Genomic DNA, 55,719 nt, shown 5'->3' with positions numbered 1-55,719 from the left:
GAACGGCACGTCATCGGCGGCCGGATGGACATAGCCCGCCTTGACCGTCTTGAAGCCGGCCGAGTCGAACTGCACCGTCAGCGTGTCCTCGGCGATGCCCATGATCTGCCCCTCGCCGAACTTTGCGTGGTTCACGCGATCACCGACGTTGAACCGCGCCGCCGGTTCGGCGTCGATCGTCACCGGCGTCCGGTGGACCGGCGATTTCCGCTCGGTCGCGCGGGCCTGCATGCGCTTCCAGCCCGGCGAATTGTAGACATCGGCCCTGGCCGCCCGGTCATGCATCTCGGTGCCCGCATTGGCGCCCGCAAAGGCCATCGCCGCGCCATAGCCTCCGCCATAGAGGCCCGGCGGGGTCAGCACCTCGACATGCTCGGCCGGCAACTCGTCAATGAAGCGCGACGGCATGCTGCTTTGCCACTGCCCGTAAAGCCTGCGGTTGCCGGCAAAGCTGATGGTCGCCAGCCGCTCGGCGCGGGTGATGCCGACATAGGCCAGCCGGCGTTCCTCCTCCAGCCCCTTGGTGCCGCTTTCGTCCATGGCGCGCTGGTTTGGGAACAGCCCGTCCTCCCATCCCGGCAGGAAGACCACCGGAAACTCCAGCCCCTTCGCGCCGTGCAGGGTCATGATGCTGACCTGCTCGGCGGCCTCGCTGTCGTCACGGTCCATGACCAGCGCGACATGTTCCAGAAAGCCCTGAAGATTGTCGAATTCCTCCAGCGCCTTCACCAGCTCCTTCAGGTTCTCGAGGCGACCGGGCGCATCGGGCGACTTTTCGGCCTGCCACATCGCGGTATAGCCCGAATCGTCCAGGATTCTCTCGGCAAGTTCCACATGGCTGGCCCGGCTGTCGAGGGCATCGGCGTGCCAGCGGCCGATGCCCGCCACGAAGTCGCGCAGGTTGGCCAGCGACCGCCCGCCCAGCTGCCGCTCTTCGACCGCGATCCGTGCCGCCTCCAGCAGGCCGACCCCATGCTGCCGGGCCAGCCCCTGAAGGGTCTGCAAGGCCTTGTCGCCGATGCCCCTCTTGGGCGTGTTCACGATCCGCTCGAAGGCCAGGTCGTCGGCGGGGCTGACCACCAGCCGGAAATAGGCCATCGCATCGCGGATCTCGGCACGCTCGTAGAAGCGCGGCCCGCCGATCACCCGATAGGGCAGCCCGATGGTCATGAAGCGATCCTCGAAGGCCCGCATCTGGTGGCTGGCGCGCACCAGGATGGCGATCTGGTCCAGCCCCACCGGGCCCAGCGCCGCGCGATGCCCGCCCTGAAACGCCTCGATCTCGTCGCCAATCCAGCGCGCCTCGGCCTCGCTGTCCCAATGCCCGATCAGCCGCACCCGCTCGCCCGGCTCGGCCTCGGTCCACAGCGTCTTGCCCAGCCGCCCCTGATTGGCCGCGATCAATCCCGACGCCGCCGCCAGGATCTGCGGTGTCGACCGGTAGTTCTGTTCCAGGCGAATCACCTGCGCGCCGGGAAAATCCTTCTCGAAGCGCAGGATGTTGCCCACCTCCGCGCCGCGCCAGCCGTAGATCGACTGGTCGTCGTCGCCCACGCAGCAGATGTTGCGATGCCCCTGCGCCAGCAGCCGCAGCCACATGTATTGTGCGACGTTGGTATCCTGATACTCGTCCACAAGGATGTAGCGGAACCGTTCCTGCCACTGCCGCAGGACATCCGGATGGGCCTGGAACAGCAGCACGCAATGCATCAGCAGATCGCCGAAATCGACGGCGTTCAGAGTCAGCAGCCTGTCCTGATAGGCCGCATACAGCCGCCCTCCCCAGCCATCGAAGGCGGCCGCCTCGCCGCGCGGAAGGTTGCCGGGCGACAGGCAGCGGTTCTTCCAGCCGTCGATCAGATGCGCCAGCTGCCGCGCGGGCCAGCGTTTCTCGTCCAGGTTCTCGGCGAGGATCAACTGCTTCATCAGCCGGATCTGGTCGTCGGTGTCCAAGATGATGAACGAGGGCTTCAGATGGAACGCATCATGGCCGATCAACTCGGCATGGCGGCGCAGGATCTTCACGCTGATCGAATGGAAGGTGCCCAGCCAGGGCATCCCCTCGACCGTCTCGCCCAGCAGCCGCGCAATCCGCAGCTTCATCTCGCGGGCCGCCTTGTTGGTGAAGGTCACTGCCAGGATCTGGCCGGGCCGCGCCTTGCCCAGCATCAGCAGATGCGCAATCCGCGTCGTCAGCGCGCGGGTCTTGCCGGTGCCCGCCCCCGCCAGCATCAGCACCGGCCCGTCCAGGGCCTCGACCGCGGCCCTTTGTGCCGGGTTCAGCCCGTCCAGGTAGGGCGCGGGGCGCGCGGCCATCGCCCGCCGGGACAGCGGCACCCCCTCGAAATCATCGGAATCGTCCAGAAGCTGCATCCGCCCACCATAGGCCCGCGACCGCGCCGGGGAAAGCCTTGGTCATGGTCCGTTCGTAATTTGCCTTGGCGCAAATATCCCGCGGGGGGTCCGGGGGGCGCGAAGCCCCCCGGCGTCCGCGGGACGCAGATCTCAGGCCCGCAGCCCGGCGAAAGTCATCGGGTCCAGCGAAGACTGGGCAAAGGTCGGCCCCTCGACCAGCAGGCTGACCGCGTCATGCGAATGCAGCGATTCCTGATGGCTGGCCACGACCCGGAAATCCCCGATCCGGCTGTCGGCCAGCAATTCCTGCGCGAAGGCACGCACCGCATCCTCGACGAAGATCGGGTTCGAGGCGTTCAGCTCGGCAAAGGCCTGCTCGTCCTCGCGCTTGACCATCACCTGGGTCTCGGTGGGCACGGCGCGGCGGCACAGCTCGACCAGGTCCTCGAACCAGATCTTCTCGGGCCCCTTCATCACCGCCGAGATCCGCGCGACCGACCGCTGCGAATGCGGCGTGGCCAGCCGTGCGCGGGTCTCGCGGGCATGTTCCGACAGTTCCAGCGAACAGGGACAGGTCGAGGAATAGACATAGTCGAAATGCACGATCCGCAGCCGCTGGCCGCGATGCTCGACCACCTCCTGGGCGATGTCGTAATACTGCCAGCCCGACAGCCCCGAGCGCAGCGAGTCGACCCGGATCGGATAGGAGAAGCGCATCTGGATGCGCGCATCGAAGGCGTCCAGATCGGTCTTGTAGTCATCCAGCGCTGCCTCCAGCACCTTCAGGCTGAACAGGTGGTCGGAATGGGCATAGAAGGACCGCATGATCCGGCTCATGTTGATGCCCTTGCGATCGGCCTCCAGGCTGACCGTGCCCGTCACGCTGGTTTCCAGCGTCAGCTCGGCCCCCGGATGGTCGGCATCGGGCCGCGTCTGATAGCGGATCGGCAGCCGGAAATTCGAGATGCCGACATGCTGGATCGGCGCCCGCGCGCCGACGATCAGGCTGGCCGGGCCGTTCTGCAGGTCCGGCAGCCCGGCGCGATAGGCGTCGTCGGCGCGAAACGAGGCGTCATAATCGCGGATCAGTGCCGGATAGGCCGGGACCATCGGACGGGCTTCGCTCATGCGGTGATCCTCTCTCCGCGGGATGTCATCCCGCAATATGGGCGGTCCCGCGCGATTTCTGAACCCCCTGCGACCAGATCGCCGGCGATTGCGTCCCGCCGGCGCACCATCGCACGCCTCAGCCCTCCAGCGCCCGGGTCAGATCGGCCACCAGATCGCCCGCATCCTCCAGCCCGACCGACAGCCGCAGCAGGCCCGGCGTGATGCCCAGATGCGCCTTGGCCGCCTCGGGCAGGCGCTGATGGGTGGTGGTGGCGGGATGGGTCACGATCGACTTCGCATCGCCCAGGTTGTTCGAGATCTTGATGATCCGCAGCCGGTCCAGCGCCGCAAAGGCGGCGTCCTTGCCGCCCGCGACCTCAACCGCGATCATCGTGCCGCCCGATCCGCCCATCTGCGCCATGGCCAGATCATGCTGGGGATGGTCGGGCAGGCCCGGATAGATCACCCGCCGCAGCGCCGGGTGGCCCTGCAGGGCGCGGGCGATCGCCAGCGCGCTGTCGGCCTGGGCGCGCACCCGCAGGTCCATCGTCGCCAGCCCGTTCAGCATGATCCAGCTGTGGAACGGGCTGATCGCGCCACCCGTGTGCTTCAGATACGGCTCGACCGTGCCGCGGATATAGTCGCGGCTGCCGCAGATCACCCCGGCCAGCGCCCGGCCGCCGCCATCGATATGCTTGGTCGCGGAGTAGACGACGATATCGGCCCCCAGCTCCACGGCCCGCGAAAACACCGGGGTGGCAAAGACGTTGTCGGCCACCACCACCGCGCCCGCCGCATGGGCCAAGTCGGCCACCGCGCGCATGTCGATCACCTCGAGCCCGGGGTTCGACACGGATTCGAAGAACACGGCCTTGGTCCCCGGCCGGATCGCCGCCTGCCACTGGTCCAGATCGGTGCCATCGACGAAGCTGACCTCGACCCCGAATTTCGCCAGCAGTTCCAGCACATAGAGGCAGGATCCGAACAGCGCCCGCGCCGCGACGACGTGATCGCCCGGCCCGCACATGGAAAACATCGCGCCGTTGACGGCGGCCATGCCGCTGGCCGTGGCAAAGGCGTCCTCGGTGCCTTCCAGTGCCGCGATGCGATCCTCGAACATGCGGCTGGTCGGGTTGCCATAGCGGGCATAGATGAACTCGTCCGGGCCGGTCTCGACAAAGCGCGCCTCGGCCTGCGCCGCGTTGTCGTAGACGAAGCCCTGGGTCAGGAAGATCGCCTCGGCCATCTCGCCATACTGGCTGCGGCGGGTGCCGTGGTGGACGGCCTTGGTGCGCGGATGCAGGGCGCGGTCGGTGCCTTTGGCAGGGCGGTCGGTCATGGGGCGTGCCTTTCGACGTTCAGGCCGCAGTTAGCGCCGGCGCGCCCGTGACGCAAGGGCGCCCGGTATCCGGCCGGACACCGCGCGACCTGCCGCGGCGCCGGCTGCGGTCTAGAGGTAATCGCCGCGCGACAGCCCGTATTTCGCCATCTTCTCGTTCAGCGTCCGGCGCGGCAGGCACAACTCGTCCATGACGCCGGCGATGCTGCCCTTGTGGCGGCGCATGGTGTTGTCGATCAGCATCTTCTCGAAGCTTTCGACATATTCCTTCAGCGGCTTGCCCTCGGTCGTCGTCGCCTGCTGGTTGTCGTCTCCATCGGCCATCAGCAACGAGGCGATGCTGCCCGATCCGCGCCGGTTCTGCAGCACCGCGCGTTCGGCGACGTTGATCAGCTGGCGGATATTGCCCGGCCAGGGCGCCTGCAGCAGCTGCGCGGCCTCCTGCGCGCTGACCTGGGGCGGCTCGCAGCCGTATTCCTCGCTGAACTGCTCGGTCATGCGGGTGAACAGCGCCAGGATGTCCTCGCCCCGCGCCCGCAGCGGCGGCAGGGTGATCTTCAGCGCCGACAACCGGTAGAAAAGGTCGGGGCGCAGCGAGTCCTCGGCCTTGCGGCCCTCGCCGCGGGCATTCGAAATGGCGATGATGCGGGTTTCGGCGGGCGTGCCCTGATCGCTGATGAAGGCCAGAAGGCGCGCCTGAAGCGGTTCGGACAGTGCCTCGATATCCTCGAGGCACAGGGTGCCGCCGCGCGCCTCCTCGACCGCCGGCAGGCCGTCCTCGATCGGCCCGAACAGCCGCGCCGACAGCGCCTCGTCGTTGTAGGCCGCGCAGGAGATCGGCACGAACTTCTTCGAGGCCCGCGGCCCGACGGCATGCAGCGCATGGGCCACCAGCGTCTTGCCGGTGCCGGTCTCGCCGTCGATCAGCACATGGCCGTCGGCCTGCCCCAGATCCAGGATGTCCTCGCGCAGCCGGTCCATCACCGGGCTGGCGCCGATCAGCTTGGACATGACCTGCTGACCCTCGCTGAGATCGCGGCGCAACGCCCGGTTGTCCAGCGTCATGCGCCGCGCCTGCGTGGCCTTCTTGGCCAGCGCGGTCATGCGGTCGGGATTGAAGGGCTTTTCCATGAAGTCCATCGCGCCGAGGCGCATCGCCTCGACCGCCATCGGCACGTCGCCATGCCCGGTGATCAGGATCACCGGCAGCCCCGAATCCAGCCCCATCAGGCGCTTGAGGAAGGCGATGCCGTCCATGCCGGGCATGCGGATGTCGGACACCACGACCCCCGGCCAGTCGGCGCCGATCACCTTCAGCGCGTCCTCGGCGCTGGCATAGGTCTCGGTCTCGAAGCCGGACAGCACCAGCCACTGGCTGATCGATTCCCGCATGTCCGGTTCATCGTCGACGATCGCGATCTTCAGTTTGCGGGACATCGGCTTTCCTCTCTCGTCATCATTCGGCGGCCAGCGGCGCGCGCGGCTGTTCGGGACGGTGCAGCGGCAATTCGACCTGGAAGACCGCGCCGCCCTCGCTGTCGTTGCGGGCGGTCAGGCGGCCCCCGAAATCGGCCACGATGGTGGACGAGATCGCCAGCCCCAGCCCGGTGCCCTCACCGGGCTTCTTGGTGGTCCAGAAGGGTTCAAACAGCTTTTCGAGGTCAGAGACACCCGGGCCGTTGTCGCGAACGGACACATAGGCGTGAGCGCCGGCCTCGACGGTGATCTCGATGCGGGCGTCGCGGCGGTCGCGGACCGCATCGACGGCGTTTCGCAGCAGGTTGATGATGACCTGTTCCAGCCGGATGCGGTCGGCCATGACCATCACCCGGCCGCGCGGGACGTTGCGCGTCACCCGGATCGTGCGCGATCGCAGCTGCGGCTCCATCATGGTCAGGGCGCTGCTGACGGCGGCCCGCAGATCGACGGGTTCAACCGCCTCGCCGCCCTTGCGGGCATAGGATTTCAGCTGCCTCGTGATCGCGCCCATCCGCTCGATCAGGTCGTCGATGCGCTGGAAACTCGACAGCGCCTCCTCGGGGCGGCCCCGTTGCAGCAGCAGCCGCGCCCCGGCCAGATAGGTCTTCATCGCCGCCAGCGGCTGGTTCAGTTCGTGGCTGACGCCGGCCGACATCTCGCCGAGGGCGGCCAGCTTCGACGATTGCTGCACGGTCTGCTCGGCCACGCGCAGTTCCTTCTGCACCCGCTCGCGTTCGGCGATCTCGCGCGTCAGCCGCGCGTTCAGGGCGCGCAGATCGGCTGATTCGCGCATGTAGGCGACCGATTGCATCCGCGCCCGCCGCGACAGCAGCCAGAAGGTCGCGGCCAGCAGCATCGCAAAGCCCATGATCTCCAGCGCGAGGACCGCGTTCACCCGCTCGCGGGTCGAGGTGTAGGTGGTGAAGCTGATCATCTTCCAGCCGCGAAAGGCGATCCGCGCCTCGTTCTGCATCACCGCGCGGCCGCGCAGATAGGCGTCCGCGGGCGGCGAGGTCCAGTCGGCGGTCACCTGGAAGGCGCGCTGGATCGCGGACGGCGCCGAGCGCACCTCGAGCGCCTGTTCCAGCGTCAGGCCCCGCCAGCGCGGCTCGGTCGACAGGATGATCGCGCCCTCGCTGTCGGTCACCACGACCGCATCCGCGATGCCTGACCAGGACCGCTCCAGCTGGGTCAGGTCGGCGCCCACCACGATCACGCCGAGGGTCTTGCCATCGGCGATGATCGCCCGGGAGTGGTTGAATTCATAGGCCCCCGTGTCGGTGGTCGAGGCGGTGAACACCGTGTCGCGCGACCGCAGCGCCTCGACGTAATAGGGCGAGGCGACGTTGTTGGTGCCGATCTGGTAGCGGTCGGTCGAGCCGACCGTGCGACCCGAGGCATCCAGCAGCCGGATCGAGGCGGCGCCGATTTCCTTCTGCGCGGCGATCAGCCGGGCCGAGGTGGTCGAATAGTCGTTGCTGTTCAGCGCCCCGATCAGGGCCGGGTCGCGCGCCAGCAGCAGCGGCACCACCTCGTTGCGATCCAGTTCCGACCGCAGGTTGCCGGTATACAGCGCCAGCCGCAGATCGGCGCCGACGCGGGTGTTCTCGGCAAAGCGTTCGGTCAGCCAGCTGTTCGTCACCCAGATCGAGGCCAGCGCAGTCAGGAAGATCAGCACCACGGCCGAGCGCAGCCACCACGGATTCGTCGGCTGCATCCCGCCGCCTTCCGCCCGATCGGACGTGCCGTCGCTGCCTTCCCGATCCTCGATCACCGCGTCATTCCGACGAAATCGCTAACTGACGCAATCTAGGCGCAGAATCGCGCCCGCTCAAGTCAGGCGTTCGCCAGCGCACCGACAAGGGCGGAAAACAGCGCCGCCCCGTCCTGCCCGCCCAGCACCGGATCGGCTGCCCGTTCGGGATGCGGCATCATGCCCAGCACGCGGCGATTCGCCGACAGCACGCCGGCGATGTCGCCGACCGAGCCGTTGATGGCGGGGGCATAGGTGAAGGCGATGCGGTCCTGATCGCGCAGTTCCGCCAGCCCCTCGGCCCCGATCTGGTAGTTGCCGTCGTGATGGGCGACCGGCACGGTGATCCGCTGGCCCGTCGCATAGCCCGCGGTGAAGGCGCTGTCGGTCGTGGCCACCTCCAGCACGGCGGGGCGGCACAGGAAGGTCAGGCCCCGGTTGCGCATCAGCGCGCCGGGCAGCAGGCCCAGCTCGGTCAGCACCTGAAAGCCGTTGCAGATGCCCAGCACATGGCCGCCGGCCGCCGCGTGGGCACGCAGCGCGGCGGCGATCGGCGAATGCGCGGCGATGGCTCCGCAGCGCAGGTAGTCGCCATAGGAGAACCCGCCCGGCACGGCGACCAGATCGGTGCCGGCGGGCAGCGCCTCGTCCTTGTGCCAGACGCGGCTGACCTCGGCCCCGGCCTGCTGCAGCGCGACCGCCAGATCGCGGTCGCAGTTCGATCCGGGAAAGGTGATGACGGCGGCTTTCATGGCGCGTGCTCCGGCTGGGGGTTGCCGTCCCCTTAGCGCATGATGCGCAGCCCGGAAAGAGGCGGCGCCGCCTCAGTCCTTCAACTGGCCATAGTCCAGCATCATGTAGCGCGCCGGCTCGTTCTTCTTCTCGCTGCCCTCGTCGCTCATCAGCAGGATGTGCGGCACGCCCTGCACCATGATCGAATCGATCGACTCGACGTTGTTGAGGTTGATGATGTCGGGCAGCGCGACCGGCTCGGGCGCGTGGTCGGGATTGCCGCTCCAGGACCACAGTTGCGAATAGCGGTTGTTCTCGTAGCCCTCGATCTCGTTGACGATCAGGAAGCTGCCCAGCACCGGATCATAGCTGAGCGCGCGGATGCCGCCGCCACGCAGGTCCAGCAGCACCGGATCACCAAAGCGCGGCGCCTCGCCGGTCTCGAACATGCGGTCGGGATTGTCGATCACCACGATCAGCGACGCCTCGCCCGCGCGCGGGTCGCGCAGGCCCAGATACAGCCGCCCGGTCGGGACGTGATAGGCCAGCCCCTCGATGTTCAGGTCCGAAAAGTCCGGCGCCTGCCCGGCCCGCGCCTCGATGGCGGCGCGCAGTCCGGCATCGCCGGCCATCGCGTCGCGCAGGCCGCCGACGCTGCGGATCGCGCCGATCGACGCGCCCGAGACCTGAAAACGCAGCAATTGTTCGCGATCTGCCTTGCGCTCGCCCTCGTTCGTCAGCGAATGCGAGGTCACCGCATAGACATTGCCGGCATCGTCCAGCGACAGCCCCTCGAGATCGGACATCTTGCGCCCCATCCCGCGCATCAGCCGGGTGCCGGTGGCCTTGTCCTCGGCCAGCGCCCCGTCCGCGCCGATGGTCAGCACGCTCATCGCGCGGGTCGCCTCGTCCTCGACGACCAGCAGGCGGCCGTCGGGCAGTTGCTGGACGGCCGAGGGCTCGTAGATCTGCTCGAACGCGCCGATGCCGAGGTTGCGCAGCCGCAGATCGGCGGTCCCGGACCGGGTGGCGAGGATGCCCAGCACCGATTTCAGAGCGAGAAAGCTGACCAGCGACACCAGCAGGCCCCAGCGGAACACCGTGTAGGAGAGGTTCAGCAGCCGGAACTTGCGGTCGGCCATCGCGCCCAGCCAATAGAGCTGGTCGCTCATGCTGTAATAGACCTGTTCGCGGTTTCCGATCAGGTCCTGCATCTTCTGCCAGTAATCCTCGCGGGTCAGGCGCACGCGATCCTCGTAGATCAGGATGTTCACCCGGTCCGAGGGCGTCGCCTGGCGCGCCTGCAGGACATGGGCGCGCAGGTCGCGCAGCCGGGCCCGGCGCCCCGCCACCGCCCGCGCCCAGCCCGCCACGCTGCGCAGCAGATCGGCCCGTTCGGGCGAGGCCGACAGCAGCGCGAAGACGATGGAACTGGCGGCGGTGATCAGGAACACCCCGGCCGGCAGCAGGAAGGCCGGCGAGGAGGCAAAGATGAACGCGCCCGAGATCATCAGCGCCGAGATGATGAAACCGTTCAGCGAAATCATGATGTTGGCCTTGGTCGCGGCCAGGGCGATGGTGTCGAGCTCGGCCCGGTAGGCATTCTTGAACATGGTCTCGACCGCCTTCGACGTGCCCATCTTCTTCTCGGCGGCGGGGGCGGGTTCGGGTTCGGGCTCGGGGGGCGCGGGCCGGGGCGGGTCGCCCTCCTGCGGCGCGCCCGGATCCTCGGAGGGCGCGTCGGACGCGGCGTCGGCCGACGCCGCGTGCGCCTGTTCCGGGGTCGCGTCCGGCATCGCCCCGGTGCCTGCGGCGTCGTCCGACGCGCGATCGGTCCTTGCCTCGGCGGCTGCGTCGGAGCGTGATTTCTTCTTGGCCATGGGACAGTCTCCATCCTCGTTCACACGCCCGGGAACCGCGGCGACCGGCTGCGTCACAAAAGTGACATATGCCTGCCGACGGACGGCAGCCGGGAAAATTCCCGCCGCGGTGCCGACCGGGTGCAGCGTTGCGCGACGGATGGCAACGGGTGGCAACGGCTGGGCGGGGGGGGCTGTTGCACCGCGCGAGGAACGGGCCGCAAGCCCCTGATCCTGAAGGGCACGGCGGGTGCACCGGCGAGGCACCGGCGCGGCACAGCGGGTGCACAGCCTGTACACCGACAACGCACGCAGCGTTGGCAAACGGTCAATCCCTGCCGGCGGCGCCGAGGGGCCGGTCAGTCGTCCACGACGCTGAGGATCTGCGGCAGGGCCGGACAGGGCAGCAGCTGGTTGCGCGCCACGTCATGCAGGGTGTGGTTGTGCAGGAACACGTAGACATGCGCCGACAGGCTTTCCCACAGCCGGTTCGACAGCGTCTGCGCCCGCGATCCCGACACCCCGCCCGAGGCGCCCGCGCCGACATGCATGGCGCTGACGGTCTCGTCCACCGCCTCGAGGATCTCGGCGATGCGGATCGTCTCGGGCGCGCGGGCAAGGCGGTAGCCGCCACCGGGGCCGCGCACCGAGGCCACGAGGCCGGCACGGCGCAGGCGCACGAACAGCTGTTCCAGATAGGGCAGAGAGATGTCCTGCCGGCGCGAGATCTCGGCCAGCGAGGTCAGCTCGTCGCCCTTGGCGATGGCCAGGTCGGTCAGCGCGATGATCGCATAGCGGCCCTTGGTGGACAGTTTCATGACGCGACCCCCTCAATTGGCGGGCGCCGCATTGACGGGCGGCGCGCGGCTGCGCTATGCCGCCCAAGCCCGTTTCTTGCGCAATCGGCGCCGGCTTCCCAGATGAACCGTCTAGAAGCCTGACGCGAAGGCGTCAAGGAACCACCAAGCTGTGAAGGACGACGATGCCAGAGCTTATTTTTCCGGGTCCCGAAGGCCGTCTTGAAGGCCGCTATCACCCCCAGCCCGGCAAGCCCGACGCGCCCATCGCCATCGTCCTGCACCCGCATCCGCAATATGGCGGCACGATGAACAACCGGGTCGTCTACAACCTGCATTATGCCTTCCACAAGCTTGGCTTCACGGTCATGCGCTTCAACTTCCGGGGCGTGGGGCGCAGCCAGGGCGAGTTCGACCAGGGGATCGGCGAATTGTCCGATGCCGCCTCGGCGCTGGACTATCTGCAGGCGATGAACCCCGACAGCAAGCATTGCTGGGTCGCGGGCTTCAGCTTTGGCGCCTGGATCGGGATGCAGCTGCTGATGCGGCGGCCCGAGATCACCGGCTTCATCAGCGTGGCGCCGCCGGCCAACATGTATGATTTCAGCTTTCTCGCGCCCTGCCCCAGCTCGGGCCTGATCGTGAACGGCACCGCCGACCGGGTGGCGCCCCCCAAGGACACGCATACGCTGGTCGGCAAGCTGCGCGAGCAGAAGGGCATCACCGTCACCCATGAGGAAATCGAGGGCGCCGACCACTTCTTCCGCGACGAGGAGGCGCATATGCAGCCGATGATCGCGCTGGTGCAGTCCTATGTGCGGCGGCGGCTGACCGAAAGCAGCCGCTGATCGCGCATCGCCCGCCGGCCGGATGGTTCGGGGGTCCGCGGGTCCGCAGGTTCGGCGGTTCGCGGGTTCGGGGCCCGGCGTCAGGCGAAAGGCCCGGTATAGTCGCCCAGGGCCGCGGCATCGGCGCGCAGGATATGGCGTTCCAGCGCGCGCAGCGGGCCGGGCCGGTAGGGCCTGCCGGTCCAGTCCCGGGGAAAACGGGCGGCGCGGCAGCGGGCGATCGCGGGATGGGCCAGATCCTCGAGGCTGTCCGGGCCGGCGCGGTCGCGCTGGGGCAGCAGCCGCCACAGCGGCGAGGGCCGGGCCGAGCGGTTGGGCAGCGGACCCAGCAGGTCGGCCTTGCCGCGCAGCTGGCGCAGCGCCAGCCGGTCCAGCGCCAGCCCCGCGCGCTGCGCCCCCTCGGCGATCCACATCAGCGTGATCGTCGAGATCGCGGCGATGTCGCCGCCCCCGCCGACGGCGCCATGCACGCCCGGGAACCATTCCTGCAGATAGCTGCCCTCGGGGTTCTCGCGCCGCAGCCGGGCGAGATTGCTCCACAGGGCGGGGGCATATGTGCGGCGGCGTTCGTCCAGCGCGACCGCGTGGCGGGCCGACATGACCATGCTGCTCAGCGCGGTGTCGTGAAAGCGGTAGCGGCGGTTGAGCAGCGAGGCGGTCGGCAGGTTCGCCGGAACGCCCAGCGAGCCGACCGTCTCCCAGCAGCCCAGATAGGTGATGCGGAACGGCACCGCGTCGGGGGTGCGGTCCGCGCGGAAGGCGATCTCGGCGCGGCTGGTGGTGATGCCGGGCGAATGCCGCAGCCGGAAGTCGAGGCTGGCAGGCGCATCGGGTGCGGTTGCGGGGCCGGTATCGCGGTACAGCGCCATGCAGGCGCGCGCCAGCGCCGGGGTGACGCGCGGCGGCAGCCCGGCATTGCGGATCAGCCCGATCAGCGACCGCGCGGTATAGGCCCCGCGCGAGAAGCCGAACACCATCACCTGGTCGCCCGGCTCGTAGAGCTGCGACAATGCCCCATAGGCCTCGAGGATGCGGTCGTCGAGGCCGATGCCCATGGCACCTCCGGCCAGTTTCTCGGCCAGCCCGAAAATCGGGCCGCGGCCCCGCACCACGCCGACGCCGGGAAAATACCGCTGCACCTGGCTGACGCCGTCGGCGTCGTGGTCGAGGACCCGGCCGTTGAGCAGCGCGACATTGGTCGTGTTGCGCTGGTCGGCATGGCTCCAGGTGCCGTCACAGAATATGGAAATGCGTTTCACGGCAGGTCACCAGGTAAAACTTCACCAGCCGGATTATATATTGAATTGGCGCGTTCTTGAATATTCCTTGCGCTGCGGGGCGCATTTTCCGACGCCGCGCCACGGGCAGGGACCAGCGCGCCTTGTGTCGGGGGTTCCGGGACGTGCCCCGATGCGGCCGCGCCGCAGCGCGCCCCACCGCCGCGCCCAATCACCGTGCCCCGCCACTTTGCCCGATCACCGTGCCCGATCACCGTACCCGATCACCGTGCCGGGGGGGGTGAGGGGCGAGCCGCGTCAGCCCGCCCCCCCCTTGTGGCCGGCCCGCGATGCGCCGCGTCGCGGCGCCCGCCCTGCTGCCGGCCCTGCCGCAAGCCCGGCCGCAGGGATGGCCGCAGGGATGGGCGGCCTAACAGGTCAGCGCCCGGGACTTCGCGGCGTGGCGGCCGGCCAGTTGCCGGGCGCGGCGACCGCTGGCAAAGGGCCGCGCGGCGGGAAAGCCGGTGGCGTCGTCGCGCAGTTCGGGAAACAGCGTCAGGATTTCCTCGGCCGCCGGGCCCAGCGCCAGCAGGGCCTGCGGGCCGGGGAACAGCGATTCGGTTTCGGCGCCGTTCGACATCAGCACCTCGTGGCGGTCGAACAGCAGGTGGACATAGGTCACGCCCGGCGCATCGGCGACGATCTCGATCCCCGGCACCTCGGTCAGCTGGCAGGCGGCGACCAGCAGTTCGGGCGCGCTGAACATCCGCTGCGCGATCTGCGACCGGATCAGCACGCGATGCTGCGGCGATACGGTCAGGTCCTGCGCCGGCCGGTTCGGGCCCAGCGCGCCGGCCCGGATGCGCACCGGCCTGAGGCGCGGATTGGCGGCCAGTTCCGCCGCATCCAGCCGGCGCAGGCCGCGCCAGCGGATCGGCTGGATCCCGTGGTCGCGGGTCCAGACCGGATCGCCGACGGCCAGATCCTCGACCCGCGCCTCGCCATCGGGGGTGCGGATCAGCGTGCCGGCGGCAAAGCAGGGCACGAAGCCCTGAAGGTTGTAGCGGTCGGCGCTGGCGATGCCCAGCTGGGTGGTGAAATTGCGCGCCGCGGGAAGGCGGATGCCGACGATCGGATAGGTGGTGACGGCCTGCACCTCGCCGGGCTCGCCGCCTGTGACGGGCGGCGGGATCATGAAGGTGTTGCCGGCGGTGTCCTGGAAGACCCGGATCGTGGTGGTGACGGTGTCGGTCCGGCCGTCGGGCAGCAGGCGCACGACCTGCGTGCCCGAGGCGAGGAAGGCGCCGTCGATCTCGCGGCTGTAGCTGACCGGGGGATCGCCCAGTTGATAGCTGATGCGTTCCTGGCTGCCGCTGTAGTTGTCGTGATAGATCTGGCCGTCGCCATTGCTGTCGTTCATCGTCACGTCGAGGACGCGGCCGTGCAGCGGGTCGGTGGACCCGCCGATGCTGCGCCCCGCGAAGATGCCGGTCGCCGCTTCGGCGTTGGTCGAGGACTCGTTGGGGTCGATATCGGCGAAATTGCCGAGATAGATCATTCGATAGGTCGGCATGAAACAAACCTCGCGGGCCATAATGCCCCCAAGCCTTAGCGCACCGCCATCGTCGTCGCGAGAGAATTTCGCCTAAATTCTGCTTCAACCTGTCGGCAGCCGAGGCGCGCACGGGCCGGGCGGGGCGGGCGAAAAACTTGGCATACAATCGCATACCGTCTTTTCAATCCGCCCGTTTGCGGCTATGAGGCGGCACAGCCTGACGCCAACAAGGGGACCATCCATGTCGAAGATCAAGGTAGCGAATCCCGTCGTCGAACTCGACGGCGACGAGATGACCCGGATCATCTGGGACTTCATCAAGCAGAAGCTGATCCTGCCCTATCTGGACATCGATCTGAAATACTACGATCTCGGCATCGAGGAGCGCGACCGCACCGACGACCAGATCACCGTGGATGCCGCCGAGGCGATCAAGCAGCACGGCGTCGGCGTGAAATGCGCCACCATCACCCCCGACGAGGCCCGCGTCGAGGAGTTCGGCCTGAAGAAGATGTGGCGCAGCCCGAACGGCACGATCCGCAACATCCTTGGCGGCGTGATCTTCCGCGAGCCGATCATCTGCAAGAACGTGCCGCGGCTGGTGCCGGGCTGGACCCAGCCGATCATCGTCGGCCGCCACGCCTTCGGCGACCAGTATCGCGCCACCGATTTCCGCTTTCCGGGCAAGGGCAGGCTGACCATCAAGTTCGTCGGCGATGACGGCGAGACGATCGAGCACGAGGTGTTCCAGTCGCCCGGCGCCGGTGTGGCGATGGCGATGTACAACCTGGACGAGTCGATCCTGGATTTCGCCCGCGCCAGCATGAATTACGGGCTGTCGCGCGGCGTGCCGGTCTATCTGTCGACCAAGAACACCATCCTCAAGGCCTATGACGGCCGCTTCAAGGACCTGTTCCAGAAGGTCTACGAGGACGAGTTCGAGGACCGCTTCAAGGCCGCCGGCATCACCTACGAGCATCGCCTGATCGACGACATGGTGGCCAGCGCGATGAAATGGTCGGGCGGCTATGTCTGGGCCTGCAAGAACTATGACGGCGACGTGCAGTCCGACACCGTCGCGCAGGGCTTCGGTAGCCTCGGGCTGATGACCTCGGTGCTGATGACGCCGGACGGCAAGATCGTGGAATCCGAGGCCGCGCACGGCACCGTGACGCGCCATTACCGCGAACACCAGAAGGGCAAGGCGACCTCGACCAACTCGATCGCGTCGATCTTTGCCTGGACCGGCGGACTGAAGCACCGCGCCAAGCTGGACGACAACGCCGCGCTGATGACCTTTGCCGAAACGCTGGAGAAGGTGACGGTGCAGGCGGTCGAGGACGGCCACATGACCAAGGACCTGGCGCTGCTGGTCGGCCCCGACCAGAAATGGCTGACCACGATGGGTTATCTGGAAAAGGTCGATGAATACCTGAACCGGTCACTGGCCTGATCGCAGCCGGCGCAGAGGGATCGGGGCCGGGCGGCGCAGCGATGCGCCCCCGGCCCCTTTCCGTTCGCGATCCCCGTCCTTCGCGATCCCCGTCCTTCGCGATCCCCGTCCTTCGCGGTCCGCGGCGGAGGCGGCGGCGGCGGGCGCGGATCTCAGCGCGGGGCGCGGGGCGGCCAGATCCGCGACCAGACCCCGTCGCGCAGGATCAGCGCGTGCTGGGCCGCGGCCCCCAGATGCAGCGCCAGCAGGGCAATCAGGGCAAAGCCCGCCGCGGCGTGCAGCGACTGGGCCGCCCCGGCCAGCGTCTCGGACTTGGCGAGCCAGGGGCCGGCGCCCAGCGCGTCCAGCAGCTCGATCGGGAAGCCGCCGGCGCGCACCCGCACGAAGCCGCTGAGCGGCATGACGATCAGCAGCACATACAGCAGCCCGTGGCTGAGGCCGGCGATGCGCCGCTGCCAGCCGGGCACCGAGGCCGGCAGCGGCGGCGGCGGGTGGCGCAGCCGATAGGCCAGCCGGGCGAGGATGAAGGGCAGCAGCAGCACGCCGGTATTCTTGTGGAACAGGAACAGCGTGTCCTGAAGCCCGCGGTCCAGCCCCTCGCGCGTCATCACCAGCCCGGCCGGGATCATCAGCAGGACCGCCGCGGCAATGCCCCAGTGCAGCATCCGCGCGGGCGTCCGGTAGCCATGCGGGTCGTCGGGCATGTCAGGCTCCTTGCAGGGCGTCGCGGGCAGCGTAACCCGGCGCGGGCGATCTGCAAAGCGCGGCGACAGGTCGCGCTTGACCCGGGGCGGGCTTGGCATAGGCTTGGCCGAATGTGTCCGACCCGGCCCGCCCCCAGCATCGCCCCCACCCCCGGCATCCCGCCACCGCGACGGGCCGTCGGCGGGCCGCCCGTCGCCCCGCTGGCGCGGGCGGCGCTGGCGGGGCTGGCGCTGATGCTGGCCTGCCGGGCAGCGGGGCTGCCGGGCGGGGCCGCGGGCTGGGCGGCCGCGGCGGCGCTGTATCTGGCCGGGGTGGCGGCCGTGGCGCGGCTGATGCGGCGGCATTATCCGCATGACCGGCTGGGGCCGGGCAATCTGGTGACGCTGCTGCGCGGGGCGCTGGTCGCGGCGCTGCTGGCGCCGCTGGCGGGCGGCGCGGCCTCGGGCCTGCCGGTCGCGCTGCTGGGCGGGCTGGCGCTGGCGCTGGACGGGGTCGATGGCTGGCTGGCGCGGCGCAGCGGTCTTGCCTCGGATTTCGGGGCGCGCTTCGATGTCGAGGTCGATGCCGCGCTGGCGCTGATCCTGTCGCTGCACGCGCTGGCGGGCGGCGGCATCGGCGCCGAGGTTCTGGCCCTGGGGGTGATGCGCTATGGCTTCGTCGCGGCCGGCGCGGCATGGCCCTGGCTGCGGGCGCCGCTGCCGCCGCGGCGGTCGCGCAAGGCGATCTGCGTGGTCCAGCTGGCCGCGCTTCTGGTTCTGCAGCTGCCCGGCCTGCCCGTCGAGGCGGCGGTCTGGCTGACGCGGGGCGCGGCGGCGGCGCTGGCCTGGTCCTTCGCGGTGGACGTGCTGTGGCTGGCGGCAGGACGGCGGTGAGGGGCGCGCTGGTCGCCCTTGGCGCCGCGGCGCTGGCGCTGCATCTGGTGCTGGCCCTGCCGGCCCGGCCGGGGGCGGCACTGCCGGCGCTGGCGCGGCTGCCGGCCGAGTTGCCGGTGCTGCTGGCGCTGCTGTGCCTGACCGGGCGGGCCGGGCGGATCGTCGCGACGCTGGCGCTGGGCGGGCTGGCGATGCTGAAACTGGCCGATCTGGCGATGCAGTCGAGCCTCGGGAGGGCCTTCAACCCGGTCGCCGACCTGCCGCTGATCGACGCGGCGCTGCGGCTGATCGCGGGCAGCCTGGGCCGGCCGGCCGCGCTGGGCGCGGCGCTGGCCGCAGGGCTGGCCGCGCTGGCGATCCTGTGGCTGATCTGGCGGGCGACCGGGGCGTGGTCGGCGCGGCCCTGGCGGGGCGGCCAGCGCGTGGTGGCGGCGCTGGCGGGCGGCGCGATGCTGGCCGCGATGGCCGGCCAGCAGATCCGCGCCGACAACGCCGCCTATGCCGCCGCGCGGCTGGCCCTGGCCCAGCGCACCCTGGCCGAGTTGCGCGACCTGCGGCAGACGGCGGCACGCGATCCCTTCGCGGGGCGCACGGGGCTGCTGTCGGCCATCGACCGCGACGTTCTGGTGATCTTCGTGGAAAGCTATGGCCGGACCAGCTTTGACACCGACCCATACGCGGCCAGCCACCTGCCGACCCTGCGCCGGGCCGAGGCGCGTCTGGCGCAGGCCGGGCTGGCGATGCGCAGCGGCTTCCTGACCGCGCCGACGCAGGGCGGGCAAAGCTGGCTGTCGCACGCGACCTTCGCCAACGGGCTGTGGATCAGCGACCAGACGCGCCATCGCGCGCTGCTGGCCAGCGGCCGGCAGTCGCTGTTCCACCATGCGCGGCGGGCCGGCTTTCGCACCGCGGCGGTGATGCCGGCGATCACCCGGCCCTGGCCCGAGGCCGCGCGGATGGGCTTTGACAGGGTGCTGGCCGCCGCCGATCTGGGCTATCGGGGCCAGCCCTTCAACTGGGTCACCATGCCCGACCAGTTCACCCTTGCCGCCACCGACCGGCTGCTGCGCGAGGGCCGGGACGAGCGGCGGCTGTTCGCGCAGGTGGCGCTGATCTCGTCGCACGCGCCCTGGACGCCTGTGCCGCGGATGCTGCCCTGGGAGGCGATCGGCGACGGGCGCGCCTTCGACGCGATGGCCGCGGAAGGCGATCCGCCGCGCGTCGTCTGGCAGGACCGCGACCGGGTGCGCCGCCAGTATCGGGCCGCGATCGACTATGCGCTGCAGGCGGCGCTGGACTACGCCGCCCGGCAGGGCCCCGAGGCGCCGCTGATCCTGCTGCTGGGCGATCACCAGGCCGCGCCGACGATCGCGCTGGACGACCGGCCCGACGTGGCGATGCATGTGATCGGCCCGGCGGCGCTGGTGGACCGGGCGGCGGCATGGGGCTTTGCGCCGGGGCTGGTCCCCGCGCCGGGCAGCGCGACGCTGCCGATGGATGCGATGCGCGACCTGATCCTGGGCGGCTTTGGCGATGACGGGGCGCCGGCATGAGCCGCGCCGCGCTGCCGGCCCGCCTTGCCGTGGCCGCCGCACTGCTGGCGCTGTTGTGGACGGCGCTGGCGGGCGGCGAGGCGCTGGCCCGGCTGCGCGGGCTGCATCCGGGCTGGGCGCTGGCGGCACTGGCCGCGCTGAGCCTGCAGACGGTGCTGGCCGCGCTGCGCTGGCGACTGACGGCGGCACGGCTGGGGATCGGGCTGGGGCGGCGCCGGGCGCTGGGCGAATACTACCTGGCGCAGCTGGTCAACCAGACGCTGCCCGGCGGCATGCTCGGCGATGTCGGCCGGGCGCTGCGCAATGCCAGCGGCGGCGGGATGCTGCGCGCCGGTCAGGCCGTGATGCTGGAGCGGCTGATGGGCAACGCGGTGCTGCTGGCGGTGCTGCTGGGCGCGGTCGCGGCGGCGCTGACGCTGTCGGGCCAGCCGCCGCTGCCCGGCTGGCTGCTGCAGGCGCTGCTGGCCTGCCTTGGCGCGGTGGCGCTGGCCGCGGCGCTGGTCGGCCTGCCGCGCGGCGGCGACGGGCGGCTGGCGCGGCTGGCGGGATCGCTGCGCGAGGCGCTGCGGGCCGGGTTGCTGGCGCGCGGGGTGCTGGGCCGGCAGATCCTGCTGAGCCTTGGCACCGTCGCGGCCAACCTCGCGGGCTTTGCCTTCGCGGCCCGCGCGACCGGCACCGCCCTGCCGCTGCTGGCCGCGCTGGTGATGCTGCCGATGATCCTGTTCGCGATGCTGATCCCGCTGTCGATCAGCGGCTGGGGCCTGCGCGAGGGGGCCGCGGCCGCCTTGTTCCCGATGGCCGGGTTCAGCCCCGGCGCCGGGCTGGCGGCCAGCATCGCCTTCGGGCTGATCTTCCTGCTGGCCAGCCTGCCCGGCCTTGTCGTCCTGCTGCGCCGCCCCGCACCCGGCCGCGACGGCGGCGGCGCAGGGAACGCATCGCAGCCGCAAGAGGTTGAAGAGCCGGGCCCGCCCGCAGACTGTCCCCGAATCCGTCTCATCAAGGAGATGACCCGATGACCCATGCCACCCTGACCCGGCGCGGCCTGATCGCCACGGGCGCGGCCGGGCTGGCGGGCGCCGCGCTTGGCCTGCGCGCCGCCCGCGCGCAGACGCCCGCCGCCGTCGCCCTGCAATTGTCCTGGCTGCATTCGGTGCAGTTCGCGGGCAGCTATCTGGCCGCCGAGAACGGCTGGTGGCGCGAGGCCGGGCTGGAGGTGACGCTGCTGCAGGGCGGCCCGAACGCCCCGGTCGAGCCGCCGGTGGTTTCGGGAACGGCGCTGGTCGGGGTCTCGGCGGCCGATTACACGGCCGCGGCGGTGGCAGAGGGCGCGCCCTTCCGCATCATCGGCGTGGCCATGCAGAAGAACCCCTTCGCCATCGCCTCGCTGCCGGCGCGGCCGGTGAACGCGCCCGCCGACCTGGCCGGGCTGCGCATCGGCATGGCCCTGGCCAACCGGCCGGTGCTGCAGGCGCTGTGCACGCTGAACGGCGTCGACATCGACGCCATCGAGATCGTGCCGACGCAGTATTCGGCCCAGCCGCTGATCGCCGGCGAGGTCGATTGCCTGCTGTGCTGGGAAACCGACCTGCCGGTGGCCATGGCGATCAACGGCATCGAGGCGCAGACCATGCTGATGGCCGATCATGGCTATGCGGTCCATTCCCAGACCTATATCGCCACCGAGGACAGCCTGGCCAATCGCCGCGCCGAGCTGGTCGCGCTGATGCGCGGCGAGGTGCGCGGCTGGGAGGCCTATCGCGCCGACACCGCCGCCGCCGCCGCGCTGACGCTGCGGATGTTCCCCGATGCCGGGCTGGACCTGCCGACCCAGACGATGCAGGCCGAACGTCAGGTGCCGCTGATGTTTTCCGACCTGACCGACGCGAAGGGCTTCGGCTGGTGGTCGGATGACAGCGTCGAGGCCAATATCGAGACGCTGGCCCTGCTTGACCGGCCGGTCAGCGCCGATCTGTGGGACCGCTCGATCCTCGAGGACGTTCATGGCGGCTGAGACAGGCCCGCCAGTGTCCGGCCCGCCAGTGTCCGGCCCGCCCGATCCGGCCCCGCCCGCGCGGATCACCTGCGTCGGCCTTGCCAAGACCTATCCCGGCGGCGTGCAGGCGCTGCGGCCGATCGATGTCACCTTCGCAGAGGGCCAGACAACGGCCCTGGTCGGGCCGTCGGGCTGCGGCAAGTCCACCCTGCTGCGGCTGGTCGCGGGGCTTGAACAGCCCAGCGCGGGCGAGGTCCGCATTGCCGGCCTGCCCCCCGCCGGGCAGGCGCGGCAGGGCGCGCTGGCGGTGGCCTTCCAGGACCCCTCGCTGCTGCCCTGGCTCAGCGTGCGGGGAAACGTGGCGCTGGCGCGCAAGCTGGCGCGGCAACCCGCCGATCCGGTGCTGGTCGAGGACCTCATCGGGCTGGTCGGGCTGGACGGCTTTGCCGACACGCGTCCCGCCGCGCTGTCGGGCGGCATGCGCCAGCGCGCCGCGATCGCCCGCGCATTGGCCACGCGGCCGCGGATCCTGCTGCTGGACGAGCCCTTCGGCGCGGTGGACGAGCTGACCCGGCAGCAGCTGGCCCGCGACCTGCCGCCGCTGTGGCAGCCGCGCGGCACCACCACGCTGCTGGTGACCCATTCCGTGCCCGAGGCGGTGATGCTGTCCGACCGGGTGCTGGTCCTGTCGCCCCGCCCGGCGCGGATCATGGCCGACATCGCGGTGCCGCTGCAGCGCCCGCGCGGGGCGGCGCTGCCCGAGAGCGCCGCGTTCCGCGCCATCGCCGCGCAGGTGACCGCCGCGCTGGCGCTGTCGGACGCCGAGAACACGCCGCTGGCCGCGCAATGACGCATCCTGCCCCCCTGCTGCGGGCCGCCCCGCCGCGGATCGCGGCGCTGGCGCCGCCCCTGGCCGGCATGGCCGCCCTGCTGGCGGGCTGGGCGCTGCTGGCCGTGGCGCTGGCCGACAGCCGGCTGATCGCCGGGCCCGGGCAGGTGGCGGGCTGGATCGCCGGTCATCCGGGGCTGGTCGCACGGTCGCTGGCGGTGACGCTGGGCAATGCCGCGGCGGGGTTTCTGGCGGGCAATCTGGCGGCGCTGCTGCTGGCCGGGCTGGCGCTGGTCTGGCCGCGCCTGTCGGGGCTGGTGACCGGGCTGGCGCTGGTGGTGTTCTGCCTGCCGCTGATCGCCACCGGCCCGATCCTGCGGGTCCTGTTGGGGCCGGGCGCGGGGCCGCAGATCGTTCTGGCGGCGCTGGCGGTCTATTACACCACGCTGATCCCGCTGCTGACCGGGCTGCGCGCGACGCCCTCGGGCTGGCTGGATCTGGTCCACAGCTATGGCCGGGGACGCTGGAGCGAGCTGGTCCATGTGCGTGCCCGCGCAGCCCTGCCCTATCTGTTCGCGGGGCTTCAGATCGCCGCGCCCGCGGCCTTCCTGGGCGCGATGGTGGGCGAGTTCACGGGCGCCGAACGCGGCATGGGCGTGCTGACGATCCGCTTCCTGCGGGCGATGGACGTGCCGGCGCTGTGGGCCATCGCGCTGCTGGCGGCGGCGGTGTCGATGGCGGTCTATGCGGGGATCGGCCTGATCGGGCGGCTGACGCTGCGCGATCGCCCGCCCGTCATCCTCGCGCCGCCCCGCGCGGCCGTCGCGGGCGGATGGCGCGAGGCCGCGCAGGCCGGGCTGGTGGTGCTGGCGGTGCTGGCCCTGTGGTGGGGCGCGATGGAACTGGCCGGGCTGAACGCCTTCTTCGCCAAGCGCCCCCGGGACGTGGCGGAGGCGCTGTTCTGGGCGCCCGATGCGGCGCAGATGCGGGCCGCGCTGCTGGCCGCGCTGGCCGAGACGGCGGTGTTCCTGCTGCCGGGCTACCTGGCCGGGCTGGCGCTGGGTGCGGGGCTGGCGATGGCGCTGGTGCTGGCCCCGGGACTGGCGGCGGTGGTCATGCCGGTGGCGGTCGCGCTGCGCTCGATCCCGATCGTGACCACCGCGCCGCTGGTGGTGCTGTTTCTGGGGCGCGGCGCGGCGGGCACGATCACGCTGGTCGCGGTCATGGTGTTCTTTCCGACGCTGGTGGCCTGCCTGCACGGGCTGCGACAGGCGCCCGGACAGGTGCTGGACGTGTTCCGGACCTATGCCGCGGGCTCGCTGCGCCAGCTGGTCCATGTGCGCATCCCGGCGATGCTGCCCGCGCTGTTCGCGGCGGCGCGGATGGCGGTGCCGGCGGCGATCCTGGCGGTCACGGTCGTCGAATGGCTGACCACGGGGCGCGGGCTGGGCAGCCTGATGGCGCTGTCGGCCTCGGTCTCGGATTACGACATGCTGTGGGCGGCGGTGGTGGTCGTGACCGCAATCTCGGCGCTGTGCTACGCCGCCGCGGCGCTGGTCGAGCGGCGCATCCTCGCCATCTACGCGCCCGAGCAGGCCCGCAGGTGAACCGCGCCCCCGCCGCCTTCGCGATCCCCGGCGACATCGCCACGCTGACCGGCGGCTATGTCTATGAACGCCGGCTGCTGGAGGGGCTGCGCGACCTGGGCCATGACATGCAGCATCTGGAACTGCCGGCCAGCTTTCCCGACCCGCCGGCGGGCGACATGGCCGACACCGTCGCGGCGCTGCAGGGCGTCGATCCGGGCCGGGTGCTGATCCTCGACGGGTTCCTGTCCGGCGCGGTCGAGACGGGGGGGCTGCAGGGGGTGCGGGCGCCGATGGTCGCGATGGTGCATCACCCGCTGGCGCTGGAAAGCGGCCTCGCCGCCGATCGACGCGCGCATCTTTTCGCGACCGAGCGCGCCAATCTGGCGCTGATGGAACATGTGCTGGTGCCAAGCCCGCACACGCGCCGCATCCTGATCGAGGATTACGCCGTCCCGCCGGCCCGCATCAGCATCGCGCGGCCCGGCGTCGATCCGCCGCGCCTGCCGCCGGCACCGGTCGACCCGCCGCTGATCCTGTCGGTCGGCATCCTTCATCCGCGCAAGGGGCATGACACCCTGATCGCGGCGCTGGAGGGGCTGGCGGATCTGGACTGGCAGGCGGTGATCGTCGGCAATCCCTGGGACGCCGCCCATGCCGGCGCGCTGGCCGTGCAATGCCGCGCCTCGCCCGAGGCCGGGCGCATCCGGCTGGCGGGGCGCGTGACCGACGACGCCCTCCAGCGGCTTTACGCCGAGGCGTCGATCTTTGCGCTGGCCACCCGGCACGAGGGCTATGGCATCGTCTTCGACGAGGCGCTGCTGCGCGGGCTGCCGGTGGTCAGTTGCCGCGTCGGCGCGGTCCCCGACACCGTGCCCGGGGCGGCAGGGCTGCTGGTGCCGCCCGACGATCCCGAGGCCTTCGCGGCCGCGCTGCGCCGGCTGCTGCAGGATCGAGGCCTGCGCGCGGGGCTGGCCCGCGCCGCGCGACAGGCCGGGCGCGGGCTGACCGACTGGCGCGGCACGGCCGCCGTGGCCAGCGGGGTGATCGCGCAGATCGCGCAAGCCGGGCGGCGGGACGCGCAGGCTGCGCGGGCGGGCACGCGCGGCTAGGCGGCCTCTGCGGGCGACCACAGCCGGGCGCGGGTCAGCCCGGCATCGACAAGGGTCAGGTCGGCCGGCGCGCCGGGGCGCAGCCGGCCCCTGCCCCCTGGCCGCCCCAGCAGCCGCGCCGGTTCGGCGGTCAGCATCGCAAGCCCGCGGGCCAGCCCGCCCTCGGGCAGGGCCGCGATCAGCCGCAGCGCATCCACGAGGCCCAGATCCGCGCCGGCCAGCGTGCCGTCATCCAGCGTCAGCCGGCCATCGTGGCGCCGGATGCGGCGACCGCCGAGGGTCATCTGGGTCAGCGCGGTGCCCGCGAAGGCCATGCAGTCGGTGACGAGGAACAGCCCCTCGGGCCGGGCCCGCAGCGCGATGCGCAGCATGGCCGGATGGACATGGATGCCGTCCGCGATCAGCCCGGCCTGCGCGCTGCCCGAAAGCACCGCGCCGACCAGCCCCGGCTGGCGGTTGCCCATCTGGCTCATGGCGTTGAACAGATGCGTGGCGCAGGTCGCGCCGGCGGCAAGGGCGGCCTCGGCAGCCGCGAGGTCGCAATCGCTGTGGCCGAGGCTGACCACCGCGCCGGCGCCGCGCAGGGCGGCGATCTGGTCGGGCCGGGCGGACTCGGGCGCCAGCGTCACCATCAGCGCGGGCAGCGCCGCCGCCGCCGCGCAGAGCCGCGCCAGATCGTCGTCGGTCATCGGCCGGATCAGCGCCGGATCATGGGCGCCCTTGCGGCGCGGGTCCAGATGCGGGCCTTCCAGATGCAGGCCCAGAAAGCCCGGCACCTCCTGGCGCGCGGCCTCGATCCCGGCGGCGATCACGGCGGCGGTCGCCTCGGGCGTGTCGGTGATCAGCGTGGGCAGGATGCCCGCCGTGCCAAGGTCGCGATGGGCGGCGCAGATCCGGCGCAGCGCCGCGACATCGGTGCCGGCGCCGACCATCAGCCCGGCGCCGCCATTCACCTGAAGATCCAGAAAGCCCGGCGCGATGATCCCCGCCAGCCGGCTGGTCGGCGGGCCGGCCTCGGCCTCGGGCAGGATCGCGGCGATGCGCCCGTCCTCGATCACCAGCGCCGCGCCGTCACGCAGCGCCGCGCCGTCGAAGATCCGCGCGCCGGCCAGGACGTGGCGCATCAGACCGTCTCCGTGACCTTGCGCAGATGCGGCGGCGTGTCGGGATCAAAGCCCCGCCGCCGCGCCAGACCCTCGACAAAGGCGTAATAGCCGGCGATCAGCACCAGCGGCGCGACCAGCGGATGCAGCCCGCCGACCGCGGGCAGCCGGGTCGCGCCGGGGGCATCGCCGCCGGTGACGAAGACATCCGCGCCCTGCCCCGCCATGCGTTCGGCGGTGGCCAGCAATTGCGGCAGGGCGGCATCCTCGACCCCCAGCGCCAGCACCGGGAACTGCGCCTGCACGATGGCGGCGGGGCCGTGCAGCACCTCGGCGGCGCTGTAGGCCTCGGCATGGATGCCCGAGGTTTCCTTCATCTTCAGCGCCGCTTCCGAGGCGATTGCATAGCCCGGCCCGCGCCCCAGCACGAAGGCCGACGAGGCCCGCGCCAGCCGCGCCGACAGCGGCGACCAGTCCAGCGTCACCGCCTGTGCAAGGGCCTGCGGCAGGTCGGCCACGGCGCGGCGCAGCGCCGCGTCCTCGCGCCATTCCGCCACAAGCGCGAGGCCCGCCAGCACCGAATTCACGAAGGTCTTGGTGGCGGCGACGCTTTTCTCCTCGCCCGCCTGAAGGGCCAGGCAATGCGCCGAGACCTGCGCCATCGGGCTGTCCTCGTGGTTGGTGATGGCGATGGACAGCCCGCCGCCCTCGGCGGCGGCGCGCATCATCTCGACGATGTCGGGGCTGCGGCCGGATTGCGAGATGCCGATGCAGGCCGCGCCCCCCAGCCGCAGCGGCCGGCGATAGATCGAGGCGACCGAGGGGCCGACCGAGGCGACCGGGATGCCGGCCTGCAATTCGACGGCGTATTTCAGATAGGTCGCGGCATGGTCCGACGAGCCGCGCGCGACGGTGGCCACCAGCGCCGGATCGCGCGCCCTGAGCGCCGCGCCGGCATCGGCCAGCGCGCTGCGCGAGCGGTCCAGGAAGCGGGCGGCGGCCTCGGGGATCTCGGCCACTTCTCGGGCCATGTGGCTCTGGGTCATCAGGATGTCCTTTCCGCCTCGGGGGCGAGTTTCAGCTCGACGGCGAAATCATAGGCGTCGCCGCGATAGAGGGATCGGGTGAATTCGACGACCTGCCCGGATGGCAGGTAGGACAGCCGCTCGATGCGCAGCCCGGCAGCGCCGGTCGCCACGCCCAGCAGGTCGGCGTCCTTCGGGCCGAGATTGGCGGCCGAGATGCGCTGCACCGCCCTGACCGGACGGTTGCCGCGCGCCTCCAGCACCGCATAGAGCGACGCATCGACGGTTTCGGGATCGGGCAGCAGCCGGGCCGGCAGCGAGGCCCGTTCGATGGCCAGCGGCACACCGTCGGAACTGCGCACCCGTTCCAGCCGGGCCACGCGGTCATTGGCGCCAAGGCCAAGGGCCATCACCTCTTCGGGCGCGGGGGTGTGCAGGCCGCGCGCCAGCCAGCGGCTTTCGACCTGCATGCCGCGCCGCTGCATGTCCTCGGTGAACGAGGTCAGCAGTGACAGCGCCTGTTCCAGCCGTTCCACCTGCGGCGCGACGAAGGTGCCCGAGCCGCGCTTCTGCACCAGCTGCCCCGAGGCGACCAGCGCCTCGACCCCCTTGCGCACGGTGACGCGCGACAGCCCGGTCAGCGCCGCCATCTCGCGTTCGGATGGCAGGCTGTCGCCGGGGCGCAGGTCGCCCGCCGCGATGGCCTCGGCGATGCGGCGGTGCAGTTGCAGATACAGCGGGCCGGAATTGGGATCGGCGAAGGCGGCGGGGGTGAACAGGTCGCTCATTCGGGCGCCCCGGTTTCCGGTGCCCCGGTTTCCGGTGACCCGGATTCCAGCGCCCCGGTTTCCATCGCCATGGCCAGCGCGCCATCGACCGAACTGCCGCGCGCCGGGCGCTGCGGCCAGTCGCCGGCGAGGCGCGCGGCGTAATGCGGCCCCAGCCCGCCGGTGAACACGACGGGCAGGCTGTCGCCGTCCTGAAGCGTCGCGATCGCGGCGCGCAACCCGGCCACCGCCGCGTCGAGGATCGCGCGGGCGGCGGGGTCGTCCGAGGCGACGATGCGCGGCGCCAGCCTGGCGAAATCGGCCGGGCGGGCGGTGTTGCCAAAGCCGATGATCCCCTCGGTGCCGCCGAATTCCTCGAGGATCACGGCCAACAGCGGCGACATCGGGTGAAAGCCGTCGGCGGCGCGCATCGCCTGCGACAGCAGGCTGCGGCCAAGGACCGCGCCGCTGCCCTCGTCGCCCATCAGGAAGCCGCGCCCGCCAACCTGGCGCAGCTCGCCGCCGCGCTGCACCGCAAAGACCGAGCCGGTGCCCATCGCCGCCAGGATGCCGTCATCCGAGCCCAGCGCGCCGCGCGCCGCGGTGATGCCGTCATTGACGATGCGGATGCGCGCGAAGGGCAGGATCGCGGCCAGCCGGTCGGTGGCGGCGCGCATGGTGCCGCCGGCAAGGCCGAGGACGGCGACCAGGTCGGCCGGGCCGGCGCCGCTGCCGGATGCCGCCAGCGCCTGGGTCGCGGCGGCGACGATGTTGCCGGCCGCGGCCTCGACATCGGTGTTGATGTTGGCCGGCCCGCCGGTGCCGAGGCCCAGCACCTGCCCGTTGCGATCGGCCAGCGCCGCGCGACACCCTGTCCCGCCCCCATCGATCCCCAGATACAGCACCATCGGCTCCCCCTTTGAGCGGTAAGATACCAAAGCAATACCAACTGGCAAGTGGTAATGTGCATTTTCCGTCATTTTGGCCGTTTTTCGGACCTTTCATCAAGGCACTTTACAAGTGGTATTGTTTTGGCATTATAGAGCGACAGGGGAGAATCAGATGACCATTCGCAGTACCGAAGCCCGCCACCCTGCCGCGCAGGGCTTGCACCGCCAGCCGGCGGCGCAGGCGATGGCGCTGCTGCTGGAGGCGCAGCGTGGCGCGCTGGCGGCGCTGGTGCCGGCGATCCCGGCGCTGGGGCGCGCCGCCGAAGCCGGCGTTGCGGCGCTGCGCGGCGGCGGGCGGATGGGCTATGCCGGGGCCGGAAGCTCGGGGCTGATGGCGCTGGCCGATTGCCTGGAACTGCCCGGCACCTTCGGGCTGGCGCCCGACCGCACGCCGATGCTGTTCGCCGGCGGGCCCGACGCGCTCTTGCGGATGCATGGGGGTGTCGAGGACGACCCGGCGCTGGCGCTGGCCGATCTGGACCGCGCCGGGCTGGGCCGGGGCGACGCGCTTCTGGTGGTGTCGGCCTCGGGGACCACGCCCTATGCGCTGGCCGTCGCAACCGCCGCGCGGGCGCGCGGCGTCACCGTCACCGGCATCGCCAATGTCGCCGGATCGGCGCTGCTGGACGCCGCCGAGATTGCCGTGCTGCTGGATACCGGCGCCGAGATGGTCGCCGGATCGACCCGGATGGGCGCGGCCACGGCGCAGAAGGTGGCGCTGAACATGATTTCGGTGATGGTCGGCATCGGACTGGGCCATGTCCATGACGGGCAGATGGTCAACCTGATCGCCGACAACGCCAAGCTGGTCGACCGGGCGGCGCGGATCGTGGCAGAACTGGCCGGGGTGCCCCGCCCCGAGGCCGAGGCCGCGCTGGCCCGCACCGGGGGCGCGGTAAAGCCCGCCATCCTGGTCGCGCGCGGCGCCGCACCCGATACCGCAAGCGACGCGCTGCGCGACAGCGGCGGCCATCTGGCGCCGCTGATGGGCTGAGGCCCGACGTTCAACCAGGGGGCCGCAAAGGCCCCGCATACCAGGGAGACGACCATGACCCCAACCCTTCGCCTCGCGCTCTTGGCCAGCACCGTGCTGGCCGGCGCCGCCGCCGCGCAGGACGTGACGCTGACCATCGAAAGCTGGCGCAATGACGACCTGACCATCTGGCAGCAGCAGATCATCCCGGCCTTCGAGGCCGCCCATCCCGGCATCAAGGTGAATTTCGCGCCGACCGCGCCGGCCGAGTACAATGCCGTGCTGAATTCCAAGCTGGACGCCGGATCGGCGGGGGATCTGATCACCTGCAGGCCCTTCGATGCCTCGCTGGAACTGTTCAGCAAGGGCAAGCTGGCCGATCTGACCGATCTGGCGGCGATGGCGAATTTCTCGGATGTCGCCAAATCGGCCTGGCAGACCGATGACGGCGCGGCAACCTTTTGCGTGCCGATGGCCTCGGTCATCCACGGCTTCATCTACAACAAGACCGCCTTCGACGAACTTGGGCTGACGCCGCCCGCGACGCTGGACGAGTTCTACGCGGTGCTGGACAAGATCAAGGAGGACGGCCGCTATATCCCGATGGCGATGGGCACGGCGGACCAGTGGGAAGCCGCGACCATGGGCTATCAGAATATCGGGCCGACCTTCTGGAAGGGCGAGGAAGGCCGCAAGGCGCTGATCGAGGGCAGCCAGAAGCTGACCGACGAGGCCTGGGTCGAGCCGTTCCGCCAGCTGGCGCGCTGGAAGGATTACCTGGGCGACGGCTTCGAGGCGCAGACCTATCCCGACAGCCAGAACCTGTTCACCCTGGGCCGCGCCGCGATCTATCCGGCCGGGTCCTGGGAGATCGGCGTCTTTACCCCGCAGATCGAGGGCGCCTTCGAGATGGGGGCTTTCGCGCCGCCGGTCGCGGCGGCCGGCGACACCTGCTATATCAGCGACCACACCGACATCGCGCTGGGGCTGAACGCGGCGTCGCCCAATGCCGAGGCCGCGCGGACCTTCCTGGAATGGGTCGGATCGCCCGACTTCGCGACGCTGTACGCGAACGCGCTGCCGGGCTTTTTCTCGCTGAATTCCGCACCGGTCGAGATGGCCGACCCGCTTGCGCAGGACTTCGTCGGCTGGCGCGAGACCTGCGAGCCGACCATCCGCTCCACCTACCAGATCCTGTCGCGCGGCACGCCGAACCTGGAAAACGAGACCTGGAATGCCAGCGCCAATGTCATCACCGGCGCCGAGACGCCCGAGGATGCGGCGGCGCGGCTGCAGGAGGGGCTGGCCTCGTGGTACCAGCCGCAGCAGTGAGCGCCTGCCGGGCCTGACGGCCCGGCGATGGCCGGGGGGCCTTCCGCCCCCCGGACCCCCCGAGGATATTTCCGCACAGAAGATGAGGTGAGCGATGGCGCAGCGAAAGCCGTTTCGCTGGCATGTCGGGGTGTTTCTGGCCCCCGCGCTGCTGGTCTATACCGCGATCATGATCGTGCCGCTGATCGGCACGCTGAACCTGTCGCTGTTCAACCTGGATCAGGGCAACCGGGTGTTTGTCGGGCTGGCGAATTTCGCCACGCTGTTCGGCGATCCGCGCTGGTCGGGCGCCTTCTGGAACGCGCTGGGCAACAATGCCTGGTTCTTTCTGGTGCACATGCTGGTGCAGAATCCCATCGGCATCCTGCTGGCGGCGCTGCTGTCCTCGCCCCGGTTGCGGATGGCGGCCTTCTATCGCACCGCGATCTTCATTCCGACGATCCTGAGTTTCGTGGTGGTGGGTTTCGTGTGGAAGCTGATCCTGTCGCCGATCTGGGGCATCGCGCCCGGGATGCTGGATGCGGTGGGGCTGAAATCGCTGTTCGCGCCCTGGCTGGGCCGCGAGGGCAGCGCGCTGACCACGCTGGCGCTGGTGTCGGTCTGGCAGTTCGTGGGCATCCCGATGATGCTGATCTACGCCGCGCTGCTGTCGATCCCCGACGAGGTGATCGAGGCGGCCGAGATGGACGGCGTCACCGGCTGGTCGCAGTTCCGCAAGATCAAGCTGCCGCTGATCCTGCCGGCGATCGGGATCATCTCGATCCTGACCTTCGTTGGCAACTTCAATGCGTTCGACCTGATCTATGTCAGCCAGGGCGCGCTGGCCGGGCCGAATTTCGCCACCGACATCCTGGGCACCTTCCTCTATCGCACCTTCTTCGGCTTCCAGCTGCAACTGGGCGATCCGCATATGGGCGCGACGATTGCCACCGCCATGTTCGGGATCATCCTGGTGGGCGTCTGCATCTACCTGTTCACCATCCAGACGCGGCTGCGCCGCTATCAGTTCTGAGGACCGGCCATGAGCACCGCCCGCCATTCGACCGCCCGCAGCATCGCCGCCCACGGGGTGCTGATCCTCTATACAATGATCGCGCTGTTCCCGGTCTTCGTGATCGTGGTCAACAGCTTCAAGTCGCGCCGGGCGATCTTTGCCGATCCGCTGGCCCTGCCGACGCCCGCGACCTTCGATCTGGTCGGCTACCGGACGGTGCTGCAACAGGGCGACTTCCTGCTGTATTTCCAGAACTCGATGATCGTCACGCTGGGCAGCCTGTTCTTCGTGCTGCTGTTCGGGGCGATGGCGGCCTTTGCGCTGTCGGAATACCGGTTTCGCGGCAATGCGCTGATGGGGCTTTACCTGGCGCTGGGGATCATGATCCCGATCCGGCTGGGCACGGTGGCGATCCTGCAGATGATGGTCGCCTCGGGGCTGGTCAACACGCTGATGGCGCTGGTGCTGGTCTATACCGCGCAGGGGCTGCCGCTGGCGGTGTTCATCCTGTCGGAGTTCATGCGCGGCGTCTCGGACGACCTGAAGAATGCCGGGCGCATCGACGGGCTGTCGGAATACACCATCTTCTTCCGCCTCGTTCTGCCGCTGGTGCGGCCGGCGATGGCCACGGTCGCCGTGTTCACGATGATCCCGATCTGGAACGACCTGTGGTTCCCGCTGATCCTCGCGCCCTCGGAGGCCACCAAGACCATCACCCTGGGCAGCCAGGTGTTCATCGGGCAGTTCGTCACCAACTGGAACGCGGTGCTGGCGGCGCTGGGGCTGGCCATCGTGCCGGTGCTGGTGATGTACCTGATCTTCTCGCGCCAGCTGATCCGCGGCATCACCGCAGGAGCAGTGAAATGATCCGCACCCTGATCGTGGGACTGGGAAACATGGGCATCAGCCACGCGCTGGCCTGCCATGCCGATCCGGCCTTCCGGATCGTCGGACTGGTCAACCGCAGCACGCCCGACCTGCCGCAGGCACTGCGGGATTATCCGCTAGGCCATGACTACGCCGAGGCGCTGGACCGGCTGCGGCCCGATCTGGTGGTGATCGCCACCTATTCCGACAGCCATGCCGATTTCGCGGTGGCGGCGATGCGGGCGGGCGCGCATGTCTTTGTCGAAAAGCCGCTGGCAACGACGGTCGCCGACGCGCAGCGGGTGCTGGATTGCGCCGTCGAGACGGGGCGCAAGCTGGTGGTGGGCTATATCCTGCGCCACCATCCCAGCTGGCAGCGGCTGATCGCCGAGGCCCGCGCGCTGGGTGGCCCCTATGTGTTCCGGCTGAACCTGAACCAGCAGTCCAGCGGCGCGACCTGGGCCGTCCACAAGGCGCTGATGCGGACCACCTCGCCCATCGTCGATTGCGGCGTCCATTACGTCGACGTGATGTGCCAGATCACCGATGCCGCGCCGGTCGAAGTGCGGGGCATGGGGCTGCGCCTGTCCGACGAGATCGCGGCCGACATGTATAATTACGGCCATTTCCAGGTGCTGTTCGCGGATGGATCGGTCGGCTGGTACGAGGCCGGCTGGGGGCCGATGATGTCGGACACCGCCTTCTTCGTGAAGGATGTCGTCTCGCCGCGCGGCGCGGTCTCGATCCGCATGGCCGAGGATGCGCGGTCGGACGATATCGACACGCATACCAAGACCGCGACGCTTCGCATCCACCGGGTCGGCGCGGGCGACGAGGATCTGAACATGGCCGACGAACCCGGCCACCAGCAGCTGTGCGATCGCGAGATGGGCTTCGTGGCCCGCGCGATCTCCGGCGATCTGGACCTGACCCGGCACATGACCGACGCCCTGCGCTCGCTTGCCGTCTGCCTTGCGGCGGATGAAAGCGTGCGGACCGGCGCAACCGTGAAACTTTGAAGGAGGCACCATGGGCGCCCTGACCCTGTCCCAAGTCACCAAGTCGTTCGGCAGGACCGATGTCATCAAGGGCGTCGATCTGGCCGTCGAGGATGGCGAGTTCTGCGTCTTCGTCGGGCCGTCCGGTTGCGGAAAATCCACGCTGCTGCGGATGATCGCGGGGCTGGAGGATGTCAGTTCCGGCGAGGTGGCGATCGACGGCGCCCGCATCAACGAGCTTGCCCCGGCGCGGCGCGAGATCGCGATGGTGTTCCAGTCCTACGCGCTTTACCCCCACCTGACCGTGCGCGACAACATGGGGCTGGCGCTGAAGCAGGCGGGCAGCAGCCGGGCGCAGATCGCCGCCGCGACCGACAAGGCCGCCGGGATGCTGGCGCTGGGGCCGCTGATGGACCGCCGCCCGGCCGAATTGTCGGGCGGCCAGCGCCAGCGCGTCGCCATCGGCCGCGCCATCGTGCGCACGCCCAAGCTGTTCCTGTTCGACGAGCCGCTGTCGAACCTGGATGCCGCCCTGCGCGTGGCCACCCGGATCGAGATCGCGCGGCTGCACCGCGAACTGGGCGCGACGATGATCTATGTCACCCATGACCAGGTCGAGGCGATGACACTGGCCGACAAGATCGTGGTGCTGAACGCGGGGCGCGTGGCGCAGGTCGGCGCGCCGATGGACCTCTACAACGACCCCGACAACACCTTCGTGGCGGGCTTCATCGGCAGTCCGCAGATGAATTTCCTGAAATCGGGACTGCTGGGGCTGCGCTCGGACCTGCTGGGGATCCGGCCCGAGCATCTGGCGATCTCGACCGAGACCGGGCAGATCGCCGGTCGCGTCAGCCATGTCGAGAAGCTGGGCGGCGAGACGCTGGTCTATGCGGCGACCGAGGGGCACGGGCTGCTGACCGTGCGGCTGTTCGGCGAACATGATTTCGCCGTCGATGCGCCGGTCTGGCTGACCCCCGATGCCGCCCGCACGCTGCATTTCGATGCCGGCGGGCAACGGCTGCGTCACTGAGCGGCGCCCGGCCCGTCACAGGAAGCTTTGCGGGTCGATATCCACCGACAGGCGCAGGTTTGCCGGCGGCTTCAGGGGCGCCAGCCAGTCCGCGATGGCGGCCTGGATCGGCGCCTGGCGCGGCGCATGCACCAGCATCCGCATCCGGTGCCGGCCGCGGATGCGGGCGATGGGTGCGGGCGCCGGGCCCCACAACTCGGCCCCGGCCTGGCGCAGCGGCGCGGCGCTGTCGGCCAGCAGGCGCGCGAAATCGGCCAGCACCGCAAGATCGGGATGCGACAGGATCACCCCGGCCAGCCGGCCGAAGGGCGGCATCCCGACGGACTGGCGCGCGGCGGCCTCGGCATCCCAGAACGCCTCGTCCTGTCCCGACAGGATGGCGCGGATCACCGGATGGTCGGGCTGGTGGGTCTGCAGCAGCGCCAGCCCCGGCGCGGCGCCCGATTGCCGCCCGGCCCGGCCCGCGACCTGCCGCATCAGCTGGAAGCTGCGTTCGGCCGCCCGCATGTCGGCGCCCTGCAGGCCCAGATCGGCGTCGATCACGCCCACCAGCGTCAGGTTGGGAAAGTTGTGGCCCTTGGCGACGATCTGGGTGCCGATGATGATGTCGGTCTCGCCCCCGGCGATCCGGGCGATGGTTTCTTTCAGGGCGCGGGCCGAATGGAACAGGTCCGAGGAGAGGATCGTGGCGCGGGCATCGGGAAAGCGGGCCGCGACCTCCTCGGCGATGCGCTCGACGCCGGGGCCGATGGGGGCCAGCCTGCCCTCGACCTTGCAGGCGGGGCATGCGGTCGGGATCGGGCCGGTCTCGCCGCATTGGTGGCAGACGAGGCGGTTCTGGAACCGATGCTCGACCATCCGCGCGTCGCATTGGTGGCAGCCGATCTGTTCCCCGCAGGCGCGACAGACGGTGACCGGCGCAAAGCCCCGGCGATTGAGGAACAGCAGCGCCTGTTCGCCGCGCGCCAGCCGCGCCGTGACCGCCTGCGCCAGCGTGGGCGAGATCCAGAGCCCCGAGGGCATGTCCTCGGCGCGCAGGTCGATGGCGGCCATGTCGGGCAGTTCGGCCTCGCCATAGCGCGACCGCAGGTCCAGCCGCGCGTATTTGCCGCTGGCCGCGTTCACCCAGCTTTCGAGGCTGGGCGTGGCCGAGGCCAGAACCACCTGCGCGCCGCAGATCGAGGCGCGCAGAACGGCCATGTCGCGGGCGCTGTAATAGACCACGTCCTCCTGCTTGTAGCTGCCGTCATGCTCCTCGTCGACGACGATCAGGCCGAGGTCGCGGAACGGCAGGAACAGCGCCGAGCGCGCACCGACCACCAGCCCCACCTCGCCGCGCGCCGCCATGTGCCAAAGCCTGCGCCGTTCGGTGCGGGTGATGCCGCTGTGCCACTCGCCGGGGCGGGCGCCAAAGCGGGCCTCGACCCGGTCGAGGAATTCGGCAGACAGCGCGATCTCGGGCAGCAGGACCAGCGCCTGACGGCCCTGCGCAAGGCTGGCCGCGACGGCTTCCAGATAGACCTCGGTCTTGCCCGATCCGGTGACGCCGCGCAGCAGCGTGGTGCCATAGCCGCCCCGCGCGACCGCCGCGCGCAGCCGATCGGCGGCCGCCCGCTGGTCGTCGGCCAGCGGCTTGCCGGGCAGCCCCGGATCCAGGCGCGGATAGGGCAGGTCGCGCGGCGCGGCGATCTCGGCCAGCGCGCCCTGGGCCACCAGCCCCTTCACGACCGAGCTGCCGACACCGGCAAGCTGGGCAAGTTCTGCGGAGCCAAAGCTGGCGCCGGCGTGATCGGCGATGACATCCAGGACGCGCTGCCGCGCCTCGGTCATGCGGAAGGGACGCGCGGCCCCCGGAACGATCACCCGCCGCGCGGCAGGCGGCTGGTCCAGATCGGGCGCGCGGGTCGCCATCCGCAGCATCAGCGGCGGCGGGGTCAGCGTGTAGTCGGCCGCGCGGGTGAGAAAGTCGAGGAATTGAGGCGCGAAGGGCTGGGCATCCAGAACCCGCGCCACCGGGCGCAGCCTCGTCAGGTCGAAATCGCCCGCCCCAGGCCCCCAGACCAGCCCCAGCACCCGGCGCGGCCCCAGCGGCACCAGCACCAGTGCCCCCTGCCGCACACCGCCTTCGGGCGCAAGATAGTCCAGCACCCCCACCGGCTCGCAGGTCAGCACCGCGATCCGGGCGCGGTCGGGAAAGAAGGCGGGCGGCTGCTGCATCGCGCGCGATAAAGCCGCGCGCGGGCGCCGGTTGCAAGGGGCGGCGGGCCGATCGCGGCGCAGCCGCGCCATCGGCGCCCCGGGCCTCGGTCCGCCCCGCATGGCCGACGACGCCAAGCCCTTTCGGGCCGGCGGGTTTTGCGCTATCACCTCGGCAAACCGCCTCAGAGGAGCAGGGCCATGAAATTCTTCGTCGATACCGCCGATGTGGATGCGATCCGCGAGTTGAACGAACTGGGCATGGTGGACGGCGTGACCACCAACCCCTCGCTGATCCTGAAGGCTGGCCGCGACATCGAGGAGGTCACCCGCGAGATCTGCGGCATCGTCAGCGGCCCGGTCAGCGCCGAGGTCGTGGCCGAGAAGGCCGACGACATGATCCGCGAGGGCAAGCACCTGGCGAAGATCGCCGACAACATCGCGGTCAAGGTGCCGCTGACCTGGGACGGGCTGAAGGCCTGCCGGGCGCTGTCGAATGACGGTCACATGGTCAATGTCACGCTGTGCTTCTCGCCGGCGCAGGCGATCCTTGCCGCCAAGGCCGGCGCGACCTTCATCAGCCCCTTCATCGGCCGGCTTGACGACATCCATCTGGACGGGGTGGACCTGATCGCCGACATCCGCGAGATCTATGACAATTACGGCTACGAGACGCAGATCCTCGCCGCCTCGATCCGCACCGTGAACCACATCATCGAGGTGGCCAAGATCGGCACCGACGTGATCACCTCGCCGCCCTCGGTCATCAAGTCGATGGCCAAGCACATCTTGACGGACAAGGGGCTTGAGCAGTTCAATGCCGACTGGGCGAAGACCGGTCAGAAGATCGGCTGAGACGCCCTCGGGCAGCGCGAAGGAACAGGCATGACGGTGGATGTGGACCAGCAGGCGGGGCTTGATCCCGCGATCCGTGACAAGCTGCTGGCCGATCCCGGCGCCATCCTGGCCGACCGCGACCTGATGCGGGCGCTGGTGTCGGCCCGCGAGGCCGAGATCGGCGACAATGTCATCGACATTCGCGGCCGCGCGATGGAGGCGCTGGAAACCCGGCTCGACCGGCTGGAGAGCCAGCATGAAAGCGTCATCGCCGCCGCCTATGACAACCAGTCCGGCACGGCGGTGGTGCACCGGGCGGTGATCGGCCTGCTGGAGGCGCTGGACCTTGAGGATTTCATCGACAGCCTTCAGGCCGATATCGCGCCGCTGCTGCGTATCGAGACGCTGCGGCTGGTGATCGAGGCCGATCCGGTCCTGCCGAACCTGCCCGAGGACGTGGTGATTGCCCCCGAAGGCGCGGTCGGGCGGATCGTCACCGCCGGTCGCCGGGCGCTGCGCGGCGACGACATCGTGCTGCGACCCGCCTCGCCGATCACCCTGCCGATCCACGGACGATCGGTCGCCTCCGAGGCGCTGCTGCCGCTGGACCTGGGCGCCAAGCGGCCGCGTGCGCTGCTGCTGATGGGCAGCGCCGATGCCCAGAGGTTCATGCCAACGCATGGCACCGACCTGCTGCGCTTCTTCGGGCAGGTGTTCCGGCTGGTGCTGATGGCCCGGCTGCGACCGTGACCGCGCCCGGCCCGCTGGCGCTGGCGCCCGCCACGGCGGATGCGCTGGCCCGCTGGCTGGAAGTCGAGGCCGCGACCCGCGACCGATCGGCCCATACCATCACCGCCTATCGCGCCGACCTGCTGGCTTTTCTGGGCTTTCTGGGCGGCCATCACGGCCGGCCCGCCACCCCGGCCTCGCTGGCCGGGTTGCGGCAGACCGACATGCGCGCCTTTGCCGCGGCCGAGCGGGCGCGCGGCTTTGGCGCCCGGTCGCTGGCCCGGCGGCAATCGGCGGTGCGCAGCTTCCTGCGCTGGCTGTCGGATCGCGAGGGTTACGACCTGTCGGCCGCCCTGTCGGCGCGCAGCCCGAAATACGCAAGATCCCTGCCCCGCCCGCTGAGTCCGGATCAGGCCCGGGACGCGCTGGACATGGTGGCGTCGGGCCATGACACGCCCTGGGTCGCCGCGCGCGACGTGGCGGTGATGACGCTGCTGTGGGGCTGCGGGCTGCGCATCTCGGAGGCGCTTGCGCTGGACGGCGCCGACTGGCCGTTCCGCGAGGCGCTGACGATCACCGGCAAGGGCGGCCGGCAGCGGCAGGTGCCGGTGCTGGCCGTGGCGCGCGACGCGGTGGCCACCTATCTGGCGCAATGCCCGTGGCGGCTGGCCGTCGATCAGCCGCTGTTCAGGGGCGTGCGCGGCGGCCGTCTGGATGCGGGCGCGGTGGCCGCGGCGCTGCGTCGCGCGCGGGCCGCGCTGGGGCTGCCGCAGACCGCCACGCCACATGCGCTGCGCCATTCCTTCGCCACCCATCTTCTGGCCGCGGGCGGCGATCTGCGCACCATCCAGGAACTGCTGGGCCATGCCAGCCTGTCGACCACGCAGGTCTATACCGGGGTCGACGACGCGCATCTGATGGCCGTCTATCGCGCCGCCCATCCGCGCGGATGAGGCTGCCGCTCGCGGGCTTGCGGCGGCGCGGCGGCTGGCCGATGATGCGGGCCGCGAACCGCGCGGCGCCCTGATGCGTTGTCCGCGAGGCCAAATGAGGATGGAACGATGACCACGCATGCGATCTTCAACCGCCCGCTGGACTCCCAGGTGCCGCAAGGGCTGGACCAGGCGATCTTCGGCATGGGCTGCTATTGGGGCGTCGAGCGGCTGTTCTGGAAACAGCATGGCGTCTGGCTGACCGAGGTGGGCTTTGCCGGCGGCGCGACCGAAAACCCGACCTACGAGCAGGTCTGTTCGGGACGCACGGGCCACGCCGAGGTGGTCCGGGTGGTGTTCGACAGCTCGCTGGTCAGCTATGACCACCTGCTGCAGATGTTCTGGGAAAACCACGATCCGACGCAGGGCAACCGGCAGGGCAACGATGTCGGCTCGCAATATCGCAGCCTGATCGTCGCGATGAACGACAGCCAGCTGTCGGCGGCCGAGGCCTCGCGCATCGACTACGACAACCGGCTGGCGGTGGCGGGCTACGGCGCCATCACCACCGAGATCGTCGAGGGCGCGCGCTTCTGGCCCGCCCATGAGGCGCACCAGCAATACCTGCACAAGAATCCGGCCGGTTATTGCGCGCTGCGGGGCACCGGGGTAGAGGCGTCGGTGCCCAACCCGGATGCGACTGCATGACCACCTATTCCGCGCTGACCCATCTTCGCGGCCGCGATGCCGCCGAGGATCTTGCCGAGGCCTGCGAGGGGCTGGAGCCCGAGCCGGTCGGCACCGGCATCTTCGAGATCGAGGACGGCTCGGGACGGTGGGAGGTCGGCGCCTATTTCACCGAGCCCCCCGACGCGGTGGCGCTGGCGCTGCTGGCCGCCGCGCATGGCGCCAACCCCTTCGCCATCTCGGAGCTGCCGGATGTGGACTGGGTCGCCCATGTCCGCCGCGAACTGACCCCGGTCGAGGCGGGGCGGTTCTTCGTGCATGGCAGCCACGATCTGGACAAGGTGCCCGAGGGGGTCGAGGCGTTGTGCATCGAGGCCGCGATGGCCTTCGGCACCGGCCATCACGACACCACCAAGGGCTGCCTCGAGGCGCTGGACAGGCTGGCAGGTGCCGGGTTTGCGCCACGCCGGGTCGCCGATATCGGCTGCGGCACGGCGGTGCTGGCGATGGCCGCGGCGCGGGTCTGGCCGATCACCGTGCTGGCCAGCGACATCGACCGCGTGGCGGTGGATACCGCCGCCGCCAATGTCATCGCCAACGGGCTTGACGGGCGGGTGGTCTGCATCGAGGCCGCGGGCTTCGACCATCCCCTGCTGCGCGATGCGGCACCCTTCGATCTGGTGCTGGCCAATATCCTCAAGCAGCCGCTGATCGACCTTGCGCCGCTGATGGCGCGTCACGTGGCGCCAGGCGGGCAGATCATCCTGTCGGGCATCCTGACCGCTCAGGCCGCCGAGGTGCTGGCGGCCTATGCCGCCAGCGGCTTCGATCCGGGCCGCCGCGACGATCTGGGCGAATGGTCCACCCTCACGATGTCGCGCCCCGCCTGACGCCCTGACCCGCAGCGCCAGGCCGCGCCGCGTTCCCGCCGACGCCACCGTGCGGCCATGAAAAAACCCCCGCTGCAACCGCATGGGGGTTCGTTCGTCCGGTGCTTGCTGATCAGAAGCTGCGTGCAACCCGCTGGATGTCGCCGCGGCACAGTCCGATATCGTCCAGTTCGCGGTCCGACAGGCGGCTCAGTTCGCGCTTGGTCGAGCGGACGTCCCGCCACGATCCGACCAGCGAAAAGAGGCTTGCGACGACGCTGCCAAGACCGCCGACAGCAAGGCTGCGGTTCGTTTCGATCTCCGACATCATATCACCCGTTTCAAGTTTGCCCGTGCTTCGGGCAGGTTTCCAACGAGTCGTGATGTAGATTGTGCAGGTGCAGAAAACCATCGCGTTTGCCGCAAGGCCGACATGCACGATGTGCATATGCCCGTGGGGACTGCGGGGAACCGGGTCTGCCTGGCGCCTGGGGTGGCGCGGGTGTGGCGCGCACCGGGCCGGGCGCGCGAGGCCGGGCTTGGCGCGGCTCAGGCGCCGGTCGCTGCCAGGGGGACGAAAAAACCCCCATCGCCGTGGCGCATGGGGGTTTGATCGGGTGGCGTGGTGTCGCTGCGGGGCATCTCAGATGCCTGCGACAACCGTGTCGATGTCGGCGCGGTTCATGCCGATGTCTTCAAGGTCGCGCTCGGACAGCCGGTTCAGGGCGGCGCGGGTCACGCGGCGGGCTTTCCAGCCGGCAAGGGCGCTGCGCAGATCGGCGAGGAAATCGGCAAAGCCGTGGCCCTGGGAAATCGCGATCGTGGTCATCTCTGTCTTCTCCTGTCATGGGCGGCTCGGACCATCCGTGCCGGTTCCATGACCCGAAGATAGGGGCGCGCAGGGCCGGCGACATCCCGCAAAATCGTCAATGCCGCATTGCAGCAAGGTCATAAGCCATGACGACGGCGTGATTTATCGCTAACGGGTTTGCACGGATGTTGCGGCCGCGCCCCAGTCGCCGCAAGCCGCCTGCCACAGCGCCATCGCAGCCACCGCCGCCGTGTCCGCACGCAGGATGCGCGGGCCAAGGCTGATCGGCACCACCGCCGGCGTGCCGCCCAGCCGGCTGCGTTCGGCCGGGGAAAAGCCGCCCTCCGGTCCGATCAGGATGGCCCAGGGCCCACGCGGCAGCCCGGCCAGCGTCTCGGCGGGGCCGGCCCGCGCCTCGTCGGCCCAGAGGATCCGCCGACCGCCATCCCAGCCCTCCAGCAGGCGCGACAGCGGGACCAGTTCGGCAACCTCGGGCACGAAGGTGCCGCCGCATTGTTCGGCAGCCTCGACGGCATGGGCCTGAAGGCGGTCCTGGCGTACCCGTTCGGCATTGGTGAAGTCAGTCTGCACCGGCAGGATCCGCGCGGCCCCCATCTCGGCCGCCTTCTCGACGATGAAATCGGTGCGGGCCTTCTTGATCGGGGCGAACAGCAGCCACAGGTCGGGCGGATCGCGCTGCGCCCCGGTCTGCGCCAGCGGCAGGACCGTGCCGCCCCGCCTGCCCAGATCGACGATCTCGGCCGACCACTCGCCATCGCGGCCATTGAACACCGACAGCCGGTCGCCCGCCCGCTGGCGCATCACTCCCGACAGGTAATGCGCCTGCCCGGCCTCCAGCGGGACGGGTTGTCCCTCGGCCAGCGGGTGATCTATGAACAGCCTGATCTTCGCCATTATGGGCCGACGCTATGCAAAGCCGCACCGAAAGGCCAGACGCCGTCATCGACGCACCAAGGAACAACTGGGTCGACCGCCATGCGCCGGCCGCCTGGCGGCCCTGGCTGCGGTTGTCGCGGGCCGACCGGCCGATCGGCACATGGCTTCTGCTGCTGCCCTGCTGGTGGGGGGTGGGGCTTGCGATGATGGCGGATGAACCGCGCCTGCGTGATCTGTGGATCGTGCTGGCCTGTGCCATCGGGGCGCTGGTGATGCGGGGTGCGGGCTGCACCTGGAACGACATCACCGACCGCCGCATCGACGCGCAGGTGGCGCGGACCCGGTCGCGGCCTCTGCCCTCGGGGCAGGTCAGCCTGCGCGGCGCCTATCTGTGGCTGGTGGCGCAGGGGCTTGCGGGCTTCGTGATCCTGCTGACCCTGGGGCGCGCGGCGATCTGGATGGGCGTGCTGTCGCTGGTGCTGGTGGCGATCTATCCCTTTGCCAAGCGGTTCACCTGGTGGCCGCAGATCTTCCTGGGGCTGGCCTTCAACTGGGGCGTGATGCTGGCCTATGCGGCGCATATGGGCCGGGTCGATGCGGCGCCGGTGGTGGCCTGGCTGGGCGGCATCGCCTGGACGATCTTCTACGACACCATCTACGCCCATCAGGATGTCGAGGACGACGCGCTGATCGGCGTCAAGTCGACGGCGCGGCTGTTCGGCGCCCACAGCCCGCGAATCCTGGCGGGCTTTGCGGTGCTGGCGGTGCTGCTGCTGGCGATCGCGACATCACTTCCCGGTCGCAATCTCTTGATTGCCGCCGCGGGCCTTGCAGGCTTCGCCGCGCATCTGGCATGGCAGCTTAGGAAATTCAAGCCGGATCAAGGAGATGTCTGCCTGCGGCTATTCCGGTCGAACCGCGATGCCGGGCTGATCCTCGCGCTGTTTCTTGCCATCGCCGGGCTGGCGTGATTGCACGACCGGTGCGCCGCGGCTAGACCTGCGCGAGCTGCCACAGATCACGGTTCCCGCTCATGGCACAGTCCCGCAGGCGCTTTTCGACCGCCCTGGCCAGCCTGATCGTTCTTTCGGGGGCGGCGGGGCTGTGCTGGTGGGGGGCCGACTCGGCCGCCAGCTTCATCGAACAGCGCTCGCGCGAGGATGTGTCGCTGGCGCTGGCGACCGGCGGGCAGGACTGGGCCGAGGTCGAGACCGACGGGCTGCGCGTGTATCTGCGCGGCACCGCCCCGAACGAGGTCCAGCGGTTCCGCGCGATGACCCAGGCGGCCAGCGCGGTCGATGCGTCGCGGATCGTGGACGAGATGACGGTCGCCTCGGCCGAGGCGCTGCGGCCGCCCGATTTCAAGATCGAACTGCTGCGGGATGGCGACGGCATCTCGCTGATCGGGCTGGTGCCCGCGACCACCGACCGCGCCGATCTTGTGCGGGTGCTGAAAAGCGAGACGGCCGCCCCGAAGATCACCGACATGCTGGAAGCCGCCGATTACGCGGTGCCCGAGGGCTGGGACGCGGCGATGCGTTTTGGCCTCGTGGCGGCGCAGCAGGCCGGCCGCGCCAAGATCTCGATCGCGCCGGGGCGGGTGCATGTCACGGCCATCGCGGACAGCCGCGCGGAAAAGGGCCGGCTGGAAACCGACCTGAAGCGGATGCGCCCGGCCGAGGTGACGCTGAAGACCGACATCTCGGCGCCGCGCCCGGTGATTGCGCCCTTCACCCTGCGCTTCCTGATCGACGCCGAGGGCGCGCGCTTCGACGCCTGCGCCGCCGACAACGACGCGGGTCGCACGCGCATCCTGGACGCCGCTGTCAGGGCCGGCGCGACCGGCAAGCCGGGCTGCACGCTGGGGCTGGGGGCGCCGGCGGCGGAATGGGCCGATGCGGCGGTGGCGTCGATCGAGGCGGTTGCGGAACTGGGCGCGGGAACGGTCACGCTGTCGGACGCCGACATCGCGCTGAGCGCGCCTGCCGAGGTCGATCAGGCGCAGTTCGACGAGGTGGCCGGCCGGCTGGAATCGCGCCTGCCGCGCGTCTTTTCGCTGCAGGCGCGCAAGGATCGCCCCGAAGAGGCCGATCAGGGCCGCCCCGAATTCGTGGCCTCGCTGGCCGGCGACCGCGCCCTGAGCATGCGCGGCCGCATCACCGACGCGCGGATGCGGCAGGCGGTGGACAGCTTTGCCCGGTCACGCTTCCGCCAGGTCCAGGGCGCGCTGCGCAGCGACAGCGAGGTGCCGGGCGGCTGGACCGTGCGCGTCATCGCCGCGCTGGAGGCGATGGACGGGCTGGCCAGCGGCACTGCCGAGGTGACGCCCGACCTGATCCGCCTCAGCGGGCTGTCGGGCGATCCCGACGCGACCGAGCGGATCGCCGCGACGCTGGCCGAACGGCTGGGGCCCGGCGCGCGCTATGACCTGTCGCTGCGTTATGACCGGCGACTGGACCCGGCGCTGGACCTGCCCGACGGCGAGGAGTGCGTGCGGCAGTTGAACATCATCCTGTCGGAATCCGAGATCGGCTTCGAGCCGAGCAAGTCGACCATCGCCGGCGATCCCGGGCCGACCCTGGCGCGGATGGCCGAGGTGATGGCCGAATGCGCGGAGTTCCAGCTTGAGGCCGGTGGCCACACCGATTCGCAGGGGTCCGAGGGCTTCAACGCCGACCTGTCGCGCGCCCGCGCGCAGGCGCTGGTCGCCGCGATGACCGAGGCGGGCATCGACACCGCGAACACCTCCGCGCGCGGCTATGGCGAAAGCCAGCCGATCGCCGCAAACGATACCGAGGCAGGCCGCGAGGAGAACCGCCGCATCGAGTTTCGCCTGCTGTCCGAACGCCCGGTCCGCAACACCCCGCTGGCGGCGCCGGTGACGCTGAGCGGGACCACCACGTCCGAGCCCGAGGGTCCGGCGCCGCGCGCGCCCGAAGCCGGGGCCGGGCACGGTGCCGAAGGCGGGGCGGCGGCGGGCGGGGTGGAGGGGCCAGAGGGCCCGCCGATGCCGGTGCCGCTGGCCGGGCCGGCGATGGCGCCCGCGACGGTGGGCGTCAGCGAGGTCTTCGAGACGCTGGACGAGCGCGAGGAAAAGATTAGGCTGCCGGTGCAGACCCCGGACGAGAATACCCCGCGCCCCAGTCCCCGCCCCGGTGACGCGGAAGCCGCGGCCCAGGCAGAAGGCGCGACCGGCAGCGAATGAACCGCACCGAATTCATCACCGTCACCGCGATCATCCTGTTCGCCGCCTTCGCGCTTGGCTGGTTCGCAAGCTGGGTCGTGCATCGCCTGACCCGCCCGACCCGCGCCGGGATGACCGAACTTGACCACATGGCCCAGCAGCTGCACGACGCCGAGGAGGCACGCGATGCAGCCATCAGCCAGCTGGAGGAGCGCGAAGCCGATCTGGCCAGCCGCCTTGCGGGCGCCGAGGCCGAGTTGCAGGCGGCGATGGAGGGGCTGCAGGAAAGCCGGGTCGAGGTCGAGGAACTGCGCGACTATATCGAGCGCAAGCTGGCCCGGCGCTGATCGCCGGGCGGAGGCGGGGGGCCTTGCGCCCCCCATCTCCTGCGGAGATTCCCCCCGCAGGATATTTGCGCACAGAAGATGCCCTCAGATGCCCGCGTCGATGATCGCGCGGGCGAGGACCGGGACCGTGTCGCGGTTGAGGCCCGCGATGTTCAGGCGGGAGTCGCCGACCATGTAGATGGCCGCGTCGGATTTCAGCGCCTGAACCTGTTCGGGCGTCGCGCCGAGCCGCGAGAACATGCCGCGGTGATGGGCGATGAAGTCGAAGCGGTCGCTGCCCGACAAGCTGCGCAGTTCGGCCGCAAGCTGGTCGCGCAGGCCCAGCATGGTGTTGCGGACATCCTCGAGTTCGGCCTGCCAGTCGGCCCGGAGCGCATCGTCGGTCAGGATGGTACTGACGATCCGGGCGCCGTGGTCGGGCGGGAAGGAGAAGTTCTGCCGGTTGAGATAGGCCATCGCGCCCTGCGACAGGTCGCGGGCCGCCGTCGTCCCGGCCAGCGCCATCAGGATGCCGGTGCGTTCGCGGTAGATGCCGAAATTCTTCGAGCAGGACGCCGCGATCAGCACCTCGGGCAGGCTGCGCGCCACAAGACGCGTGGCCTCGGCATCGGCATCCAGCCCGTCGCCAAAGCCCTGATAGGCAAGGTCGATCAGCGGCACCGCGCCCGATTTGTCGAGCATGGCGACGATCTCTTGCCACTGCCCGGGCGTGAGGTTGGCGCCGGTCGGGTTGTGGCAGCAGCCGTGCAGGAGCACGACGTCGCCCTTGCCGGCGCGCGCGATGTCGGCCTTCATCCCCTCGAAATCGACGCCGCGGGTCGCATTGTCGAAATAGCGATATTCAAGGAAGGGCAGGCCCATGAACTTCATGATCGACAGGTGATTGGGCCAGGTCGGGTCCGAGACATGCACCGTCAGGCCCGGGTTGGCCATGCGCGCCAGTTCAAGCGCCTGCCGGATCGCGCCGGTGCCCCCCACCGAGGCGACCGAGGCCAGCCGGTCGCCCGGCACATCCGCCAGCACCATGCGGGCCATGGCGGCGCGGTATTCGGGCTCGCCCGCGAGGCCGGTATAGGCCTTGGTGGTCTGGGCTTCCCAGATCCGCTGCTCGGCCGCCTTGACGGCGCGCATCACCGGGGTCACGCCCTGCGGGTCCTTGTAGACGCCGACGCCGAGGTCGATCTTGCCCTGGCGGGTGTCGGCCTTGAACTCCTCGATCAGCATCAGGATCTTGTCGGGGGCTTGCGGCGTCAGGTTGGACAGCATTCTCAGGCGTCTCCGGTTGCGATGTTCAGGTCGGGAAAGCTGCCCCATTCGGCCCAGCTTCCGTCATAGAGCGAGTGGTTGCGATGGCCGATCCGTTCCAGAGCGAGGCTGAGGATCGCTGCGGTCACGCCGCTGCCGCAGGTGGTGATCGCGGGCTTTGACAGATCGACCCCGGCGGCCTCGAACTCGGCGCGGATGGCCTCGGGGGGCTTCATGGTGCCGTCGGCGTTGAGAAGCCGCCCGAAGGGCAGGTTGCGCGCACCGGGGATATGGCCGGCGCGCAGGCCCGGGCGCGGCTCGTCGACCTCGCCGCGGAAGCGGTCGGCGGCGCGGGCGTCGATGATCTCGTGATCGCCCAGCTTCGAGGCCGAGGCGACCTGCGTCACGTCACGGACCAGCCCGGCCTGGCGCTGCACGGTGATGTGGCGGTCACGCAGGATCGGCTCCATGTCCTCGACCGGGCGCCCCTCGGCCTGCCATTTGCCAAATCCGCCATCCAGCACCGCGACATCGGGCTTGCCCATCAGCCGGAACGTCCACCAGACCCGCGCCGCGCTCCGCACGTCGGAATTGTCGTAGACCACGACCTGATGGCCGTCGCCGATGCCCATCGCCCGCATCCGGCTGATGAAAAGCTCGACCGGGGGGGCCATGTGCGGCAGGCTGCTGCGGCTGTCCGAGATGGCCTCGATGTCGAAGAACCGCGCGCCGGGAATGTGCGCGGCCTCGTATTCGGCGCGGGCGTCGCGGCCACTGGCGGGCATGTGCCAGCTTGCATCGATGATCCGCAGGTCGGGATCGGCGAGGTGATCGGCCAGCCACGCCGTCGAAACCAGGCTTCTCGGATCGTCCTGCATCGCTGCCATGCCCCCTTTTTGCCGTCCCCTGCGTCCGTCCCCGTTTACCCGCGCCCCCGCGAGGCTGCAATGGGCAGGTCCGGTGAACCGGCCGCGACCCGCCCGCGTTCCTCCCGGAGGGACAGCCCCGCAACAGGAAGGACGCCGTGACCGAGGACGAACGCGACGCGCATCCGGTGCCGGTCGGGCGCATCGCCCGCATCGCCCGGCTGGGCGGCATGGCGGCGGGCATCGCCGGCCGGGCCGCGATCGGCGGCGCCGGGATGCTGGCGCAGGGGCGCAGGCCCTCGGCGCGCGATCTGCTGCTGACCCCGGCGAATGCGGCGCGGCTGACCCGGCAGCTGTCGCAGATGCGCGGCGCCGCGATGAAGCTGGGCCAGCTGATGTCCATGGAGGCGGGCGATCTGCTGCCCCCGGATCTGGCGCAGGTCATGGCGCGGCTGCGCGACCAGGCATCGCATATGCCGCCCGGGCAACTGAAACAGGTGCTGGCCGCCGCCTATGGTGCCGATTTCGTCCATCGTTTCAGGCGGTTCCAGACCCGGCCCGTCGCCGCCGCATCGATCGGGCAGGTGCATCGCGCCACCGCCCTCGACGGCCGGGATCTGGCCATCAAGCTGCAATATCCCGGCATCGCCGCCAGCATCGACAGCGACCTTGCCAATGTCGCGGCGCTGATCCGCATGTCGGGGCTGCTGCCGCGCGGCTTCGATCTGGCGCCGCTGATCGATGAGGCGCGCGGGCAGCTGCGCGCCGAGGCCGATTACGCGCAGGAAGCGCGGGCGATGAGCAGGTTTGCCGATCTGCTGGCCGGAGATGACGGCTTTGCGGTGCCGCGCCCGGCCGCCGATCTGTGTGCGCCGGGCGTACTGGCGATGGATTTCATGGCCGGCGAGCCGGTCGAGACACTGGCCGGCGCGCCACAGGCGCTGCGGGACAGGCTGGCGGAACGGCTGATTGCCCTGACGCTGCGCGAGATCTTCGCGTTCGGCCTGCTGCAAAGCGACCCGAACTTCGCGAATTTCCGCTGGAACGGCGCCAACGGGCGCATCGTGCTGCTGGATTTCGGCGCGGTGCGCGAGGTGCCGGGCGCGCTGGTCGGCCGCCTGCGCGCCCTGCTGGGCGCGGGCCTGGCAGAAGGGCAGGGCCTGGGCGGCGGGCCGGACCTTGCGGAGGCGGCCGGGGCTGCGGGCTATCTGGACCCCGCGATGAGCGCGGCCGACCGCGACCGTCTGCTGGACATGATGCGGCTGGCTTTCGCACCCTTCCGCACGGCCGAGCCGTTCGATTTCGCGGCTTCGAACCTGCCCGCACAGCTTCGCGACATGACCCTGGTCCATGCGCGCGACCGTGACGGGGTGCATCTGCCGCCGATCGACCTGATCTTCGTGCAGCGCAAGGTGGCGGGGCTGTTCCTGCTGGGTGCGCGGCTGAGGGCGCGGGTGGCGCTGGCGCCACTGGTCGCGCCCCATGCCGCCTAGACGTTCTGCTTCAACAGCCGCTGTTTCTGGCGGTTCCAGTCGCGCTTGGCGCTGGTTTCGCGCTTGTCGGCGACCTTCTTGCCCTTGGCGATGCCGATCTTCAGCTTCACGATCCCGCGATGGTTGAAATACATCACAAGCGGCACCAGCGTCATGCCCTCGCGGCCCACGGCCTGCCACATCCGGGCCAGTTCGCGCCGGTTGACCAGCAGCTTTCGCCGGCGCCGTTCCTCGTGGCCGAAGACGCCGGCATTGCCGAGCGCCGCGATATGGCCGTTGATCAGCCACAATTCGCCGTCCTCGATGCTGGCATAGCTTTCGGCGATGTTCGACTGGCCGGTGCGCAGCGACTTCACCTCGGACCCGGTCAGGACGATGCCCGCCTCGAGATCGCTTTCGATGAAATAGTCGAAACGCGCCCGGCGGTTCTCGGCGATCACCTTGTAGTTCGGATTTTCGGGTCCCTTGGCCATGACGGCGTTAGATAGGCACGTGCGGCGCGGCTGTAAAGGTCGCGCGAGGGGGCTTGCGGCGGGGCCGCTTTGCCGGGCTTCATGGGTGCAGCCCCCGCGCCGCCAGAAGGAGCGCCCGATGCGACCCGGCCCCAGGAACCTGATCACCGATGTCGCGGGCCTCGCGGTCGGCAACGCCTCGGACGCCGCCCTGCGGTCGGGCACCACGGTGCTGACCGCCGCGAGGCCCTTCGCGGCATCGGTGCATGTCATGGGCGGCGCGCCCGGCAGCCGCGACACGGATCTGCTGGCCCCCGACAAGCTGGTCGGACAGGTCGACGCGCTGGTGCTTTCGGGCGGTTCGGCCTTCGGCCTCGCGGCCTGCGACGGCGTGATGGCCGGGCTGCGCGCGGCGGGACGCGGCTTCGCGGTGGGGGCGGCGCGGGTGCCGATCGTGCCGGGGGCGATCATTTTCGACCTGCTGAACGGCGGCGACAAGGGCTGGACCGACAACCCCTACCCGGTGCTGGGCCGCGCGGCGCTGTCCGCCGCATCGCCCGATTTCGCCATCGGCAGCCTGGGCGCGGGCACCGGTGCGACGACGGCGCGGGACAAGGGCGGCCTGGGCTCGGCCTCGGCGGTGCTGGAGGATGGCACGACGATCGGCGCCTTGGTGGTGGTGAACGCGCTTGGCCAGGCCACGGTGGGCGATGGCCCGCATTTCTGGGCCGCACCGTGGGAACTGTCGGGCGAATTCGGCGGCCTCGGCCTGCCGCGCGACTTTCGCGGCGCGGCCGAACCGGCCCCGGTCAAGCGGCCGGGCGAGGCCACCACGATCGCCATCGTCGCGACCGATGCGCGGATGGACAAGCCCGCCCTGCTGCGGCTGGCGACGGCGGCGCAGGACGGGATGGCGCGGGCGCTGGTGCCCAGCCACACACCGTTTGACGGGGATCTGATCTTCGCGCTGTCGACGAACGCAAGACCTCTGGCCGATCCGGTCGCGGGGCCGTTTCTTCTGGGCCACGCCGCCGCCTGCGTCCTCGCGCGGGCCATCGCGCGGGGGATCCACGCCGCCACGGCCGCGCCTGGCGATCTTCAGCCCTGCTGGGGTGTCCGGCTCGGGATGCGGTCCGGCGGGCAATGACAGGGGGCAATGAAGGGCGGCACGACTGGCGCACCGCCCCCAGAGACCGCCAAGAGGGACAACCTGGCGATGAGGAGCAACGCACCGCAGCCCGCGCGGGTTCGCCCCCGCGCGCGGGGCGCGTTCACGATGCGGTGCGCGACGGGCCGCGACCGCCGGACGCGACGCGGCTTTGACTTCCGCTAAGCGCCGCGTTTAATATATTGACCAAACCGACGCAGGAGATTCTGCCGTGACCCGACATTCCACCGATCTCAAGACATTGCTGCGCGACCCCTCGCTGCTGGAAACCCGCGCCTTCGTGGCGGGCGACTGGGTCGATGCCGATGACGGCGCGACCTTCGCGGTGCGCAACCCCGCGCGTGGCGATGTCATCGCCGAGGTCGCCGATCTCGGCCGGGCCGAGGTGGCCCGCGCCATCGCGGCCGCCGCTGCGGCCATGAAGGGCTGGGCGGCGCGCACCGCAAAGGACCGCGCGCAGGTGATGCGCCGCTGGTTCGATCTGATGATCGAGAACCAGGACGATCTGGCCCGCATCCTGACCGCCGAGATGGGCAAGCCCTTCGCCGAGGCCAAGGGCGAGATCGCCTATGGCGCCAGCTTCATCGAATGGTTCGGCGAAGAGGCCAAGCGCGTCTATGGCGAGACCATCCCGGGCCACCAGCCCGACAAGCGCCTGACCGTGATCCGCCAGCCCGTCGGCGTCGTCGGCAGCATCACGCCGTGGAACTTTCCGAACGCGATGATCGCCCGGAAGGCCGGCCCGGCGCTGGCGGTCGGTTGCGGCTTCGTCGCGCGACCCGCCGCCGAAACCCCGCTTTCGGCGCTGGCGATGGCCGTTCTGGGCGAACGCGCGGGCCTGCCCGCGGGCATCCTTTCGGTCGTCACCTCGTCGCGGTCCTCCGACGTCGGCAAGGAGTTCTGCGAAAACCCGCTGGTGCGCAAGCTGACCTTCACGGGTTCCACCGAAGTCGGGCGCATCCTGCTGCGCCAGGCCGCCGATCAGGTGATGAAATGCTCGATGGAGCTGGGCGGCAACGCGCCCTTCATCGTCTTCGACGACGCCGATCTTGACGCGGCGGTCGAGGGTGCGATGGCCTCGAAATTCCGCAACAACGGCCAGACCTGCGTCTGCGCCAACCGCATCTACGTGCAGTCGGGCGTCTATGACGAGTTCGCGCGCAGGCTGGCGGCCGCGGTCGACAACCTGCGGGTCGGCGACGGCCTCGAGGAGGGGGTGACCACCGGCCCGCTGATCAACGAGGACGCGGTCGGAAAGGTTGAGGAGCATATCCGGGACGTTCTTGACGGCGGCGGCGATGTCGTGACCGGCGGCGAACGGCTTGGCGGGCTGTTCTTCCAGCCGACGGTCGTGACCGGCGTGACCGACAGCATGAAGGTGGCCACCGAGGAAACCTTCGGCCCGCTGGCGCCGCTGTTCCGTTTCGACAGCGAGGACGAGGTGATCGAAAAGGCGAATGCCACGATCTTCGGCCTTGCCTCGTATTTCTATGCCCGCGATATCGGCCGCATCACCCGCGTCCAGGAGGCGCTGGAATACGGCATCGTCGGCGTCAACACCGGCATCATCTCGACCGAGGTCGCCCCCTTCGGCGGCATCAAGCAATCGGGCCTGGGCCGCGAGGGCAGCCGCCACGGCATCGAGGACTTCCTCGAGATGAAATACGTCTGCCTGTCGATCTGACGGCAACAGTAACAGGCACGGCGCGCGATCAGGACAAGACGGCACGCAAAAAACTGGCGGCGCCGGGGAACGGTCGGTTCCCCGGCGCATTCTTCAGTGAAGGCTGCGCACGGGACGCGGCCGGGCAGGCAATCAGGAAGGACATTGCATGGAAGGTTTTGGCTGGATTCTCTCGATCATCCTCGGCGCGATCGCCGGCTGGATCGCCGAGAAGATCATGAAAAGCGACCACGGGCTGCTGAAGAACATCATTCTGGGCATCCTTGGCGCGCTGCTGGGCAACTGGCTGTTCCGCGCCCTTCTCGGCGGCACGGCGGGCGGCGCGATCGGCCAGCTGGTCGTGGCGGTGATCGGCGCCTGCATCCTGATCTGGCTGGGCAGGCTGATCCGCGGCCGGGGCTGACGGTCGCAATGCTGGAATCGGAAAGGCCGGCGCCTGCGGGGCGCCGGCCTTTTCATGTTCGCAGCCCCGCTGGCGCGATCAGTCGTCCTCGCCTTCGTCGTCACCGCTGTCGGGCAGGTTGAAGAAGGTGTCGGCGTCCAGGTCGCGCTGCGGCTTCTCGTCCTCGTCGCGGCTCAGCGAGAAATTCTCGAGCCCGGCGATGGCGGTCGGCAGGCGCGGCTCGTCGCTCATGGCAAGCGACGTTTCCGTGCTCACCAGCTTCCTGCGCTCGTCATCGGTCATCACATCGCCCTCGGCACCGCGCTTCTTGGCGGCCTTCTGCACGGCGGCGTCCAGTTCGGTCTGCCGGCAGAGGCCGAGGGCGACCGGGTCGATCGGCTGGATGTTCTGGATGTTCCAATGCGTCCGTTCACGGATCGAGGCGATGGTGGGCTTGGTGGTGCCGACCAGCTTGGCGATCTGCGAATCGGCCAGTTCGGGATGGAACTTGACCAGCCACAGGATCGCCGCCGGCCGGTCCTGCCGCTTCGACAGCGGCGTATAGCGGGGACCGCGGCGCTTTTCCTCGCCGTCGGCCGCGGGGTTGTGCTTCAGCCGCAGCCGATAGGTCGGGCTGGCCTCGCCCTTGCGGATTTCCTCGGCGTCAAGCTGGTTCGAGGCGATCGGGTCGTAACCCTTGACCCCGGCAGCCACGTCGCCATCGGCAATGCCCTGCACCTCAAGCTCGTGCAGCCCGCAGAAGTCACCGATCTGCTTGAAGCTGAGCGTGGTGTTGTCCACCAGCCAGACGGCGGTGGCCTTGGCCATCAGCGGCTTGTTCATGTCCGTCTCCTTCGCATCTCTGCCCCGCGCATGGCCCTTTCGGGCCGGGAAAACGGCTTTCGGCGGGTGCCATTCCTCGTTTTCGGGGGGAATTGGCGGCGGATATAGCGTTTCTGAGGACCCGAGAAAAGGGGATTCGCGCAATCGGCCGTGGACGCTGCCGGTATCCCGGCTAGGCTGGCTGACATGCGACGCTTTTCCTTCGCCCTGATGGCCGCCCTGCTTCCCTGCCCCGCCTGGGCCGAGGACCGCGCCGAACAGTTCGACTATTACGTGCTGGCGCTCAGCTGGTCACCCGCATGGTGCCGGGCTGAAGGCGACCGGCGCGATGCCGCGCAATGCGCTGCGGGCCGCAAGACCGATTTCGTCATCCATGGCCTCTGGCCGCAATACGAACGGGGCTGGCCACAGGATTGCGCCACCGCAGAGCGCGATCCGTCTCGGCGCGACAGCCTGGCGATGGCCGAGTCGATGGGCTCGGCGGGACTGGCCTGGTACCAGTGGCAGAAACACGGCCGCTGCACCGGCCTTTCGGGGCCGGGCTATTACGCGCGGACCCGGGCCGCCGCGGCCGCGGTCGCGGTCCCCGACCTCTTCGAAGACCTTCCGCGCGACCTGAAGCTGCCGCCCGCGGTCATCGAGGATGCCTTCATCGAGGCCAATCCGGGGCTGGGGCGGGACGCGATCACCGTGACATGCCGCGCCGGCGCGCTGCAGGAGGTGCGGATCTGTCTGACCCGCGATCTCGCGCCCCGCGACTGCGCGCCCGACGCAAGGCAGGATTGCGCCGCGCGCGACGTGTTGATGGAGCGGGTCCGCTGAGAGCGCGGGGGGCTGACTTGACGGCTCCCAGATGGTTTGAGACCCCGCGAAAATCTGCGGCTTTGATTTCAAGGGGTTAGAGGGCG

51 protein-coding genes (1 of these 51 only partly in view) are annotated in these 55,719 nt (G+C 70.2%); 28 read left to right on the top strand and 23 right to left on the bottom strand.

Translation table 11 applies throughout. The features are described from left to right. The 8 genes from Q5Y72_RS14050 to iscR all read right to left on the bottom strand — a co-directional run. Positions 1-2,373 carry the 5' portion of an ATP-dependent helicase gene (locus Q5Y72_RS14050; protein WP_305964054.1) on the bottom strand. It extends 3 nt beyond the left edge of the window, so 2,373 of the gene's 2,376 nt are visible here — the first part of the coding sequence; the start codon lies at positions 2,371-2,373; the stop codon falls past the left edge of the window. Positions 2,374-2,505: 132 nt separating this feature from the next. Next, positions 2,506-3,483, bottom strand: coding sequence for a GTP cyclohydrolase FolE2 (gene folE2 / locus Q5Y72_RS14045; protein WP_305964053.1), 978 nt, complete (start codon positions 3,481-3,483; stop codon positions 2,506-2,508). Positions 3,484-3,601: 118 nt separating this feature from the next. After that, complete coding sequence (metZ, locus tag Q5Y72_RS14040; protein ID WP_305964052.1) at positions 3,602-4,804, bottom strand: O-succinylhomoserine sulfhydrylase; 1,203 nt, start codon at positions 4,802-4,804, stop codon at positions 3,602-3,604. A 111-nt stretch (positions 4,805-4,915) separates the two neighbouring features. Beyond that, complete coding sequence (locus tag Q5Y72_RS14035) at positions 4,916-6,241, bottom strand: sigma-54-dependent transcriptional regulator (protein WP_305964051.1); 1,326 nt, start codon at positions 6,239-6,241, stop codon at positions 4,916-4,918. 19 nt (positions 6,242-6,260) lie between these two features. Then, positions 6,261-8,000 (bottom strand): sensor histidine kinase, encoded by a 1,740-nt coding sequence (locus Q5Y72_RS14030; protein WP_305964050.1) that lies wholly within the window; start codon positions 7,998-8,000, stop codon positions 6,261-6,263. A gap of 119 nt (positions 8,001-8,119) precedes the next feature. Continuing rightward, the gene (gene purQ, locus Q5Y72_RS14025; RefSeq protein ID WP_305964049.1) at positions 8,120-8,788 is read right to left on the bottom strand and encodes a phosphoribosylformylglycinamidine synthase subunit PurQ; all 669 of its coding nucleotides are present in this window, start codon (positions 8,786-8,788) and stop codon (positions 8,120-8,122) included. Positions 8,789-8,860: 72 nt separating this feature from the next. Beyond that, positions 8,861-10,648, bottom strand: a complete 1,788-nt coding sequence (locus Q5Y72_RS14020; protein ID WP_305964048.1) for a Pycsar system effector family protein — start codon at positions 10,646-10,648, stop codon at positions 8,861-8,863. A 338-nt stretch (positions 10,649-10,986) separates the two neighbouring features. Continuing rightward, the gene (gene iscR / locus Q5Y72_RS14015) at positions 10,987-11,445 is read right to left on the bottom strand and encodes a Fe-S cluster assembly transcriptional regulator IscR (RefSeq protein ID WP_305964047.1); all 459 of its coding nucleotides are present in this window, start codon (positions 11,443-11,445) and stop codon (positions 10,987-10,989) included. Between the two features lie 164 nt (positions 11,446-11,609). On the opposite strand from iscR, the gene Q5Y72_RS14010 reads away from it, so the two are divergent. After that, positions 11,610-12,272, top strand: a complete 663-nt coding sequence (locus tag Q5Y72_RS14010; protein WP_305964046.1) for an alpha/beta hydrolase — start codon at positions 11,610-11,612, stop codon at positions 12,270-12,272. An 80-nt stretch (positions 12,273-12,352) separates the two neighbouring features. Here the strand turns inward: Q5Y72_RS14010 and Q5Y72_RS14005 are convergent, their stop codons facing one another. Beyond that, a complete protein-coding gene (locus Q5Y72_RS14005) occupies positions 12,353-13,531 on the bottom strand; it encodes a T6SS phospholipase effector Tle1-like catalytic domain-containing protein (protein ID WP_305964045.1) in 1,179 nt (392 codons plus the stop codon). Positions 13,532-13,919: 388 nt separating this feature from the next. Beyond that, a complete protein-coding gene (locus tag Q5Y72_RS14000; protein WP_305964044.1) occupies positions 13,920-15,062 on the bottom strand; it encodes a Hint domain-containing protein in 1,143 nt (380 codons plus the stop codon). 223 nt (positions 15,063-15,285) lie between these two features. Here Q5Y72_RS14000 and Q5Y72_RS13995 point away from each other — a divergent pair, with 223 nt between their 5' ends. After that, the gene (locus tag Q5Y72_RS13995; protein ID WP_305964043.1) at positions 15,286-16,497 is read left to right on the top strand and encodes an NADP-dependent isocitrate dehydrogenase; all 1,212 of its coding nucleotides are present in this window, start codon (positions 15,286-15,288) and stop codon (positions 16,495-16,497) included. A 152-nt stretch (positions 16,498-16,649) separates the two neighbouring features. On the opposite strand, the gene Q5Y72_RS13990 is transcribed toward Q5Y72_RS13995, so the two are convergent. Next, complete coding sequence (locus tag Q5Y72_RS13990; protein WP_305964042.1) at positions 16,650-17,201, bottom strand: cytochrome b; 552 nt, start codon at positions 17,199-17,201, stop codon at positions 16,650-16,652. A 111-nt stretch (positions 17,202-17,312) separates the two neighbouring features. Here Q5Y72_RS13990 and Q5Y72_RS13985 point away from each other — a divergent pair, with 111 nt between their 5' ends. From Q5Y72_RS13985 to Q5Y72_RS13955, 7 genes are all read left to right on the top strand, one after another. Continuing rightward, positions 17,313-18,074 carry a CDP-alcohol phosphatidyltransferase family protein gene (locus Q5Y72_RS13985; RefSeq protein WP_305964041.1) on the top strand — a complete coding sequence of 254 codons (762 nt, stop codon included), beginning with the start codon at positions 17,313-17,315 and terminating at the stop codon, positions 18,072-18,074. Next, on the top strand, positions 18,071-19,627 hold the full coding sequence (locus Q5Y72_RS13980; protein ID WP_305964040.1) for a sulfatase-like hydrolase/transferase: 1,557 nt from the start codon (positions 18,071-18,073) through the stop codon (positions 19,625-19,627). The genes Q5Y72_RS13985 and Q5Y72_RS13980 overlap by 4 nt, the downstream gene beginning before the upstream one ends. Further along, a complete protein-coding gene (locus Q5Y72_RS13975) occupies positions 19,624-20,643 on the top strand; it encodes a lysylphosphatidylglycerol synthase transmembrane domain-containing protein (protein WP_305964039.1) in 1,020 nt (339 codons plus the stop codon). Before Q5Y72_RS13980 ends, Q5Y72_RS13975 begins: the two co-directional genes overlap by 4 nt. Then, positions 20,640-21,638 carry an ABC transporter substrate-binding protein gene (locus Q5Y72_RS13970; RefSeq protein WP_305964038.1) on the top strand — a complete coding sequence of 333 codons (999 nt, stop codon included), beginning with the start codon at positions 20,640-20,642 and terminating at the stop codon, positions 21,636-21,638. Before Q5Y72_RS13975 ends, Q5Y72_RS13970 begins: the two co-directional genes overlap by 4 nt. Positions 21,639-21,651: 13 nt before the next feature. Further along, on the top strand, positions 21,652-22,470 hold the full coding sequence (locus Q5Y72_RS13965; RefSeq protein ID WP_371930832.1) for an ABC transporter ATP-binding protein: 819 nt from the start codon (positions 21,652-21,654) through the stop codon (positions 22,468-22,470). 68 nt (positions 22,471-22,538) lie between these two features. Continuing rightward, positions 22,539-24,056 (top strand): ABC transporter permease, encoded by a 1,518-nt coding sequence (locus Q5Y72_RS13960; RefSeq protein WP_305964086.1) that lies wholly within the window; start codon positions 22,539-22,541, stop codon positions 24,054-24,056. Beyond that, positions 24,053-25,147, top strand: a complete 1,095-nt coding sequence (locus Q5Y72_RS13955; RefSeq protein ID WP_305964037.1) for a glycosyltransferase family 4 protein — start codon at positions 24,053-24,055, stop codon at positions 25,145-25,147. Before Q5Y72_RS13960 ends, Q5Y72_RS13955 begins: the two co-directional genes overlap by 4 nt. Here Q5Y72_RS13955 and nagA read toward each other — a convergent pair. The 4 genes from nagA to Q5Y72_RS13935 are packed head-to-tail and all read right to left on the bottom strand — an operon-like array spanning position 25,144 to position 28,950. Next, positions 25,144-26,271: an N-acetylglucosamine-6-phosphate deacetylase gene (gene nagA, locus Q5Y72_RS13950; RefSeq protein ID WP_305964036.1), complete on the bottom strand. Its 1,128-nt coding sequence runs from the start codon at positions 26,269-26,271 to the stop codon at positions 25,144-25,146. The genes Q5Y72_RS13955 and nagA overlap by 4 nt on opposite strands. Continuing rightward, on the bottom strand, positions 26,271-27,296 hold the full coding sequence (locus tag Q5Y72_RS13945; RefSeq protein WP_305964035.1) for an SIS domain-containing protein: 1,026 nt from the start codon (positions 27,294-27,296) through the stop codon (positions 26,271-26,273). Before Q5Y72_RS13945 ends, nagA begins: the two co-directional genes overlap by 1 nt. Then, positions 27,296-28,063 carry a GntR family transcriptional regulator gene (locus Q5Y72_RS13940; RefSeq protein ID WP_305964034.1) on the bottom strand — a complete coding sequence of 256 codons (768 nt, stop codon included), beginning with the start codon at positions 28,061-28,063 and terminating at the stop codon, positions 27,296-27,298. Before Q5Y72_RS13940 ends, Q5Y72_RS13945 begins: the two co-directional genes overlap by 1 nt. Then, a complete protein-coding gene (locus Q5Y72_RS13935) occupies positions 28,060-28,950 on the bottom strand; it encodes a glucosamine kinase nucleotide-binding domain-containing protein (RefSeq protein ID WP_305964033.1) in 891 nt (296 codons plus the stop codon). Before Q5Y72_RS13935 ends, Q5Y72_RS13940 begins: the two co-directional genes overlap by 4 nt. Positions 28,951-29,104: 154 nt before the next feature. Here Q5Y72_RS13935 and Q5Y72_RS13930 point away from each other — a divergent pair, with 154 nt between their 5' ends. From Q5Y72_RS13930 to Q5Y72_RS13905, 6 genes are all read left to right on the top strand, one after another. Then, positions 29,105-29,986: an N-acetylmuramic acid 6-phosphate etherase gene (locus Q5Y72_RS13930; protein WP_305964032.1), complete on the top strand. Its 882-nt coding sequence runs from the start codon at positions 29,105-29,107 to the stop codon at positions 29,984-29,986. A 54-nt stretch (positions 29,987-30,040) separates the two neighbouring features. Next, on the top strand, positions 30,041-31,297 hold the full coding sequence (locus tag Q5Y72_RS13925) for an ABC transporter substrate-binding protein (protein ID WP_305964031.1): 1,257 nt from the start codon (positions 30,041-30,043) through the stop codon (positions 31,295-31,297). A gap of 94 nt (positions 31,298-31,391) precedes the next feature. Further along, on the top strand, positions 31,392-32,309 hold the full coding sequence (locus Q5Y72_RS13920; RefSeq protein ID WP_305964030.1) for a carbohydrate ABC transporter permease: 918 nt from the start codon (positions 31,392-31,394) through the stop codon (positions 32,307-32,309). Between the two features lie 9 nt (positions 32,310-32,318). Then, positions 32,319-33,158, top strand: a complete 840-nt coding sequence (locus Q5Y72_RS13915) for a carbohydrate ABC transporter permease (protein ID WP_305964029.1) — start codon at positions 32,319-32,321, stop codon at positions 33,156-33,158. Further along, positions 33,155-34,177, top strand: a complete 1,023-nt coding sequence (locus Q5Y72_RS13910) for a Gfo/Idh/MocA family protein (protein WP_305964028.1) — start codon at positions 33,155-33,157, stop codon at positions 34,175-34,177. The genes Q5Y72_RS13915 and Q5Y72_RS13910 overlap by 4 nt, the downstream gene beginning before the upstream one ends. A 10-nt stretch (positions 34,178-34,187) precedes the next feature. After that, on the top strand, positions 34,188-35,189 hold the full coding sequence (locus Q5Y72_RS13905) for an ABC transporter ATP-binding protein (RefSeq protein ID WP_305964027.1): 1,002 nt from the start codon (positions 34,188-34,190) through the stop codon (positions 35,187-35,189). Between the two features lie 15 nt (positions 35,190-35,204). On the opposite strand, the gene Q5Y72_RS13900 is transcribed toward Q5Y72_RS13905, so the two are convergent. After that, positions 35,205-37,406, bottom strand: a complete 2,202-nt coding sequence (locus Q5Y72_RS13900) for a primosomal protein N' (RefSeq protein WP_305964026.1) — start codon at positions 37,404-37,406, stop codon at positions 35,205-35,207. Between the two features lie 180 nt (positions 37,407-37,586). Here Q5Y72_RS13900 and fsa point away from each other — a divergent pair, with 180 nt between their 5' ends. The 5 genes from fsa to Q5Y72_RS13875 all read left to right on the top strand — a co-directional run bounded on the left by fsa (position 37,587) and on the right by Q5Y72_RS13875 (position 41,460). Further along, a complete protein-coding gene (gene fsa / locus Q5Y72_RS13895; RefSeq protein ID WP_305964025.1) occupies positions 37,587-38,240 on the top strand; it encodes a fructose-6-phosphate aldolase in 654 nt (217 codons plus the stop codon). A gap of 30 nt (positions 38,241-38,270) precedes the next feature. Beyond that, positions 38,271-38,972: a DUF484 family protein gene (locus Q5Y72_RS13890; RefSeq protein WP_305964024.1), complete on the top strand. Its 702-nt coding sequence runs from the start codon at positions 38,271-38,273 to the stop codon at positions 38,970-38,972. Then, positions 38,969-39,904 carry a tyrosine recombinase XerC gene (locus Q5Y72_RS13885; RefSeq protein ID WP_305964023.1) on the top strand — a complete coding sequence of 312 codons (936 nt, stop codon included), beginning with the start codon at positions 38,969-38,971 and terminating at the stop codon, positions 39,902-39,904. Before Q5Y72_RS13890 ends, Q5Y72_RS13885 begins: the two co-directional genes overlap by 4 nt. A gap of 108 nt (positions 39,905-40,012) precedes the next feature. After that, positions 40,013-40,591, top strand: a complete 579-nt coding sequence (msrA, locus tag Q5Y72_RS13880; protein ID WP_305964022.1) for a peptide-methionine (S)-S-oxide reductase MsrA — start codon at positions 40,013-40,015, stop codon at positions 40,589-40,591. Next, positions 40,588-41,460, top strand: a complete 873-nt coding sequence (locus tag Q5Y72_RS13875; RefSeq protein WP_305964021.1) for a 50S ribosomal protein L11 methyltransferase — start codon at positions 40,588-40,590, stop codon at positions 41,458-41,460. Before msrA ends, Q5Y72_RS13875 begins: the two co-directional genes overlap by 4 nt. Before the next feature lie 112 nt (positions 41,461-41,572). Here Q5Y72_RS13875 and Q5Y72_RS19920 read toward each other — a convergent pair whose 3' ends face one another. The 3 genes from Q5Y72_RS19920 to Q5Y72_RS13860 form a co-directional block, all read right to left on the bottom strand. Next, positions 41,573-41,887, bottom strand: coding sequence for a DUF1127 domain-containing protein (locus tag Q5Y72_RS19920; protein ID WP_371930831.1), 315 nt, complete (start codon positions 41,885-41,887; stop codon positions 41,573-41,575). A 195-nt stretch (positions 41,888-42,082) separates the two neighbouring features. Beyond that, on the bottom strand, positions 42,083-42,268 hold the full coding sequence (locus tag Q5Y72_RS13865) for a DUF1127 domain-containing protein (RefSeq protein ID WP_305964020.1): 186 nt from the start codon (positions 42,266-42,268) through the stop codon (positions 42,083-42,085). Between the two features lie 150 nt (positions 42,269-42,418). Then, positions 42,419-43,165 carry a 16S rRNA (uracil(1498)-N(3))-methyltransferase gene (locus Q5Y72_RS13860; RefSeq protein WP_305964019.1) on the bottom strand — a complete coding sequence of 249 codons (747 nt, stop codon included), beginning with the start codon at positions 43,163-43,165 and terminating at the stop codon, positions 42,419-42,421. A gap of 14 nt (positions 43,166-43,179) precedes the next feature. Between Q5Y72_RS13860 and ubiA the strand changes: the two genes are divergently transcribed. The 3 genes from ubiA (at position 43,180) to Q5Y72_RS13845 (ending at position 46,678) form a co-directional block, all read left to right on the top strand. Beyond that, a complete protein-coding gene (ubiA, locus tag Q5Y72_RS13855; RefSeq protein WP_305964018.1) occupies positions 43,180-44,118 on the top strand; it encodes a 4-hydroxybenzoate octaprenyltransferase in 939 nt (312 codons plus the stop codon). A 62-nt stretch (positions 44,119-44,180) separates the two neighbouring features. Further along, positions 44,181-46,352, top strand: coding sequence for an OmpA family protein (locus Q5Y72_RS13850; RefSeq protein WP_305964017.1), 2,172 nt, complete (start codon positions 44,181-44,183; stop codon positions 46,350-46,352). After that, on the top strand, positions 46,349-46,678 hold the full coding sequence (locus tag Q5Y72_RS13845) for a DUF4795 domain-containing protein (protein ID WP_305964016.1): 330 nt from the start codon (positions 46,349-46,351) through the stop codon (positions 46,676-46,678). Before Q5Y72_RS13850 ends, Q5Y72_RS13845 begins: the two co-directional genes overlap by 4 nt. 84 nt (positions 46,679-46,762) lie before the next feature. Here Q5Y72_RS13845 and Q5Y72_RS13840 read toward each other — a convergent pair whose 3' ends face one another. Beyond that, on the bottom strand, positions 46,763-47,944 hold the full coding sequence (locus tag Q5Y72_RS13840) for an amino acid aminotransferase (protein WP_305964015.1): 1,182 nt from the start codon (positions 47,942-47,944) through the stop codon (positions 46,763-46,765). A gap of 2 nt (positions 47,945-47,946) precedes the next feature. Next, the gene (sseA, locus tag Q5Y72_RS13835) at positions 47,947-48,801 is read right to left on the bottom strand and encodes a 3-mercaptopyruvate sulfurtransferase (protein ID WP_305964084.1); all 855 of its coding nucleotides are present in this window, start codon (positions 48,799-48,801) and stop codon (positions 47,947-47,949) included. A gap of 146 nt (positions 48,802-48,947) precedes the next feature. Between sseA and Q5Y72_RS13830 the strand changes: the two genes are divergently transcribed. Further along, a complete protein-coding gene (locus Q5Y72_RS13830; protein WP_305964014.1) occupies positions 48,948-50,282 on the top strand; it encodes an ABC1 kinase family protein in 1,335 nt (444 codons plus the stop codon). Here Q5Y72_RS13830 and smpB read toward each other — a convergent pair. After that, the gene (gene smpB / locus Q5Y72_RS13825) at positions 50,279-50,755 is read right to left on the bottom strand and encodes an SsrA-binding protein SmpB (RefSeq protein WP_305964013.1); all 477 of its coding nucleotides are present in this window, start codon (positions 50,753-50,755) and stop codon (positions 50,279-50,281) included. The two genes, Q5Y72_RS13830 and smpB, sit on opposite strands and share 4 nt — an antisense overlap. 118 nt (positions 50,756-50,873) lie before the next feature. On the opposite strand from smpB, the gene Q5Y72_RS13820 reads away from it, so the two are divergent. The 3 genes from Q5Y72_RS13820 to Q5Y72_RS13810 all read left to right on the top strand — a co-directional run bounded on the left by Q5Y72_RS13820 (position 50,874) and on the right by Q5Y72_RS13810 (position 53,989). Then, the gene (locus Q5Y72_RS13820; protein WP_305964012.1) at positions 50,874-51,881 is read left to right on the top strand and encodes a P1 family peptidase; all 1,008 of its coding nucleotides are present in this window, start codon (positions 50,874-50,876) and stop codon (positions 51,879-51,881) included. 232 nt (positions 51,882-52,113) lie between these two features. Next, positions 52,114-53,586 carry an NAD-dependent succinate-semialdehyde dehydrogenase gene (locus Q5Y72_RS13815; RefSeq protein ID WP_305964011.1) on the top strand — a complete coding sequence of 491 codons (1,473 nt, stop codon included), beginning with the start codon at positions 52,114-52,116 and terminating at the stop codon, positions 53,584-53,586. Between the two features lie 148 nt (positions 53,587-53,734). Then, entirely contained in the window at positions 53,735-53,989 is a 255-nt protein-coding gene (locus tag Q5Y72_RS13810; RefSeq protein ID WP_305964010.1) for a GlsB/YeaQ/YmgE family stress response membrane protein, read from the top strand. A 78-nt stretch (positions 53,990-54,067) separates the two neighbouring features. Here the strand turns inward: Q5Y72_RS13810 and Q5Y72_RS13805 are convergent, their stop codons facing one another. Continuing rightward, entirely contained in the window at positions 54,068-54,811 is a 744-nt protein-coding gene (locus tag Q5Y72_RS13805; protein ID WP_305964009.1) for a DUF1013 domain-containing protein, read from the bottom strand. Positions 54,812-54,997: 186 nt separating this feature from the next. On the opposite strand from Q5Y72_RS13805, the gene Q5Y72_RS13800 reads away from it, so the two are divergent. Next, on the top strand, positions 54,998-55,633 hold the full coding sequence (locus Q5Y72_RS13800; protein ID WP_305964008.1) for a ribonuclease T2 family protein: 636 nt from the start codon (positions 54,998-55,000) through the stop codon (positions 55,631-55,633). Positions 55,634-55,719 lie beyond the last annotated feature (86 nt).

The sequence above is a fragment of the Paracoccus spongiarum genome (assembly GCF_030732095.1).
Lineage (GTDB): Bacteria > Pseudomonadota > Alphaproteobacteria > Rhodobacterales > Rhodobacteraceae > Paracoccus > Paracoccus spongiarum.
Note: the sequence above shows the minus strand (reverse complement) of the source record. Positions and strands in the feature narration are given on the sequence as shown.

Excerpts from the sequence above, each read along its gene's own strand:
- folE2 (WP_305964053.1), bottom strand. The coding sequence starts at position 3,483 with ATGAGCGAAGCCCGTCCGATGGTCCCGGCCTATCCGGCACTGATCCGC.
- metZ (WP_305964052.1), bottom strand. The coding sequence starts at position 4,804 with ATGACCGACCGCCCTGCCAAAGGCACCGACCGCGCCCTGCATCCGCGC.
- Q5Y72_RS14035 (WP_305964051.1), bottom strand. The coding sequence starts at position 6,241 with ATGTCCCGCAAACTGAAGATCGCGATCGTCGACGATGAACCGGACATG.
- Q5Y72_RS14030 (WP_305964050.1), bottom strand. The coding sequence starts at position 8,000 with ATGCAGCCGACGAATCCGTGGTGGCTGCGCTCGGCCGTGGTGCTGATC.
- purQ (WP_305964049.1), bottom strand. The coding sequence starts at position 8,788 with ATGAAAGCCGCCGTCATCACCTTTCCCGGATCGAACTGCGACCGCGAT.
- Q5Y72_RS14020 (WP_305964048.1), bottom strand. The coding sequence starts at position 10,648 with ATGGCCAAGAAGAAATCACGCTCCGACGCAGCCGCCGAGGCAAGGACC.
- iscR (WP_305964047.1), bottom strand. The coding sequence starts at position 11,445 with ATGAAACTGTCCACCAAGGGCCGCTATGCGATCATCGCGCTGACCGAC.
- Q5Y72_RS14010 (WP_305964046.1), top strand. The coding sequence starts at position 11,610 with ATGCCAGAGCTTATTTTTCCGGGTCCCGAAGGCCGTCTTGAAGGCCGC.
- Q5Y72_RS14000 (WP_305964044.1), bottom strand. The coding sequence starts at position 15,062 with ATGCCGACCTATCGAATGATCTATCTCGGCAATTTCGCCGATATCGAC.
- Q5Y72_RS13995 (WP_305964043.1), top strand. The coding sequence starts at position 15,286 with ATGTCGAAGATCAAGGTAGCGAATCCCGTCGTCGAACTCGACGGCGAC.
- Q5Y72_RS13990 (WP_305964042.1), bottom strand. The coding sequence starts at position 17,201 with ATGCCCGACGACCCGCATGGCTACCGGACGCCCGCGCGGATGCTGCAC.
- Q5Y72_RS13985 (WP_305964041.1), top strand. The coding sequence starts at position 17,313 with ATGTGTCCGACCCGGCCCGCCCCCAGCATCGCCCCCACCCCCGGCATC.
- Q5Y72_RS13975 (WP_305964039.1), top strand. The coding sequence starts at position 19,624 with ATGAGCCGCGCCGCGCTGCCGGCCCGCCTTGCCGTGGCCGCCGCACTG.
- Q5Y72_RS13970 (WP_305964038.1), top strand. The coding sequence starts at position 20,640 with ATGACCCATGCCACCCTGACCCGGCGCGGCCTGATCGCCACGGGCGCG.
- Q5Y72_RS13960 (WP_305964086.1), top strand. The coding sequence starts at position 22,539 with ATGGCCGCCCTGCTGGCGGGCTGGGCGCTGCTGGCCGTGGCGCTGGCC.
- nagA (WP_305964036.1), bottom strand. The coding sequence starts at position 26,271 with ATGCGCCACGTCCTGGCCGGCGCGCGGATCTTCGACGGCGCGGCGCTG.
- Q5Y72_RS13945 (WP_305964035.1), bottom strand. The coding sequence starts at position 27,296 with ATGACCCAGAGCCACATGGCCCGAGAAGTGGCCGAGATCCCCGAGGCC.
- Q5Y72_RS13940 (WP_305964034.1), bottom strand. The coding sequence starts at position 28,063 with ATGAGCGACCTGTTCACCCCCGCCGCCTTCGCCGATCCCAATTCCGGC.
- Q5Y72_RS13935 (WP_305964033.1), bottom strand. The coding sequence starts at position 28,950 with ATGGTGCTGTATCTGGGGATCGATGGGGGCGGGACAGGGTGTCGCGCG.
- Q5Y72_RS13930 (WP_305964032.1), top strand. The coding sequence starts at position 29,105 with ATGACCATTCGCAGTACCGAAGCCCGCCACCCTGCCGCGCAGGGCTTG.
- Q5Y72_RS13925 (WP_305964031.1), top strand. The coding sequence starts at position 30,041 with ATGACCCCAACCCTTCGCCTCGCGCTCTTGGCCAGCACCGTGCTGGCC.
- Q5Y72_RS13920 (WP_305964030.1), top strand. The coding sequence starts at position 31,392 with ATGGCGCAGCGAAAGCCGTTTCGCTGGCATGTCGGGGTGTTTCTGGCC.
- Q5Y72_RS13915 (WP_305964029.1), top strand. The coding sequence starts at position 32,319 with ATGAGCACCGCCCGCCATTCGACCGCCCGCAGCATCGCCGCCCACGGG.
- Q5Y72_RS13910 (WP_305964028.1), top strand. The coding sequence starts at position 33,155 with ATGATCCGCACCCTGATCGTGGGACTGGGAAACATGGGCATCAGCCAC.
- Q5Y72_RS13905 (WP_305964027.1), top strand. The coding sequence starts at position 34,188 with ATGGGCGCCCTGACCCTGTCCCAAGTCACCAAGTCGTTCGGCAGGACC.
- Q5Y72_RS13900 (WP_305964026.1), bottom strand. The coding sequence starts at position 37,406 with ATGCAGCAGCCGCCCGCCTTCTTTCCCGACCGCGCCCGGATCGCGGTG.
- fsa (WP_305964025.1), top strand. The coding sequence starts at position 37,587 with ATGAAATTCTTCGTCGATACCGCCGATGTGGATGCGATCCGCGAGTTG.
- Q5Y72_RS13890 (WP_305964024.1), top strand. The coding sequence starts at position 38,271 with ATGACGGTGGATGTGGACCAGCAGGCGGGGCTTGATCCCGCGATCCGT.
- msrA (WP_305964022.1), top strand. The coding sequence starts at position 40,013 with ATGACCACGCATGCGATCTTCAACCGCCCGCTGGACTCCCAGGTGCCG.
- Q5Y72_RS13875 (WP_305964021.1), top strand. The coding sequence starts at position 40,588 with ATGACCACCTATTCCGCGCTGACCCATCTTCGCGGCCGCGATGCCGCC.
- Q5Y72_RS19920 (WP_371930831.1), bottom strand. The coding sequence starts at position 41,887 with ATGCACATCGTGCATGTCGGCCTTGCGGCAAACGCGATGGTTTTCTGC.
- Q5Y72_RS13865 (WP_305964020.1), bottom strand. The coding sequence starts at position 42,268 with ATGACCACGATCGCGATTTCCCAGGGCCACGGCTTTGCCGATTTCCTC.
- Q5Y72_RS13860 (WP_305964019.1), bottom strand. The coding sequence starts at position 43,165 with ATGGCGAAGATCAGGCTGTTCATAGATCACCCGCTGGCCGAGGGACAA.
- ubiA (WP_305964018.1), top strand. The coding sequence starts at position 43,180 with ATGCAAAGCCGCACCGAAAGGCCAGACGCCGTCATCGACGCACCAAGG.
- Q5Y72_RS13850 (WP_305964017.1), top strand. The coding sequence starts at position 44,181 with ATGGCACAGTCCCGCAGGCGCTTTTCGACCGCCCTGGCCAGCCTGATC.
- Q5Y72_RS13845 (WP_305964016.1), top strand. The coding sequence starts at position 46,349 with ATGAACCGCACCGAATTCATCACCGTCACCGCGATCATCCTGTTCGCC.
- Q5Y72_RS13840 (WP_305964015.1), bottom strand. The coding sequence starts at position 47,944 with ATGCTGTCCAACCTGACGCCGCAAGCCCCCGACAAGATCCTGATGCTG.
- sseA (WP_305964084.1), bottom strand. The coding sequence starts at position 48,801 with ATGCAGGACGATCCGAGAAGCCTGGTTTCGACGGCGTGGCTGGCCGAT.
- smpB (WP_305964013.1), bottom strand. The coding sequence starts at position 50,755 with ATGGCCAAGGGACCCGAAAATCCGAACTACAAGGTGATCGCCGAGAAC.
- Q5Y72_RS13820 (WP_305964012.1), top strand. The coding sequence starts at position 50,874 with ATGCGACCCGGCCCCAGGAACCTGATCACCGATGTCGCGGGCCTCGCG.
- Q5Y72_RS13810 (WP_305964010.1), top strand. The coding sequence starts at position 53,735 with ATGGAAGGTTTTGGCTGGATTCTCTCGATCATCCTCGGCGCGATCGCC.
- Q5Y72_RS13805 (WP_305964009.1), bottom strand. The coding sequence starts at position 54,811 with ATGAACAAGCCGCTGATGGCCAAGGCCACCGCCGTCTGGCTGGTGGAC.
- Q5Y72_RS13800 (WP_305964008.1), top strand. The coding sequence starts at position 54,998 with ATGCGACGCTTTTCCTTCGCCCTGATGGCCGCCCTGCTTCCCTGCCCC.